This window comes from Thioclava litoralis (genome assembly GCF_045278885.1).
Lineage (GTDB): Bacteria > Pseudomonadota > Alphaproteobacteria > Rhodobacterales > Rhodobacteraceae > Thioclava > Thioclava litoralis.
Genome location: NZ_CP135443.1, coordinates 1134772 through 1192442, shown reverse-complemented (window position 1 = coordinate 1192442; position 57671 = coordinate 1134772). Strand labels below are relative to the sequence as shown.

Below are 57671 nucleotides of genomic sequence, written 5' to 3'. Positions count from 1 at the left end.
CAGTTGATCCATCACCAGATACTCTCATGCGTAAATGTTCGCGTATCGCTCGGAGATCCCGCATTCACATCGTCATAGGTGGCTGTAATACGAAGTTTGCTTTTCGCACCAATATATGCGCTACGGGGTAGCGTGACGACGGCGGTGCCTGCGGATTGGAATGCGACCCTATGGTCAACGCTTCTCGTTAATTCACTAAAATGCGGGCCGGTAAAGAGGTTCACGACCTCTACCTGCAGTTTTCCTATTTGTGCATTGCTTTCAAGTTTGGATACCTTGATTTCGATTTGCCCGTCATTAGGCAAAGTATCAACGATTTTGACGCTGGCATTCATATCGAGATACCGTTGGAGTTCTTGATCGTAGTAAAATTTCATATTTTCATAAGCTTGGGCTTCTGGTTTGGCGAGAACTCTAGCTTGAATGGTCTGATCATCCAAACTAGGTCGCGCAGTTCCCCAATATTCACTATGCGTGCCCCAAAAACCTTGCCGGACCCAAGTCTCGATATCGCTATCTGCCATCATGGAGATCACACCGCCAACGAAGATCACACCGATTGCAATCAGGGCAATGGGGCCAGTTGCCACGAACAAAAGGGCAACCCCGCCCACGACGGCCATGCCATTCCCAATGGCCATAGCGTAGTCTTCACGTTTAATACCTTCGTATGACAAGAAGCCCGAAAACACGATACCAACGACGCCGGTTGCCTTGGCCGCCAGCGGTCCGATGCGAACGGATTTTGCGATATTGCCAAATTGGCCCTCTCGTACCATCGCATAGGTCTTCATCCAAGGGTTTTCCTTGAACAGAAGACCAGCCAGTTTCTTCGATGCTGCCATGCCTGGCACAGCTTTTCGTGCGGAGTTAAGCGAATACACAGATCCGTAAGCTGACGAAAAACCGGAGATGAACTTGCCGGTACTACTGTTTACTAGCGCGCCGACGTCGCTCTTGTCGCCATAGCTGTTTGCGCCCCATGTCTTGATGGTTCCATGGAGAGAAAGAAGAGACGCAAGCAGCCCAAGCCCGTTTGCAGCGGTATCAAATTTGCCAACCTGACTGGCAAATCTCTTGTAGTTGCTGTCAACTTCTACAGTGACATTTACGCGGAACTCGACCGCTCCGAGTTCTCCATCGGCGGGCCAACGTTGGACAAAAAGATCGCCAAGAATTTGGTTTTCGGCGCTATCAAAGATATCCGTGGCACGCCCAAAAGAGTAGGTCTGGTCAACGAGCTTTGGAGCCGTGTAACCATCCGCCGTCAGCAATTCCTGAAACGTCGATCTCAGTTCGGTCGCCTTCTGGAAGGTTACTTCTTTTCTGAACATCTGGGTGGCCAGCACGCGCGTCGCATTTGTCTCGGACCCAGTGAAGCAAGCTTCAACCATTTCATTGCCATAGACCACAATAACGGCGTTTAGCGCGGGCCAGAAGTTGTTCTTAACTTTACCCGTCGTGGAGACCAGTGACTTAGTGAAGGAAAGTATCTTGCTGACGTTACTTTGTGCGGCCTTCAATAACCCTCCATCAGCCGTATCGCCCTTGGGTAACTTCGCGAGATCATTGAACACAGATGCGGCAACAAGAGACAGTTCGCTGCAATTGGCTTCGCCCGCTTTTGCACTGGCAAAGAACATATTACAGGCAGCCACCAGTTCACGGTGATCATTCGGATGCGCTGTCGCACTGTACCGACCGCAGAGTTTGACCATCGTCGAATACTGCGACATGAAACTGCCGGTATCATTTTGAATGAGCTTTCGAAGCCAATGAAAGGCAAGGCGGAAGATTATAGGGCCGAAAGCTTCTGACTTTTCGAACAGGTCTTGATATCTACTGTCGAATTCCTGCGAAAGTGGCGCCTTTTTTATCCATCCAGATTCACTCGAGACTTTTTCTTGCTCTTGATAACTTTTTACGGCTTTCCCGATGACCAAGGGATACTGGTGTTGCGCAACGAAATTCTGCTGGGTCATGACCTGTGTCGAGATAAGCCCACAGATGTCTTGCAGCTCACCTATCGGGTCATGAATGGCAGCGAGAACGCCTTTCTCAGCAGTATTGATACAACTCACCACAAAGGATGGCGTTTCGGATCTCGTTGTGGTCATGCGAACGACATTCGCGTCATCTAAACCCGCGTCTCCACCTGTCTCTGAGCCACGCCGGAAACCCGAAACGCGTTTTGCCAATTCTGTAATTGGTGTACAAAACGGGCCACTGCGCGAGGCAAGATCAAGGCGCGTCATCAACGTATCGCGCGTATCGGTATTGTGAGGGATGTCAAAAAAGACCTTCGAAGGCCAAGGGTTTTCGCTATAAGCCACCCAGACGACAGGAGTATCCTTGGGTACGAAAGCGTAGGGATAGGTTTCGTTCAATAGCTTCCAATTGGTACCCTCGGGGCTATCTTTTTTATCACCGTTTTCGTCCTGAAATTCATACTTGCTAAAAACATAGCTCCCTTTGGGCGCGACATCGGCCTTGGGCGAATAATCTGCACTATTGGCATCGCCCTGCACCGTCTGGAATCGGAATATCTGAAAATAGGTGCCGTCCCATGTGTAGAAAAAGCCTTGCCGGATGCGCAGCAGTTCATGTGCGGCCAGATCATCAATAGAGCTTGGCGTTGGTGGCGTTGCGCTACCTTTGTCCAGCATTTTGGACAAGGCATCCAAGGTCAGTGCGAAACGGACAGGAAAAATTGGAATAATTGTCGGATCACAATTTGCCGATAATTGCTCCGTTTCGGTCGTTTCAGAGAACGGCGGTTTAGGCATGTAAAAAATCCTTTTCCACGTTCGCCCAAATCGCTTTTGCGCGGATAAGAGGCGATTGGATACGCTCGGGATCAACAAGGTTTTCGTAGTGATCTATGGTCAGACCAAATTGTGCCAGTCGGTAGGATGCTCGCATAAACAGATAGTTGGCAGCTTCGATCCGATAGCCGCGCTCCAGTGCGACACAATATATTTTCTCTATGTTGTCATCGAGATATTCTTCAGACCAGATCTCGTCATCGTCACGAAAGGATTGTTTGATACGTTCAAGAAAATAAGATGCTCGCATGATGCGAAGCACCTGAAAGTCAGACTCAGTTATGCGAATTGGGGTTGAATCGCTTATGGCTTGCGCTGTGGCAACAACGACTTCGTCTTCGATATAGCTGATGAGGGCATCAAGCTTGTCTTTGCTAAAAAGCCTGTAGCTGAGACTTCCATAGCTTACTCCTGAACGCGCCAGTGCCTTGTTGAAACGCGGTTCCCAGAACCTGAAAAAATACCATTGGCCTTTCGCATCACGCACGCGCAAAAAATGTCGCAGATGCGCCCACAGGGCCTCAAATCCTGCGAAGCTTCGAATGAATATTGCTGCTTCCCGGTGTTGCGCATGTTTTGTTGTCCAGTCCGGCGATAAAGCAGGATCATAGGTTGTGAGAAGGCGCAGAAGTGGATCATCAGAGGCTACGCGTACAAGATAGGGAGAGAGATCTTCGAGATCCTCTGCGGTCTCCCCGGCAAACAGACAGCGGTATTCACCGTTGGTCTGCTCCAGTACTTCACGGCCCTGCACGAATTTCGAGGCATCAAGGACAATATAAACTGAGGCTTCGTCCTTGAAGAGGTTTTGCAAAAGGATGCTAGGCGCTGACTTGGGCTCGCTGCAAGCAAACTGTCTGTCAAGCGGGTGAACGCCCCGACGCGTCTGAAATTCTACATAGTCTTTTATCTGCATTATTAGATGTACTTAAATTCGGACGGGAACAAGCATAAGAATCCTGCGAGTTGCGATAATGGAAAAGGCCGCGAAATGGAACCCGGGTCGCTGAAGTTCCTTGATTTTATGCGGGGCGGAACCGTGGGAGTCATTTGCGGCTCGTATATGATAATTTTGCTTTTGTCTTTAATTCTGAGCCTCAGGCCGCGCGTTATAGGCGAGCTGACGTTATCCTCGTTCCTCGGGTATTTCATTGATGATGACCGATCAAATAGCATGAGGAAACTGTGTGGCGTCGATGCCCGAGCCGAGTAAATTTATAGATAGGAACGATCTATCCATAATTAGTCGACGTTCGGGTGATGCGGGATCATGACATCTCGCAGCGCCGGGCCTGCAGGCTTGTCGGTGTCGATCCAAAGACAGTCCGGCGTGAACGCCCGCCTGACTGTGCCGAGATCCGCAAAGAGATGCAGGAGATCGCAGGCAAGCGACGTCGGTTACCGCATGCTCAGCATTGTCGATGAAATCACACGGGAGGTGCTGGTGGCCATTTTGGAAATCGCTAGGCCCAGCAAATTGCACAGTAAAGTTGGAGATCAGCGAGTCTTCTGCCAGTAAGGGAAGTGTATGCAAACCGTTTCAATTTGGGTGTGGCTCGCAGCATTGACGAACCACTTCCTGAACGGATGCTCGGGTCTTTGAGAGTATCCTTATCAATTTTGCAGCTTTGACCGCCAGCGGAAAAAGAGGGGCTTCGGCCGGAGGAAAAAGCGATAGAAGCGGCGTTTGGAATTGCTCCAACGGTGGGGGCGGTCAAAAAACAACGGTGCCATCTGAGTAAAAAAACGGCGTTCTGGAATTTCTGTCAGGCCGGAGATTTTATGACCTGTCAATGCATTGAACTGTGACGCTTAGCGGATACACTTATAAAAAACATAAGGGTAGCGCATGAAGGTTTTGGTTTTCACGGATCTCGACGGCACGTTGCTGGATCATGAAACCTATAGCTATGCTGCCGCTCTTCCCGCGATTGCGGCTCTGAAAATGCGGGGCGCGGTTATTGTTATGGCCAGCTCAAAGACCGCGCAGGAAATGGCGGTGCTGCATCGGGCGCTGGAGCTGGGTGATATGCCGATGATCGTGGAAAATGGCGCCGCTTTGGTGAGGCCTGACCAGATGCGCAAGGATAGCACCGTTTATGCGCGATTGCGCGCGGCCCTTGAGGCGGTGCCCGAGGATCTGCGGAGGCTCTTCAAAGGGTTCGGGGATATGAGTGTGGCCGAAGTGGCCCGGTCGACAGGGTTGAGCGATGCCCAGGCGGCCCAAGCAAAGGCGCGCGCCTTTTCAGAGCCGGGCGTCTGGACGGGCAGCAAGGAACAGGAAGCGGCTTTTGTTTCCGCTTTGTCCCAAGGCGGTGTTCAGGCAAAGCGGGGCGGTCGGTATCTGACCTTGTCCTTTGGCGGCACCAAGGCGGGCCAGATGCAGGCGGTGATAGACCGCTATCGACCCGATCTGACGATTGCGCTGGGCGATGCGCCAAATGACCGCGAGATGCTGGAGGCGGCGGATATCGGGGTCATTATCCGCAATGATCATGGCACGGGGCTGCCCTGCCTTGCAGGAGAAGAGACCGGACGGATCAGGCGCAGCATGGCGCAGGGTCCGGAAGGGTGGAACAGCGCCATTCTGGCGATTCTTGCCGAATATGAGAAAGAGGAGGGCTAAATGGCCGATTTCCAACAAAACGGGAACATCACCCATTTTCATAATCTGCGGAGCCGCTCGAACGAGGAGCTGGTCTATGAGATCGAGTCCTATGCACAGAGCCGCAAGATTTCACTGATCCTGCCCAGCCTGTATTCCGAGCTGGAAGGTCCGGCACTGGCCAATATCGTGGCCGAGCTGTCCAAGGTGTCTTACCTGAACCGTGTGATCATCGGGCTCGACCGCGCCGATGAGGCACAATACCGACATGCGCGCAGTTTCTTTGCGGGGCTGCCGCAGAAGACTACCGTGATCTGGAATGACAGCCCGCGGATGAAGGCGCTGTATGAGCGGCTGGATCATCTGGGGCTGGCCCCGCAAGAGCCGGGCAAGGGCAAGAATGTCTGGGGCTGTATCGGCTATCTGATTGGCTGTGCCGATAGCGCGGTGATGGCGATCCATGATTGTGACATCGTGACCTATCAGCGCGAGATGCTCGACCGGCTTGTGTATCCGGTGGCAAACCCGTCTTTCCCCTATCAGCTGTCCAAAGGCTATTATGCCCGTATCGGGGGCGGCAAGCTGAACGGGCGGGTAACGCGGCTGCTGGTTAGCCCGATTCTGATCGCGCTGAAGCGGGTGGTGGGGGACCGCGATTATCTCGATTACCTGCGGGCCTTCCGGTATATCCTGTCGGGCGAATTCGCGATGCGCACGCAGATGCTGCCCGATCTGCGTATCCCTTCGGATTGGGGGCTGGAGATCGGCGTGCTGTCCGAGGCATGGCGCAATCTGGGGAGGGGCATGATCTGTCAGGTCGAGATTGCCGATGACTATGACCACAAGCATCAGGAAACCAGCCCCGAGGATGCGACGGCGGGCCTCAACCGCATGTCCACCGATATCTGCAAGGCGCTTTATCGCAAACTGGCCGCCGATGGCACGGTCTTCACCAACAACACGTTCCGCACGCTCAAGGCCACCTATTACCGCCGTGCGCTTGATCTGTTGGAAGCCTATTATAACGATGCCAAGATGAACGGGCTGAAGGTCGACCGGCATGCCGAAGAGCAGCAGATCGAACTTTTCGCGGAAAACATCGTGCGCGCTGGGCAGGTGTTTCTGGAAAATCCCGAAGAGCGCCCCTTCATCCCCACATGGAACCGCGTCCATGCCGCCGATCCCAACTTTATCGCCGATTTCCATCGGGCCGTGGCCGAGGACGAGGCGGAGTTTGCCCCCGCCTGAGGGCCTGCCGGAACGTCGCGACAGTGCCGGGCGCGTGGCCCGGCCTGCCTGTCAGCTGCGGTTGGTGATCCAGCGGCACTGATAGGGGGCCATGAGGACCTTGGTTTCGGGGCCGCCGTCGATGATCTCGCCCGAGAGAATGTCGAACCAGCGCTGCCCGTCGATCAGATTGAGGTCGCTGGCATTCACCGTGACCTCTTCGTCGCTGACATTATGGATGGCAAAGATCGATTGTGCCCGATCCAGCGACTGCCGCCAGATGCCGAACAAACGGGGATCGAGATGCAGGGTGAACTGCGTCGCATTCGGGTGCAGTGCGGGCTGACGGGCCCGCAGGCGCAGGCGTTCGGACAGCGCGGCCAGCACGCGGCTTTGATTGGTTTCATGATCGGCCAGCTTGGCGCGCAATTCGGGGTAGAACCACTTGTGGCGGTTGATGGCGCGGTTCATGCCGCGCCGCTCGACGGCCTCGATATCATTCGGCGTTGCCAGAAGAGAATGAATGTAGAACGCAGGGATCCCCTCCAGCGACATCACGATGGTCTGCGAACACAGGAAGCGGCGGATATGCAGGTCGTCCTCGCCCTTGAAGGTGCGGCTCATCGCATCGAAGAAGCCGCAATTCAGCTCGTAGGGGCTTTCGGTGCCATCGGGAAGCGAGCGCATGGAGACAAGGCCGCCAATCTCGCGGATCGTGTCGATGACCTTTGCCTTCTCGGTCTCGGGTAGCACCCCTTCGGCAGGGCGCATGCCGATGCCGTCATGGCTGGCGGTGAAATTGAGATAGGCGCAGCCCAAGGGCGCGGGCGGCATGGTGCGCTGCCATTCCAGCAGATAGCGCGCGGTGCCCGACATCATCGCATGCAGGATCAGCGGCGGCAGCGGGAAGTTATAGACGGCATGCGCCTCGTCACGATCCCCGAAATAGCTGAGGTTCTCGGCCTTAGGGACGTTGGTTTCGGTCAGCAGGATGACGTTCTCGGCGGCATAGTCGCACAAAAGCCGCATCAGCTGGATAATCGCATGGGTCTGCGGCAGGTGGATACAATTGGTGCCGACCTCCTTCCACAAGAAGGCCACGGCATCCAGCCGCAGGATCTGCACGCCCGCATCCACATGCAGACGGATGATACGCAGGATCTCCAGCAGGACCTCGGGGTTGCGGAAATCCAGATCGACCTGATCATGGCTGAAGGTGCACCAGACATAGCGCTTGCCCTCGGGCGTATCCACGGGTTGCAAAAGCGGCGTGGTGCGCGGGCGGGTCACTTGGCTGAGGTCATCCGAGGGGCGGGCTTCAAAGAAGAACCTGTCGAATGGCGGCTGCCCCTGCCGGTAGGCATTGAACCACACGCCCTGACTGGACACATGGTTGAGCACCAGATCCGACATCAGGTGGAATTCGGCCCCGATCCGGCTGATATCGGGCCAGTCGCCCAAGGCCGAATTCACCTTGCGATAATCGGTCACCGCAAAACCGTCATCCGAGGTATAGGGAAAAAAGGGCAGGATATGGACGCCGTTCACCACGCCCTTCATGTAGCTCATCAGGAAGTCGTTGAGCAGATCCAGCGGCTTGTGCGACCCGTCGGTGATGGAATCGCCATAGGTGATCAGAACCGCATCCGCCTGTGTCCACAGATTGTTTCCCGGCACACGGGGGCGTTTGCGCCGATGCGTGCCCTCGGGCCAGAACGCATCGATCACTTGACTTGCCATGATATCGGGATCGAAATCGGGATAGACTTGCGCAAGAAGCTCGGCGAGGCGGGCGCTTAGGGAACCGGTGGGCTTGGACATACGCGGGTGGTGCTCCGGAAGATGGCAGGAAAAACCGTTGTTCCTCATGATCCTAGGGCAGGCAAGCGGCAGAGGTCCAGCATCCACCCCCATTGCTCCGGTTCTTGCAGGGAAGATGTGATTAAAAAATGGGCAACGGGCCGGAAGCATCGGCCCAAAAGAAAAACCGCTCCGAAGGCCCGGAGCGGTAGTCAAAAAGGAATAGGTGCTTAAAACCAGCGGCCGAGGGCCGTTATTCTGATTGCACCCCCATCTGTAACCGATTGGTATGACAATGCGGTGACACTGCAATTCGTGGCGGCGGTGGGGCCGTTCCCCATCCATGTGCCCGCAATGCCCAAGGCCCCTGTGACCGTAGGAGGAGCGGCAAAGGCGGCAGGGAAGGTCCAGACAAGGGCTGCCGACTGGAACAGGCTGCCAGCCGCAGTCGAGATGGCGCCTACGGCAAGATCCGGCGACAGGCAGAGCAGGACGCCGTTGGCCAGTTTGAAATAGGCCCCGTCACCTGTTTCACCGCGTTCGAACAGCGCCCCCGCCGTCTGTGACACGCTGCCCAGAATGGCCGTGCCGCTGAGCGGGCCGTTGATTTCGGCTCCTTGCGGCATCATGGCAAGGCCGGTGGCCGCGCTGAGCGACAGCGCCGTGGTCCAGCTTGCGCCATCGGCACTGACCTTGACGGCGAAATCGTCATTGCCTGCGCATCCCATCTCGGCGCGGCCCGACCAGCCGGTCTGGAACACCAGACTGGCGGTGTTCTCGGGCAGGGCCTTGTTGATCTTCAACTGGTGGCTGGTGCCCGCATGGGTCAGCAGCGTTGCGTCCGAGGCAACGGCCAGACGATTGGTCTCGTCGGCCGCGCTATTCACCCCCAGACGCTCGACTTCGAGTGCGCCGGAAAGCAGCCCCGCCCAGTGAGTGCCGGTCCAGATAACCGATTGCGCCTCATCCGCGATATAGGCCTGCCAGCCGGTCTTGGGCGGGTAGATGCGCCATGCCTCGCCGCCCCATTGCACCACCGCCCCGTCATGGCCCGCCCATGCGCCTGCGGCCCCTTGCGGCAGGATGTAGCGGTGACCGGCGGACGGGGTCGCGGGTGGGGTCGCGGTTGTTCTGCTTTGGACAGACAGTTGCACCAGCGTATCCAGAATATCGATGGCTTCGTTATGGGTGACATGTTTTTGTGCTTGGGATGCCTGGATAAAAGGCAGGTCGAGATTGGCGGAACTATCGGTCATCGGGGTCCTCACATGCCGGAATGCGTTGCCGAAGCTTACGCGCCAAAAGGTGAGCCGTTCTTTATGGCGCCGTGCGCAGGGGTGTTGCGCTTTGGTATGTGGCTATCGGTCAAGCTGCGTGGTAGGAACGGCGCGAAACTGACTGCGGAGTGCCCGATGGCCCAACTCAAAAGCGCATCCGAAATCCTTGCGGCTGCACGGCAGGTTCTGACAATCGAAGCCGATGCACTGCGCCATCTCTGCGACGCGATGCCCGCCGATTTCGTGCCTGCGCTGGAACGGATCATGCAGGTTGAGGGGCGGGTGATCGTCTGCGGGATCGGGAAATCGGGGCATATCGGGCGCAAGATCGCCGCAACTCTGGCCTCGACCGGCACGCCCTCGTTTTTCGTGCATGCCGCCGAGGCAAGCCACGGGGATCTGGGCATGGTCACCGAGGCCGATATCTGCCTGCTGATCTCGAATTCCGGCGAGACGTCGGAACTGCGCGATATGATCTATCATACCCAACGGTTCTCGATCCCGCTGATCGCGATTTCGTCGAACCCCGACAGTACGTTGATGCGGGCGGCGGATTACAAGCTGACATTGCCGAAGCTGCCCGAGGCTTGCCCGATGGGTATGGCCCCCACCACCTCGACCACGCTGACGCTGGCCTTGGGGGATGCGCTGGCCGTGGCACTGATGGAAGTGCGCGGTTTCAAGGATACCGATTTCGGCATCTTCCATCCGGGCGGCAAGCTGGGCGCGCAGATGCGCCGCGTGTCGGAAATGATGCATAGCGGTGCCTCTTTGCCGTTCGTCGACTGGACCGCCCCGATGTCGGACGTGCTTGTCGAGATGAGCGCGAAGGGCTTCGGTATTGCGATCGTGATGAAAGATGGCAAATTGTTCGGCGTGATCTCGGATGGGGATTTGCGGCGCAATATGGACGGGCTGATGCAGTCCGATGCGGCGAAGGTGGCCAACCGGTCGCCGGTCACGATTGCGCCCGACACTCTTGCAGCCGAGGGGCTGGCGATCCTAAATCAGAAGAAGATCTCGGTGCTTCTGGTGGTCGAGGATGAAAAGCCGGTGGGGGTTCTGCATGTGCATGACTTCCTGCGCGGCGGCGTGATGTAAGCCATTGGTCGGAAGGGACGAATGATGAGCGTAGAAAAAATCGTCACCATCGGTGATATCCAGATTGGCGGGAATACTCCTTTTGCGCTGATCGCGGGGCCCTGTCAGCTGGAAAGCCTCGATCATAGCCGGATGATGGCGGAAAAGATTGCGGAAGCCTGTGCCAAAACCGGCACGAAATTCGTCTTCAAGGGCAGTTATGACAAGGCCAACCGGTCGTCGATCAGCACCCAGCGCGGTATCGGCATGGACGAGGGGCTGAGCATCCTGTCCAAGATCCGCGACGAATTCGGCTGTCCTGTGATCACCGATGTGCATGATGCACGCCAGTGCCAGCCGGTAGGCGAGGCCGTGGATGTGCTGCAAATCCCTGCCTTCCTGTGCCGTCAGACCGATCTGCTTCTGGCGGCGGGCGAAACCGGTCGCGCGGTGAATGTGAAAAAGGGGCAGTTCCTTGCCCCTTGGGAGATGGAGAATGTCGCCAAGAAAGTCGCGTCCACGGGGAACGAACGCATTCTGCTTTGCGACCGTGGAACGTCTTTTGGTTATAACACGCTGGTGACCGACTTCCGCGGTCTGCCGATCATGGCGCGCACCGGTTATCCGGTGGTCTTCGATGCCACCCATTCGGTGCAGCAGCCGGGCGGGCAAGGCACGACCTCGGGCGGGCAGCGGGAATTCGCGCCGGTTCTGGCCCGCGCGGCCTGTGCCGTCGGCGTTGCGGCCCTGTTCATCGAGACCCATCAGGACCCCGATAATGCGCCTTCGGACGGGCCGAATATGATTCCGATCAGCCAGATGGCCGGTCTGATCGAAGAGCTTTCCGGCTTTGACCGGCTGCGTAAGGGGCTGTAACGCCAGCCCCTTAACCTTCGTGTTCGAAAAAGATGAAGCTGTCCATGCTTTCGAAATCCAGGGCAGCTTCTTCGTAATGGGCCGGTGCATCAGCATAATCCGGCATGGTATAGGCCGCACTTTCCATATCCACATAGCTCGGCTCTGCGGTCGTATCGTCGGCCACGGCGCCTGCCGCCCAGTCGAACCCCAGCGCATCGGCATCCTGTAGGGCCTCTTCCGCGCCCGCAGCATAGCTGTGCCCGTCCACAAGACTATCCCCGCCATCTTCCAGCAGGGCCGCGTAATCGGCGGTATAGAATTCGTCGCCCGCTTCCATCATCAACATCATTTCCGCTGCACTGATCGGTGCTTCGGCAAGATCGTCGATCACGATCGGCTGTTCGATCTGGATGGCATCCGGATAGTCGATGCTGATGGCGGTCGGCACTGTGAAATAGGTGCCCATTGTAAACTGTGCCTCGCCCGTATGGCCGAGCTCGGCTTGAAAAAGCCCGACGAGGCCGCCCAGATTGGGGGAGCCTGTGCCGGAAGGGTCTATCGTTACTGAGGTCTCAACTTGGCTGTCCATAGTGTCTCTCCCAAGTGCTCATTCCGTAACGTCATCATTTGCATTATAGGTTGATGAAATACTTACAAGGCACGCTCAGGTTGAGCTAAGATAAGTAAATTTGATAAAGTATTGTCTGCAGGGGCTTCTTCCGGCCATAAAAATTTTCAAAAGAAAAATACGACGGGGCTGAAACTTCCGTGGTTCATGAAACGTATCTTCTCGCGAAGCTGCAACAGACCGGAGCCCCCATGTCTTTAGATGTATCTGCGAATCCCCAGATAAGGCCGCGTATCGCTATTATCGGGGGCGGGATCTCGGGCCTGTCGGCGGCGTGGATGCTCAACCCGCGCTATGATGTCACCCTGTATGAGGCCGAGGCGCGGTTGGGCGGGCATGCGCGCACCGTGTTTGCGGGGTGCTCGGGGCAACAGCCGGTTGATACCGGGTTTATCGTTTTCAACTACGCCAACTACCCGCACCTGACGCGCCTTTTTCACGATCTTGAGGTGCCGGTGATCCGGTCCGACATGAGTTTCGGTGCCACGATCGACGCCGGCAGGATCGAATATGCGCTGCGTGATCTGCGTGGCCTGACAGCGCAGCGGCGCAATCTCCTGCGGCCCGGTTTCCTGCGGATGGTGCGCGATATTCTGGCCTTCAACGCGCGGGCGGCAGAGGTCGCGATGCGCGATGACCTGACGGTGGACGAACTGATCGCGCAAATGGGGCTCGGACAATGGTTCCGCGACTATTATCTTCTGCCGATCTCGGGGGCGATCTGGTCGACGCCGTCACAGGAAATCGGCATGTTTCCGGCGCGCTCTCTGATCCGGTTCTTCGAAAACCACGCATTGCTTTCGGCCACCGGTCAGCACCAGTGGTGGACGGTGAAAGGAGGATCTGCACAATATGTCGCACGCCTTGAACAGGCCTTGCGGCAGCGCGGTGTCGCGCTGCGCCTTCAAAGCGGTGTTGCTTCGGTCAAGCGTCACGCAGGTGGGGTGACGGTCAACTGTGCAGGGGCGCTGCCGGAAACTTTCGATCATGTGGTGATGGCCTGCCATTCGGATCAGGCGCTGCGCCTTCTGGCGGATGCCGATCCGGAAGAGCAGGCGCTTCTGTCGGCCATCCGCTATCGTCCGAACGAGATGGTGCTGCACGCGGATCCTGTGGCCATGCCCAAGCGCCGTGCCTGCTGGTCGTCTTGGGTCTATCAGGCCGATCACCGGCAGGCAGAGACCAGATTGGGGGTCAGCTACTGGATGAACCGTTTGCAGCAGATCCCCGAGGAGGATCCGCTTTTTGTTAGCCTCAATCCGCAATTCGAACTCGACGAGCGCAGGGTCTATAACAGCGCCACATTCGCGCATCCGGTGTTTGACCGCGCCGCCCTACGGGCGCAGGCAGGCATTGCCGCACGGCAGGGCGCGCGCAATACGTGGTTTGCTGGCGCTTGGTTGCGGCACGGGTTCCACGAGGATGGCATCGCATCGGCCATGCGGGTTGCGCGGAGGCTTCTGCCCCTGGCCGATGCGTCGCAGATGGATGGTTTCGGGGCGGTGGCATGATCGACTATCTTCCCGGCGAAACGGTGCATGTGCGCCGCGGGGCCATTGATCATCGCTTCCGCTATCCGGTCGACTACCTGTGTCTCGACCCCGAACACCCGACCGGACCGTCCTTCTTCTCTCATAACCGGCTCAATCTTTTCGCGTTTTTCGACCGTGATCACGGCGGTATCCGCGGGGCGGGCGAGGGGGCCGCTTGGGCGCGGCGGATGCTGACCCGCGCGGGGCTGACAGGGGGGTATAGCCTGCGGTTGATGGCGCAGCCGCGCGTCCTCGGGCGGGCCTTCAATCCGGTCTGCTTCTGGATGGCCTTTCGCGAAGAAACGCTGCTGGCAGTGATTGCCGAGGTCAACAACACCTTTGGTGACAGGCATAACTATCTTTGTGCACATGATGATTTTTCGCCCATTCTGCCGGATCATGTGCTGGAAGCGCGCAAGATCTTCCATGTTTCCCCTTTTCAGGACATCGGCGGGGGCTATCATTTTCAATATGCGATCACGGCCAAGCATGCGGTGATCCGGATTGATTTCCGCAATGGCGGCGAGGGGCTGATTGCCACCTATCGCGCCCCGCGCATGGCCCTGACCAACCGCCGCATCCTCCAGGCGGTGCTGCGTCGCCCTTGGGCGCCCGTACGCATCATGGCGCTGATCTACTGGCAGGCGCTGCGACTGAAACTGAAAGGCGCGCGCTATCGCGATAGACCCGCCCCACCAAAGGAAGACCTGAGCCGATGATGCCCTTTCTCTCGAACCGTTTGCGCCGTGACTTTCTGGATAGCTGTCAGGCGATCACCCAAGGCAGTCTGACTCTGCGCACCCCCGAAGGCGACATCCACCGCTTCGGTCAGGGCGCGCCGGAGGCAGACCTTGTGCTGCATGACTGGTCCGTGGTGGCGGCGATTGCCTCGCGCGGGGATATCGGTCTGGGCGAGACCTATGTCGCGGGTCTGTGGGACACGAGCTCTATCGAAAACCTGCTGACGGTGGCTCTGCTGAACTTCAACGCGCTGGAACATTACGCCTTTGCCAGTCCGTGGCAGAACCTCAAGTTCCGGCTGATCGACCGGATCGTGCGGGCCAACTCGGTGAAGGGGGCCTCGCGCAATATCCGTGCCCATTACGATGTGGGCAATGAATTCTACCAGCTCTGGCTGGACGAGGGCATGAGCTATTCCTCGGCGCTGTTTACCGCCGACGACAGCGATCTGGCCCGCGCCCAGAACCGTAAGCTGGACCGCATCCTGCAAGGATTGGGCGGCGGCGAGAGCGTGCTCGAGATCGGCTGTGGCTGGGGGCATTTTGCCGAACGCGCCGCCGAGAGCGGGCGTCATGTGACGGGCATCACCATCTCGCCCTCGCAGAAAGGCTATGCCGATGCGCGTTTGGACGGGCGCGCAGACATCAAGCTGCAGGATTACCGCAAGACCGAGGGGCGCTTCGACAATATCGTCTCGATCGAGATGATCGAAGCCGTGGGCGAGAAATACTGGCCCACCTATTTCGGCACCATCCGTGACCGCCTGAACGAAGGGGGGCGCGCGATGATTCAGGCGATCACCGTCTCCGATGCCTATTTCCCGAAATATCAGGCCAGCTCGGATTACATCCGGCAATATGCCTTTCCGGGGGGCATGCTACTGTCGGATGGCAAGATCCGCGAACAGGCGGCCAAAGCAGGCATGAAGGTGCAGGAGGTCTTTGCCTTTGGCGAGGATTACGCCCAGACCTGTCGCCTCTGGTCCGAACGGCTGAAGGCGCGCGCGACCAAGGCCGCAGAGCTGGGCTACGGGCAGGAGTTCCTGCGTGGCTGGCACTATTACCTTGAGGCCTGCGCGGCGGCCTTCCGCACCCAGCAATGCAATGTGCTTCAGGTGCAGATGGCCCGTATCTGATCAGCGTTCAAAGCAGCTTGCGCGACCGTCGCGTTTGATCGTGGCGGCCCCGTCCATGATGGCATTGGCGCGACGCGACACAAAGGCCGAGGGTCGTGCGGCATTGCGTTCTTTGGGGTTGGGCAGCACGGCGGCCAGTAGGGCGGCCTGACGGGCGGTCAGCTTGTCTGGCGTGGTACGGAAATAGCGGAAGGCGGCGGCATTGATGCCGAAGACGCCTTCGTCGAACTCCGCCACATTCAGATAGACCTCGAGAATCCGGCGCTTGTTCCAGATGAATTCGATGGCGGGCGTCAGGGCGGCTTCCAGCGCCTTGCGCGGCCATGACCGGCCCTGCCAGAGGAAGACGTTCTTGGCGGTCTGCTGGCTGATGGTCGAGGCCCCGCGCGAGGAGCCTTCGTCGATCACCTTGCGGATCGCGCCCATGTCAAAGCCCCAATGGCGGCAGAAATTGGCATCTTCGGCAGCCACGACCGACCGCGCCACGACGGGGGCGATATCGTCCATCGAGGTCCATTCGTGATCGACCCCGCCCAAGCGACGGCCTTCGCTGATCATCGTGATCGTTGTTGGCGGGTTGATGAACTTATACAGCACCACAATCGCCAGCACAGCGGCCAACAACACCAGAACCGCCCTCAGGACGTGCTTGCGCAGCCATGCCAGAGCAGGGTCATAAAGCGCGGGCCGCTTCGGGGCCGGCTTGGAAGGTTTCGATCTGGAGCTTTTCGGTTTCGCCATGTCGCCATAAGTCCCTGAGCCTGCGAACAGGTCAAGCCTTCTGCCACGAAACAAACGTAAATGCAGCCCCGTGGCCGCAGTTGTCCACATGAAATTCGCATAAAAAAGCGGGGCCGATGGCCCCGCCTTGTCAATCTGATCCTGAGTTACTCTGCCGGAACCGCTTCGGGCTCGTCCGACAGCGGATAGGGCAGGTGACGCAGCATCTCTTTCGGGCAGACCTGCAGGAAGTTCAGGCGCTCCGTCTCCCAGTTCTGCAGGATCTCGGTGGCTTTGACCGAACGGGTCTCTTCGACATGGCGTTCGATCAGCCCCTTCACCTGCGCTTCCCAATGGCTATGGCCCAGACCACAGGTCACCAGAGATTCCGGATTGACGAGGTTCTCGGCCACGCCGTCCGGATCGTAAAGATAGGCCATCCCGCCCGTCATCCCCGCGCCGAAATTCGCGCCGATGGACCCAAGGATCACCGCCACACCGCCGGTCATATATTCACAACCATTGGTGCCACAGCCCTCGATCACCACCCGCGCACCCGAGTTCCGCACCGCGAAACGCTCGCCCGCGCGGCCTGCCGCAAACAGGTAGCCATCGGTTGCACCGTACAGCACGGTATTGCCGATGATGGTGTTCTCGGAGGCCTTCAGCGGCGAGATCATCGGCGGACGCACCACGATGATACCGCCCGACAGGCCCTTGCCGACATAGTCATTCGCATCGCCCGAGACCTCGATCTTCAGACCAGGCGCCGCAAAGGCCCCCAGCGACTGACCGGCAGACCCCGTCAGCTTCACCGTCAGATGGTCGGGCTGCAGCGCGTTGCGCATGCCGAAGTTCTGCACGATGTGGCTCGAGGCGCGCGTCCCGATGGTGCGGTGGGTGTTGCGCACGGCATAGGACAGCTGCATCTTCTCGCCTTCGTCGAAGAAGCGCGCGCCATCGCGGATGATTTCGGCATCCAGCGTATCGGGCACATAGTTGCGCGGCTTGGAGCGGTCGTAGACGATCTTGTCCCAGCCATCCACGGTCAGCAGCAGCGGGTTGAGATCAAGGTCATCCAGATGCGCCGACCCACGCGAGACCTGCGTCAGCAGATCGGCACGACCGATGATCTCATCCAGCGAACGCGCACCGATCGAGGCAAGGATCTCGCGGACTTCCTGCGCATAGAAGGTGATCAGGTTGACGACCTTATCTGCCGAGCCGGTGAACTTCTTGCGCAGTTCGGCATCCTGCGTGCAGACGCCGACGGGGCAGGTGTTCGACTGGCACTGACGCACCATGATACAGCCCATCGCGATCAGGGCCGCAGTACCGATACCATATTCCTCGGCACCCATCATCGCGGCCATGACGATGTCACGACCCGTGCGCAGACCACCATCGGTGCGCAGCGTGACGCGGCCCCGCAGGTTGTTCATCGCCAGAACCTGATGCGCCTCGGTCAGACCCATCTCCCACGGCAGACCCGCGAATTTGATCGAGGTCGCCGGAGACGCCCCCGTGCCGCCATTATGGCCGGACACAAGGATGATATCGGCTTTTGCCTTGGCCACACCGGCGGCAATCGTGCCAACGCCCGAAGACGCCACCAGCTTCACCGTCACCTTACAGCGCGGGTTGATCTGCTTGAGATCGTAGATCAGCTGCGCCAGATCCTCGATCGAGTAGATATCGTGATGCGGCGGCGGCGAGATCAGCGTGACGCCCTTGGTCGAGTGACGCAGACGCGCGATCAGGTCGGTGACCTTCATGCCCGGAAGCTGGCCACCCTCACCCGGTTTCGCACCCTGTGCGACCTTGATCTCAAGCTCTTCGCAGTGGTTGAGATATTCGGCGGTCACACCGAAACGACCCGAGGCCACCTGCTTGATCTTGGCGGACGGATTGTCGCCATTCGGCTCGGGCACGAAATGTGCCGGATCTTCCCCGCCCTCGCCGCTGTCGGATTTCGCACCGATACGGTTCATTGCGACGTTCAGCAGTTTATGCGCCTCGGGCGACAGCGCCCCCAGCGACATGCCCGGCGTCACGAACCGCTTACGGATCGAGGTGATCGATTCCACTTCCTCGATCGGGACGGGCTTGCCCAAAGGCTTCACGTCCAGAAGATCGCGGATATGGATCGGCGGATTGGCCCGCATCATGGCGCTATACTGTTTCCACAAGTCATAGCTGGCGCGGTCACAGGCGGCCTGCAGCATATGCATGCCCTGTGCGCCCCATGCGTGGGTCTCGCCCGAGCGGCGCGACTTGTAGAAGCCGCCAATCGGCAGGACATCCTGACCACCCAGCCAGCCCAGCTTGTGGACCTCCTCGAGCTTGTGCTGGATGCCGTGCAGACCGATGCCCGAAATGCGCGAATGCATGCCGGGGAAATATTCGGCCACCATGGCGCGCGACAGACCCACCGCCTCGAAGTTCAGACCACCGCGATAGGAGGAAATCACCGAAATCCCCATCTTCGCCATGATCTTCAGCAGGCCCGCATCCACCGCATCGCGATATTTGCGCACGGCCTCCAGCAGGGTGCCTTCGATCAGCCCGCGGTCGATCCGGTCGGCAATGGTGTCTTCGGCCAGATAGGCGTTGACGGTGGTTGCACCGGCGCCCACCAGCACGGCGAAGTAATGCGGGTCCATACATTCAGCCGAACGCACATTGATCGAGCAGAAGGTCCGCAGGCCCTTACGGGTCAGCCAGCTATGCACAGCCGAGGTCGCCAGAATCATCGGCATCGCGATCTTGTCTTCGGACTGGTTCTCGTCGGTCAGGACGATATGGCCTGCGCCCGAACGCACGGCGTCTTCGGCCTCGTTACGGATACGGGCCAGACCGTCGCGCAGCGCTTCCTGATCCGCGCCAGCGGGGAAGGTACAGTCGATGATCGAGATATGCTCGCCGAAGATCTCGGCCATCTTGTTGAACTCTTCATTCGCGATGAAGGGCGTATCAAGAATAAGGATCTCGGTCTGGGCGCTGTCTTCGTCCAGCACGTTCTTGAGGTTCCCGAAGCGCGTCTTCAGCGACATCACGCGGTTTTCACGCAGGCTGTCGATCGGCGGGTTGGTGACCTGAGAGAAGTTCTGGCGGAAGAAATGGCTCAGCGGGCGGTATTTCTTGGACAGAACGGCAGGCGGCGTGTCATCGCCCATCGAGGCAATGGCTTCCTTGCCATCCTCGGCCATCGGGCTGAGGATCTGTTCGATGTCCTCAACGGTATAGCCCGCCGACATCTGGCGCTTGCGCAGTTCCGCACCGGTATATTTGGCGGCCTCGGGCAGGTCGCGCATCAGTTCCGAAAGGTCGGTGACCTTGTCCACCCACTCGCCGAAGGGGCGCGAGGCGGCCAGTTTGTCCTTGATATCGGTGTCGTGATACAGCTTGCCCTCGGCCATATCGACGGCAATCATCTGCCCCGGACCAAGCGCGCCTTTCTCGATGACATTGGCCTCGTCGGTCGGCACCATGCCCACTTCGGAGCCTGCGATCAGCATGCCGTCGCCGGTCACCACATAGCGCAGCGGGCGCAGGCCGTTGCGGTCAAGCCCGCCACAGACCCAGCGGCCATCGGTCATCGCAAGGGCGGCAGGGCCGTCCCACGGCTCCATCACGGCGTTGCAATAGCCATACATATCCTGCCATGCCTGCGGCATTTCGTCGGTGGCCTTGGACCAGGCTTCGGGCACCAGCATGGTTTTCACCATCGGTGCGATCCGGCCCGAACGGACCATCAGTTCGAACACCGAATCCAGCGCGCCCGAGTCGGAGGCGGCAGCGGGGATCACCGGTTTGATGTCTTCGGCCATATCGCCGAAGGTCGCCGAGGCCATGCGGATCTCGTGCGATTTCATCCAGTTGATATTGCCCTTGATCGTGTTGATCTCGCCGTTATGCGCCAGCATCCGGAAGGGCTGCGCCAGCCACCATTCGGGGAAGGTGTTGGTGGAATAGCGCTGGTGGTAGATCGCGAAGGACGACTCGAAACGCTCGTCCTTCAGGTCGGGATAGAATTCCGCAACCTGCTCGGCTAGCATCATGCCTTTATAGATGATCGAACGGGTCGAGAGCGAGCAGATATACAGGCCCTTGAGCTGCGCCGCGATGGCCGCTTTCTCGATCCGGCGACGGATGATGTAAAGCTCGCGCTCGAACTGCTCCTCGTCGATATCCTTCTCGTTACGGATCAGGATCTGTTCGATCTCGGGGCGGGTGGCGTTGGCTTTGTCCCCCAGACAAGAGGTCGCGACCGGCACGTGGCGCCAGCCATAGATATAGTGGCCCATGCGCAGAACTTCGGATTCCACGATGGTCCGGCAGTTTTCCTGCGCGCCGAAATCGGTGCGCGGCAGGAAGACCTGACCCACGGCGATACGCTTGTCCATATCCGGTTCGTGGCCGGTGCGGCGGATCTGGTCGTGGAAGAAGGGGGCAGGGATCTGCACATGGATACCCGCGCCGTCGCCGGTCTTGCCGTCGGCATCCACCGCACCGCGGTGCCAGATCGCTTTCAGCGCATCAATGCCGTTTTCCACGACGCGACGCGAGGCTTTCCCGTCGATCGAGACAACAAGCCCCACACCGCAGGACGACTTCTCGTCATCCGCCTTGTAGAGCGAGTTTGCCGACATCCATTCACGCTTGGCTTCCTCGCGGGCAACCCAGGCTTCATCATATTTGGTCATGTCATGCCTCCTTGGGAGAACGTAGTGCACCGGCTGTGACGCGCGGCGAATTCAAAGGGTGGCTTGCGCCTGGTTCGTGTGGGGCTGCGCCGATTATCGCAAATCTTCGGGGCGCAGCGCCGTCATCGTCATGTCGCAGTCGTAGATCGGCTTTGCGGCACCAAACCCGTCTTCGCCCTCATGGGCAAAGGAGACTGGCGCATCATAGGTCTGCACACTGTCGCCTTGCGGGCTCTCATAGGTTTCGCGTCCTGAAAAGAACACGCGCAGATCGCGGTCGATATACTGGGTTCCAGACCGGCGGGCGAGGATGTTGCCAGCCTTGTCCTGTGTTTCCAGTTTGAAATCCGCGCGTTCCAGAACCTTGCCGTCAATCGTGACCTTGTCTCCGGTGAGCCAGTCGCGACCGATCTGGCGGCGGGTCTCTCCGAAATTGTTGTAGGTGACAAAGTCGTAATCATCCTCGCCTGTGTCGAGCAGCGTGCTGAACGAGGCATTATCCTTGGAGCCTGCCTCGTCCAGCTGGGCGATTTCCCCGTTATCAAGGCTGATCGACTGAAGCCAGCGGGTTTCGGAATCGATCAGTGACAGGAAGTATTCGCCATCGCCATCGGCATAAGAAATCCAGCGATCGCCTTCGGCATCCCCCGCGCAGTGATAGAGATTGGCGACCTGACAGCTATGCATCTGCACCGTCAGATCCAGCGTGCAGGCATCGGGCACGGCAAACTGGTCGTCTGCCGATTGCGCCTGTGCATGTGCGCCGATCAAGGTGATTGCTGCAAAAACTGCCACCCGTTTCATGGGGATAGGTCCTTCCGTCTCTTCGCGCAGGGCCGGATGCGGCCCTGCCTGCGTGGATAGGGGATTACTGGGCCGCGACGGCGGTCACACCGTCAAGATAGCGGATGATCTCGGCGCCAGCCTCGCGGCCGTCGCGGATCGCCCAGACCACCAGCGAGGCCCCGCGCACGATATCGCCCACCGCATAAACGCCGGGGATATTGGTCGCATGGGTGCCGAACTCGGCCTTGACGGTGCCCCAACGGGTGACTTCCAGCTCTTTGGTGTCCCATTGGTCCTGCAGATCTTCCGGCTCGAAACCGAGGGCCTTGATGACCAGATCGGCTTTCTCCTCGTAGATCCCGCCTTCGATGGGCTCGGGCGACTGACGGCCCGAGGCATCGGGCTGGCCCAGCTTCATCTTCTGGATGGTGATCGAGGTGACCGGATTGCCGGTAAAGCCCTTGGGCGCTGCCAGCCAGACGAATTCCGCGCCTTCTTCCTCGGCGTTCTGCACCTCACGCTGCGAGCCGGGCATGTTGGCACGGTCGCGGCGGTAGAGACATTTGACCGAGGTCGCACCCTGACGGATGGCGGTGCGTACGCAGTCCATCGCGGTGTCCCCACCACCGATAACCACGACATTCTTGCCCGCCGCATTTAGCGTGCCGTCTTCGAATTCGGCAACCTCATCCCCGAAGGACAGCTTGTTCGAGCAGGTCAGATAGTCGATCGCGCGCACGATACCTGCCGCATCCGCACCCGGATCACGCAGATCGCGGGTCTTGTAGACGCCAGTCGCAATCAGCACGGCGTCATGCTTGCCGCGGATCGCATCGAAGGTGATGTCGGTGCCGACATTGCAGTTCAGCACGAATTCCACGCCCGCTTCTTCCAACTGGGTCACGCGACGCATGACGATATCCTTCTCCAGCTTGAAGCCGGGGATACCATAGGTCAGCAGCCCTCCCGCGCGGTCGTGACGGTCATAGACGGTGACCTTGCAACCCGCGCGACGCAGCACATCCGCCGCCGCCAGACCCCCCGGACCCGCGCCGATGATGCCGATGCTTTCCTCGCGCTCGACCTTCGGCGTGATGGAAGGCACCCAGCCGTTCTCGAAGGCGGTGTCGGTGATATATTTCTCGACCGAGCCGATGGTCACGGTGCCATGCCCCGATTGCTCGATGACGCAGTTTCCTTCGCATAGGCGGTCCTGCGGGCAGATGCGACCGCAGATCTCGGGGAAGGTATTGGTGGCTTGGCTGATGTGATAGGCTTCTTCCAGACGGCCCTCTGCCGTCAGGCGCAGCCAGTCGGGAATGTTGTTATGCAGCGGGCAGTGCTGGTGGCAATAGGGCACACCACATTGCGAACAGCGCCCTGCCTGTTCGGCCGCTTTCTGTTCGGCGTATTCCGCGTAGATCTCGTTGAAGTCTTGGGCGCGTTGCTTCGCGTCGCGCTTCGCCGGCATTTCCTTTGCCGTCGACACGAACTTCAGCATGCGTTGCTTGGCCATGGCTAGCGCCTCCCTAGCGTTTCTTTGGCACTGTGCTACACGCTAACCGAAGGCATTAAAAGTAAGAGGGGCTGACCTAAATATCGCTTTTTTCGTGTTTTGAGAAGATTCACAATAAAAAATGCGGCGAATTAGGTCAGCTTTCGTTACTTAGTTAGCGCGCGATGGCAAAATATCCAAAGATCGCAAGGCCGACGAGGATCCGCCAATAGCCGAAAATCGCGTAGCCGTGGCGCGAAATGAAGTCGAGCAGGTGGCGGACGACGATGACTGCAGAGATGAACGCCATAACAAAGCCGATGACGATGAGCGTCATATCGTCAGCGTTCAACAGATCGTAGTTTTTGTAAAGGTCGTAGGCAAAGGCACCGGCCATCGTCGGCATCGACAGGAAAAAGCTGAACTCGGCGGCGGCACGTTTGGATACGCCCATCAACATGGCTCCCACAATGGTCGAGCCCGAACGCGAAGTCCCTGGAATCATGGCCAGACATTGGATGAAGCCGATGGCAAGCGCCTTGCCCAGCGGGATTTTCATGGCGTCGTCATGTTTGGGGTGAAGGTCCATACGGTCGATCACAATCAGCACGATGCCGCCCAGAATAAGGCTGGTGGCGATGATTAGCGGAGAATCGAAGAGCACGCGTTTGATGAAATCATGCGCGAGAATGCCAATGAAAACGGCAGGCAGGAAAGCGATAAGGACGCTGAGGATGAAGCGCCGCGCCTGAGGGTCATGGGGCGCGGCGGTGAAGACCTCGAACAGCTTCTTGGCATAGACGCCAAGAATGGCGATGATCGCGCCAAGCTGGATCACAACTTCGAAAGCATGCCCTGTCGAGTGGAAATCAAGCATTTCCCCGACAATCAGCACATGCCCCGTGGACGAAACGGGGAGGAACTCAGTGAGACCCTCTACAAATCCAAGTATTGCGGCGGAGAGGGTATCATTCATGAGATCAGGACCGTTTTAGATTTTTTGCAGAAGCTTGAATCTCTTCATACTGTCCATGCGGACGGAAGCGCCAGAGGTAACCCGCCATGATTGCGTTCATTGCCGTAGGTGTGATCTGGAGTTGAGCAAAGCTTCGCGCGTCTTCCGAAACGATATTGTCCTTCTTCAGATTTTTCACCTGATCACGAGTCAGAAGCGTGTTGCTGAACAAACCGCCGGTCAGCGTCTGTAGCAGATCGAACAGTCCCGCCACCAGAGAGGCCAGACCGAAAGGCATGTTGAAGATCGTACGTTTGCGATTGATCACGCCCAGCATGGTTTTCAGAAGATCGCTCAGGCTGGCCTGATCGGGGCCGCCCAGCTCGTAGGTGCCCTTGGCCTTGCCCTCGACCCCCATCACCGCTGCGGCGGCCACATCATCCACCCAGACCGGCTGGAATTTGGTCTTGCCGCCGGTGATCGGTAGAATGAAGGAGAAGCGGCTCATGGCTGCGAATTTGTTGAAGAACCCGTCTTCCGTCCCGAACAGAACCGAGGGGCGCAAGATCATCGCTTCCGGGAAATGCTCCAGAACGGCGGCTTCGCCTTCAGCCTTGCTGCGCGCATAGGCGCTTGCGGCTTTGGCATCTGCTCCGATGGCCGAGAGATGTACGAGATTCTGCACGCCAAGCTCTGCGGCAATCCGTGCCACACGTCCTGCACCCTCGGCTTGCACGGCATTGAAGCTGTTCTTGCCCGTGGTGCACAGGATGCCAACGCAGTTCACAACCGCATCTGCGCCGATCATCGCGGCGCGCACCGACGCGTCATCACGGATGTTGCAGAAAACCGGCTCTACCTGACCAACCGCGCCATAAGGCTTGGTGAAAAGCGCCTCGTTCGGGCGGCGCACGGCAATCCGGATACGCCATCCGTCTTTTGCAAGGCGGCGGGCAATATAGCGCCCTACAAAACCAGAACCGCCATAGATCGTCACAAGTTTCGCCATTGGCTGGGCCTCCCCCTTGCAATTTTTCCCTTCCTGATTACCGATTTACCTCTTGCGGGACAAGGGGCCAGCGGCATTCCTTCGTTCTCGGCGAAAAAAATGAAAATTTCCTATTGACGGTGCTTTGCTCTCACCGTAGAAGCCTCTTCACACCAGCGGCGCTGCAGCGAAAGACGCAGTCAAGCAGGAACGCCCAGATGGCGGAATTGGTAGACGCGCACGGTTCAGGTCCGTGTGCCGCAAGGCGTGGAGGTTCGAGTCCTCTTCTGGGCACCAATCCAAAAAAACCCGCTTAACCTCAACAGGTTAAGCGGGTTTTTTGTTTTACCCACCCAATTTCTTTCCCACTTGGTCGTGATCGGCGCTGGCCTGATACAGGTTGGCACGTTTGGCCCTTTCAGAAGAGGGCTCCAAACGGATTTGACTATGTGCAGGCAGGCCTCGCGCCGGTCCCCGCGAGAGGCCCGAAGTTCGGGGGTGCGCCCGTTGGGGGCGCGGTGCGCTGGCGCCGCAATGTCGCGGATTTGGCCGGAGAAACCGGTTTTTCCGCTTCACAGTCATGAAACCTTAGTCGTTAAAGGCCATTCGAGCCTTGCCCGAGAGGATTTGGCTGCCTAAACCGCAGAAAACAGGAGGCCTTATAGTGCGTAGATCAAAGACCACGACGGAAGATCGCCCGACAACGAAACGGGTTGGCGCATTGCGAGGCCTCTGGCCCTTCTTGCGGCCCTATCGCGGCCTAGCTGTTTCGGCTCTTCTGGCTTTGGTGCTGACAGCCTCGGTATCGCTGGTGCTGCCGATTGCGGTGCGCCGTGTGGTTGACGGGTTCAACAGCGGCGCGGCCCTGCTGGACGAATATTTCGGTGCGGCACTGGTGATTACCGCGCTTCTGGCGATCGGGACGGGCGCGCGTTACTATTTGGTGACCCGCTTTGGCGAGCGGGTTGTGGCCGATATCCGTATGGCGGTGTTCGACCGTGTCATCGCCATGTCGCCCGCCTTTTTCGAGAAAATCCTGACCGGCGAGATCATTTCGCGCATCACCACCGATACGACGCTGATTCTCTCTGTGATCGGTTCTTCGGTTTCGGTGGCGCTGCGGAATTTCCTGATTTTCGTTGGTGGGATGGTCATGCTTCTGGTGACCTCCGCCAAGCTGACGGGACTGGTGCTGCTGATCGTTCCGGCGGTGATCGTGCCGATTATTGTCTTGGGGCGGCGGTTGCGCGGGTTGTCGCGTGAAAATCAGGACTGGATCGCAAGCTCTTCGGGATCGGCCTCCGAGGCGCTGCTTTCGGCGCAGACCATTCAGGCCTTTACCCATGAAACCCGCACTCGCGACAGGTTCCGCGATGTGACCGAAAAAAGTTATAGCACCGCCAACCGCCGGATCCGCACACGCGCCATGATGACCGTAATTGTGATCTTCCTGATCTTTTCCGGTGTGGTCGGCGTTTTGTGGGTGGGCGCGCGCGATGTGCGCAACGATATCATGTCGGTCGGTGAGCTGGTGCAGTTCGTCATCTATGCGGTGATGGTCGCAGGCTCGGTCGGGGCGCTTTCGGAAATCTGGGGCGAGTTGCAGCGTGCGGCAGGGGCGACAGAGCGCCTGATCGAGCTTTTGCAGACCAAGGACAATCTGGAGGACCCCGAGACGCCGATGGCCTTGCCGCGTCCGGCCAAGGGGGCGATCAGCTTTGCCGATGTCAGTTTCCACTATCCCTCGCGTCCTGACACTTCGGCGCTGGATCATGTGACGCTGGAGATCGCGGCGGGGGAGACGGTGGCGCTTGTCGGGCCTTCAGGGGCAGGGAAGACGACGATCATCCAGTTGATCCAGAGGTTCTGGGACCCTGAAACGGGGGCTGTGTCGATTGACGGGGTGGATCTACGGCAGATGGCACGGGCCGATTTCCGTCAGTCCATCGCGCTTGTCCCGCAAGATCCGGTGATTTTTGCGGCTTCTGCGCGCGAGAATATCCGTTTTGGCCGTCCCGAGGCCAGCGATGCCGAGGTCGAGGCTGCGGCCCGTGCCGCCCATGCGCTGGACTTCCTGCAGGCGCTACCGGACGGGCTTGAGACCTATGTCGGCGAGCGTGGCGTGATGTTGTCGGGCGGGCAGAAGCAGCGCGTAGCGATTGCGCGCGCCATGCTGCGGGATGCACCGATCCTGCTTCTGGACGAGGCGACATCGGCACTGGATGCCGCTTCGGAGCGGGCGGTGCAGGCGGCGGTCGAGCAACTGGCACAGGATCGCACCACCATCATCATCGCGCACCGTCTGGCGACCGTGAAAAAAGCCGACCGTATCGTGGTTTTCGATCAGGGCCGGATCGTGGCACAGGGCACTCACGAAAGCCTTGTGGCCGAGGGCGGGCTTTATGCAGAGCTGGCACGGTTGCAGTTTACCGAAGGGGAGTAATCCCTTTCGTGCCGCAGGTTACCGCGCCCAGAGTCGGGACATCCCCCCGAGCGGGGGCATAAAAAAGAGGCCCCGAAGGGCCTCTTTCTTTTACCTGCTGATGGTATCAGGCATCAACCTTCCGGCACGCCCTCCCCTGCGCGCCGTGGGACGCCCGAGAGTTCAGCGGGTAACCGGACGACCGGTGTAAAGCTCTTCGCCAACGCGGACGGTGATTTTGCCGTCTGCCAGTTTGCCTTGGTAGATGCCTTGGATCGAAACCGAGCTGCCAACGGTGATAGTACGAAGCATAAGGACCTCCCTTAGAAGATGATCCGGATCCTGATTAATCCGATATCTTTATAAAACAGGATTGTCATAAAATTGCAAAGAAAAAAGGCGAGGTAGGGTGAATTATTTCTTAAATGCAGGCAGTTTTGAAATTTTGTCGACAGTCCGGCAGAAAAACTGCCTATATTGCCGTCATTGAATGTAAAAGGCGCCCAGATAGGGCGCCCTAAACACGAATCAAGAATATTTTTTCAACCTAAAGCCAGTCCCGCAACATGGGTATCAGCGGGATATCGGCGGGCGGCATCGGATAATCCGTAAGTTCCTTCGCCCGCGCCCATGTCAGCGTCTGGCCTTCGCGCGGGGCAGGGATGCCTTCCCATCTGCGGCAGGCAAAGAGCGGCATCAACAGATGGAAACCGTCATAGCTGTGGCTGGCAAAAGTCAGCGGCGCCAGACAGCTCGCCCAGGTGTCGATCCCGAGCTCTTCCTTCAGCTCGCGGATCAGGCAGGCCTCGGGGGTCTCGCCCGCTTCGACCTTGCCGCCCGGAAACTCCCATAGCCCCGCCATCGATTTGCCCTCGGGGCGCTGCGCCAGAAGCACGCGCCCGTCGGGGTCGATCAGGGCAACCGCCGAGACAAGAACGATCTTCTTGGTCACGAGCGGTAATCCGCGTTGATGTCGATATAGCGATGGGTCAGATCACAGGTCCAGACGGTTTTTGACGCCTCGCCCAAGCCCAGATCCACCCCGATCACCAGCTCGGCCTGTTTCATATAGGCCGAGGTCGCCTCTTCCGAATAATCGGGATTGCGCCAACCTTTTTCGGCCACCACGATATCGCCAAACCGGATCGTCAGCAGGTCGCGTTCGGCATAGGCGCCGGATTTGCCCACAGCGGCCACGACGCGGCCCCAATTTGCATCCTCGCCCGCAATCGCGGTTTTCACCAGCGGCGAATTGGCGATGGACATGGCGATGGTATGGGCATCGGCCGTTGTCTGTGCGCCCGTCACCTGCACTTCGACAAATTTCGTGGCACCTTCGCCATCCATCACGACCTGCTTGGCCAGATCGGTCATCACGGCACGCAGGGCCTTTTCAAAGGCAATCGCGGCGTCGCTGCCCTCGATCAGCGGAGCCGCGGGCGATTTGCCGGTGGCCGCAAGGATCAGCGCATCCGAGGTCGAGGTGTCGCTATCAACGGTGATTGCGTTGAACGTATCATCCACCTGCCACGACAGCAGCTTTTGCAGCAGGTCGGGTGCGATGGAGGCATCGGTGAAGATATAGACCAGCATCGTCGCCATATTCGGCGCGATCATCCCCGAGCCCTTGGCGATACCGGCGATCTTGATCTCGCCGCCTTCGCCCGCCACGGTCGCGCAGGCGCCTTTGGGGAAGGTGTCGGTGGTCATGATGGCGCGGGCGGCATCGGAAATCGAGGCGGGGCTGAGCTTGGTCTTCAGTTCGCCCAGCACATTGGTGATACGCTCATGCGGCAGCGGCTCGCCGATCACGCCGGTCGAAGAGGTGAACACGCGCGAGGCCGGAAGCCCCAGCGTTTCGGCCACTTTGCCCGAGATCGCATCGACCGAGGCCTGACCATTGGCGCCGGTAAACGCATTGGCGTTGCCCGAGTTCACCAGAATGGCCGCGCCCTGATCCGAAACCGGATTGCCCGCCAGCTTGGCCTGATTGTCCAGCACACAGGCCGCGCGGGTCGAGGATTTGGTGAAGACGCCCGCAAGCGCCGCACCGGGGCAGATCTCGGCCAGCATCACATCGGTGCGGCCCGCATATTTGACGCCCGCCGCTGCAGAGGCAAAGCGGACGCCGTCAATTTCAGGCAGGTCGGGGAAGCGTGCCGGAGCAAAAGGCGAAACCATCGCCGACTTTGCCGGAGCGATCTCGGCTCCGACCCCGCCGGTCTTCAGTCTCGCTTTGAGTTTCTTGACCTTGCTTTCAAGCTTGTCGACGCGGCGTGCGTACCGCTTGATGGTCTTCTTCTTCCCAGGCATGCGCCATCCCCTTCCATGTTTCGGCCTTATTGGCCGAACAACGTGTCGTTCTTCAGGATAGCAGGATCAATGTCGCCGTCCATCCGCTTCACATCTGCGGCGTCAACTGTTTCCTTCACGCGATCCTCAACCGCTTTCTGACGCAGATCGTCTTCCAGCTCGGCCCGGACATCGTCGATTTTCGGCGCATCGGCAATGCGGGTGCCTTCGCGTTTGATGATATGCCAGCCATATTCGGTCTGCACGGGGTCGGAAACCTCGTCATCCTTCATCTTGGCGACGGCATCGGCAAAGGGCTGCACCATCGCATCCAGCGAGAACCAGCCCAGATCGCCGCCATTCTCGGCTGCGCCATCCTGACTATTGGCTTTGGCCAGCTCGGCGAAATCCGCGCCGTCATCCAGCTTTTTCTTGATCTCTTTGGCCTTCTCTTCGGTCGGCACGATGATATGGGCGGCGTGATATTCGGTCACCGGATTGTCGGCGTTATATTTTGCCGCATAGGCTTTCTGGACTGCATCATCGGACGCGGCACGATTTGCCGTATATTCCAGCATCGACCCTGCCAGATAGGCACGGCGCTGCACTTCAAGGGCAACGTCATCGCGCTTGGTCTTGCGGCCTTCGCCGATTTCCGAAAGAGCGGTCTGCTGCACAAGCTGGTCAAGGATGCCCTTGAACAGCGTTGCATCATCAAGTTGCAGATATTGCGGCGGCAGGCTGTCGCGCACGATCTGCATCTGGCCTACGGTGATATCCTTGCCGTTTACGGTGGCCACCACCGTGTCGGCATTCACATCCTTGCGGTAGTCTTTGGCAGCCGCAGGGGCCGCTTTGTCGGCCGCCGGCGCTGCGGGGGTGCTGTCTTGCGCCTGTGCGCCCGCAGCCATCATCGCAACCACGGCTGCGGTCCCCAGAAGTTTCGTCAGTTTCGGCATCTTGGCCACTCCTTCACTGCCGCATTCCTTCGCGGCGTTGACACTCTGACAGTCGACCCTTACATCGCCAAGGGTCAAAAAGGCCCTTTGTGCCCTTTCTCGCATGCTTTTTAGGCAGGCCCGAATGGCGCGGCAAGGGTGGCCCCACACACGATTTGGTCAGTCCAATTGCGGAGAAGTCATGCTCGGCCTCGGAACACTCGCGAAAAAGGTTTTCGGCACGCCGAATGACCGCAAGGTAAAATCTGTTCGTCCTCTGGTGGCGAAGATCAACGCGCTCGAGGAAGAGTTTGCGGCCCTGACAGATCAGGGTCTGATCGAAAAAACACATGAATTCCAACGGCGTGTGCAAGAGCAGGGCGAAAGCCTTGATGATCTTCTGCCCGAAGCCTTTGCGAATTGCCGCGAGGCGGCACGCCGTGCACTGGGGCTGCGCGCCTTTGATGTGCAGCTGATGGCGGGCATCTTCCTGCATCAGGGGCAGATTGCCGAAATGAAGACCGGCGAGGGCAAAACCCTTATGGCCACTTTCCCCGTCTATCTGAATGCGCTGGCCGGTAAGGGCGTGCATGTGGTGACGGTGAACGACTATCTCGCCCGCCGTGATGCGGAGTGGATGTCGAAAGTCTATGGCGCGCTCGGGCTGAGCACCGGCGTTGTTGTGCCCTTCCAGCCCGATGCCGAGAAAAAGGCGGCCTATCAGGCAGATATCACCTATGCGACCAATAACGAGCTTGGGTTCGACTATCTGCGCGACAATATGAAGGGCTCGGTCGAGGAAATGGCGCAGCGCGGGCATTTCTTCGCGATTGTCGACGAGGTCGATTCGATCCTGATCGACGAGGCCCGCACGCCGCTGATCATCTCTGGCCCTGCCGAGGATCGTACCGAGCTGTATAATACGCTCAACAAATATATCCCCGAGCTGACCGAAGAGCATTACACCATCGACGAGAAGGCGCGGAATGCGACCTTCACCGAAGAGGGCAACGAATATCTGGAGCAGCGCCTTCAGGCCGAGGGCATCCTGCCCGAGGGCCAGTCGCTTTACGATCCGGAATCGACCACGCTGGTGCACCATGTCACGCAGGCTCTGCGTGCGCATAAGCTGTTCAACAAAGACGATAATTACGTCGTGGCCAATGGCGAGATCGTGCTGATCGACGAACATACCGGCCGCGCCATGAAGGGCCGCCGTCTGTCCGACGGCCTGCATCAGGCGATCGAGGCGAAAGAGGGGGTGCAGGTGCAGCCCGAAAACGTCACGCTGGCCTCGGTGACCTTCCAGAACTATTTCCGCCTCTACGAGAAGCTGGCCGGCATGACCGGCACCGCCTCGACCGAGGCCGAGGAATTTGCCGAAATCTACAAGCTGGGCGTGGTCGAAGTGCCGACCAACCGCCCCGTGCAGCGGATCGACGAGCACGACCGCGTCTATCGCACCGCGATGGAAAAATATCAGGCCGTGATCGAGGCCATCCGCGAGGCGCATGAGAAGGGGCAGCCCATTCTTGTCGGCACCACCTCGATCGAGAAATCCGAGATGCTGTCACATCTGCTGACGCAGGCCGGTATCACGCATAACGTCCTCAATGCCCGCCAGCACGAACAGGAAGCCCAGATCGTGGGGGATGCCGGTCGTCTGGGGGCTGTGACCATTGCCACCAACATGGCCGGTCGCGGGACCGACATCCAGCTGGGCGGCAATGTGGAAATGCGCGTGCAGGAAGAGCTGGCACGCGATCCGGAGGCGGATCCCGAAGAGGTGCGCGCCCGTATCGAAGCGGCCACTGCCGAAGAAAAGCAGAAGGTTCTGGAGGCGGGCGGGCTGTTCGTTCTGGCGACCGAGCGCCATGAATCGCGTCGTATCGACAACCAGCTGCGCGGTCGTTCGGGCCGTCAGGGGGATCCGGGGCGCTCGCTGTTCTTCCTGTCGCTGGAAGATGACCTGATGCGGATCTTCGGGTCCGACAAGCTTGAAAATGTTCTGTCCAAGCTTGGCATGAAAGAGGGCGAGGCGATCATCCACCCGTGGGTGAACAAGTCTCTGGAGCGCGCGCAGGCCAAGGTCGAGGGTCGTAACTTCGACATCCGCAAGCAGCTTTTGAAATTCGACGATGTGATGAACGATCAGCGTAAGGCGATCTTCAACCAGCGTCGCGAGATCATGGATAGCCGTGACGTAGACGAGATCGCCGCCGATATGCGCCATCAGGTGATCGATGATCTGGTGGATCAGTATCTGCCGCCGAAATCCTATGTTGACCAATGGGATATCGAAGGGCTTGCGGCCGCGATCCAAGAGGGTCTGAACCTCAGCCTGCCGCTGGCGGACTGGTCGCAGGAAGAGGGCGTCGATCAGGAGGTCATGCTGGAACGCATCGAGGAGGCCTCCGACGCCTATATGGCAGAGAAGGAAGCCGCCTTCGGCCCCGAGGTCATGCGCACGATCGAAAAGCAGATCCTGCTGCAAACGGTCGATACCAAATGGCGCGAGCATCTGGTGAAGCTGGAGCATCTGCGTTCGGTGATCGGCTTCCGTGGCTATGCGCAGCGCGATCCGCTCTCGGAGTATAAAACCGAAAGCTTCCAGCTGTTCGAGGCCCTTCTTGACGGGTTGCGTGTGGATGTGACCCAGCGCCTTGCGCAGATCCGCCCGCTCACCGAGGCCGAGCGCGAGGCCCTGCAGGCGCAGATGTATAGTGCCCGCAACGAGGAGCAGCCCGAGCCGGAGCAACACAGCATGCCGGAAGAGCCCCCCCGGATCGAGGTCGTAGGCGAGACCCGTCCGGGTTTCGACGAGAACGATCCTGCCACTTGGGGCGAACCGGGCCGGAATGACCCTTGCCCGTGCGGGTCGGGGCTGAAATTCAAGCATTGCCACGGTAAGCTGTAAGGCGCTGCTTGCAGGCCACAGGCGCACAATCGTCTGCGGTAGGTGGATGGGGCACCGGAAGGTGCCCCTTTTGCATTCGGGGTCGCGCCGAATTGCGGCCCATCTCGGCACATACGGCCTTGTCTGGAGCACGATTTGCGACGCCTCTGCCTTGCATCATGGCTGCTTGCCGTCTGTCTTCCGATGGCCTCCGCTGCCGCTGCGCAGGCTATACGGATGGAGGTCCGGATCGAGGGCGTTTCCCCGACCCGCCCGAACCGGCTGGCGGATGTGTCGCGGAAATCCATCGATGTCGTCTTTGAAAATATAGGGGACAGAGGCGTGCGCTTTCCGTGCCCGATGATCGCGCAATATGGCCTGGATATAGTATATTCTCCCTCGGAGGATCCGGCGGACGACTGGATGCTCAATGGGCCGCCGCCAGCGGATAGCTATCCGGCCCCGACGCTGCTGCCTTCGCAACAATGTCGCTTTAGCTACCCGCTTGATGCAGACGGGATCGCCCTGTTTCTGAAGGCGACAGGACAGCAGGCGGTGGACGTGCGGCTTGCGGTCTCTCTGCCTGATCTTCCCCAAACGGCGGGCTGGGCGGGGTTACGCCAGACAATGGCCTTTCGGGTGGTTCGCGGATCTCCCTGATGGTGGCTGTCCTGATGGGGTGGCATATTTGCCGCCTTCTGGTCTTTTGGGGCATGGTCTTGCCACATCTGTGCCTTTCAGGCCCCGCATTTCGGTTATATGTTGTTAAGCAACGACAAACGCGACGCCGTAGGGTGCAGAGCAGCATGAAACAGAAAATGCGGGAAATCTCTTTGATTTTGGCCACGGGTGTCACCGCCGTGGCCTGCAGCCAGTTCATGCAGCATGCCGATACGATTTTCGCCCAATTTGGCGTGTCGCCTGCCGATGCGGCCATTCCGCATATCGCGCGCCCTGTCAGCGAGACCCGTCTGGTCAGTGCGCTTGGTGCCGCACAGTCTTTGGGGGCGGCTCCCGCGCGGGCATTGGGGGCTGATCTGCCGGTGCCCACCCTACCGCAGGATCGCCTTTATACCGCGAGCTTCACGACAGAACCTGCCCCCGCTCGGCAGGTGGCCCCGCCGCAGGGCCCCGCGCTGGAACTGGCGGAGGCCAGCGCTTGCGGCGAGCCGGTTCTGCATCTGGAGAAAGCTGAAAACGGCATGATTTCGGTGGCCTATACCGATGCCTGTCATGCCGGTGCCATTGCGACCCTGACCCAGCCCGGTCTGCAATTCGACGTGCAGCTTGATGCGCAGGGCAAGTGGGGGGGGCTCGTGCCGGCGATGATTGCCAATACGCGCCTGACGGTGGCCAGCGCGGGGGGCGTGGTCTCGGAAGGGATCAACCAGCCAGACGCGGCCCAATGGAACCGTGTCGTTCTGTCATGGACGCGCCCTGTCGCATTGCATCTGAGCGCCCGCGACACGGCGACAGATGGCACACCGGAGGGTTACCTTACGCGGTTTTCCAGCGTGGAAGACGGTCAGCAGGCCGAGGTCTATTCGACCCGTCTGGATTTGGCCAAGGCCAGGCTGGCCATTGATGCGGCCCTGACCAAAGAGAGCTGTGATCAGGATCTGGAGGGCAATATCGCATGGTCCGATCAAAGCAAGCTGCACCCGATGATGCCGGTGACCTTGATGATGCCCGAATGTGACCAGCTTGGCGGGGCGGTGGTGATGGATCTGCCGAACCTTGCCGAGGTCGGGCCCTGATCACAGATATCCTTCCGCGCGGAAACTGAGTTCACGGCTTTTGCCGATGATCAGGTGGTCATGCAGCACAAGCCCCAGAACACCCGCCGCACGGTTGATCTGGTCCGTCATGGTCAGGTCTGCCTCTGACGGGGTTGGATCGCCGGAGGGATGGTTATGCACCAGAATCAGCGCCGAGGCATTCAGCTCCAATGCGCGTTTCACCACCTCGCGCGGATAGACCGGCACATGGTCCACCGTGCCGCGCGACTGTTCCTCATCCGCGATCAGGGTGTTTTTCCGGTCCAGATACAGCACGCGAAACTGTTCGGTCTCGCGATGGGCCATTGCGGTGTGGCAGTAATCCAGCAGGGCATCCCAAGAGGACAGCACCGGCTGATGCATGACACGGGCACGGGCCAGACGATGGGCGGCGGCCTCCACAACCTTCAACTCGATGATGACCGCTTCGCCCACCCCTTCGATTTCGGCCAGACGTGACGGCGGCGCGGCCAGCACCCGCCCGAAGTCACCAAAAGCCTGCATCAGGCGGTGGGCGAGCGGCTTGACATCCTGTCGCGGGATGGCGCGAAACAGCACCAGTTCCAGCATTTCATAATCGGGCAGGGCCTGTGCCCCGCCCTCCATGAAGCGGGTTCTCAGCCGCTTGCGATGGTCCTTGATATAAGATGGCAAGCGCACCGGATTCTGCCGCGCAGGCGCGCAACCGACGGGGCGCGCGGGCACCGCTTCATCGGGATGACCGAAAAGCGGCAGAGGGGCTTCGTGAAAGGCGTTCGGTGGCTGTGTCATGCCGCAAGATTGCCTTGGCTTGGTGAAGAAAGGCTTAACCTGTTAGCCATGTTCATCATCGACCTAAGGGCAGTTACACATTCTTCACGAGAATAAGGAAGGATAATAGTCGGGGTGCAAGGAAGGGTAAGATGATCGGGATCTATTCTGGGACGGGAACCCAGATTCGGGGCTATCAAAGCCAGTCCGGGCGGGTGCAGGACGTGGCGGTGGTGACGCTTTCCAAATCTTCGCCACAGGGGCCGCAGATCTCGGTTGTGGAGTCAAAGCTTCCGCGTCCGATGACCGCCTCCGAGATGGAGTTGGATCTTCTGTCCAATCTGCGCAGCCGCCTCCAGTCCGAAATCTCTTCGGCGCAGGCCCTGCTGCAAGGGGATACACAGGCTGACCTCACGCTGGACGCCCAGCATGTCTGGAACAAAGGGGGCGCCGAGGCATTGGTGGCCTATGTCGGTACGCTGGAACAGGCCGATACACTTCTAGGAAAGCAGCAGGATTTCCGGCAGGCCATGTTTGGTGCCGAGACCGAGGCCGAGACCCAGAGCCTGATTGATCAGGCGCTCGGGGATCGGGCGGAGCAGATGCTGGATGCGCAGCAAAGCAAGGCCGACTGGGGGCGCCAGCGGGCCCTGTTGCGGCTGTTTGCCATGACGGGGCAGGATAGCGAGGCGGCGATGGCCTTCCTTGAGAAGGGCAAGGCGCTTGCACGGGCCGGTCAGAAAGCGGCTCTTGTCGCTGATATGAAAGAGCAGATCGCCAGCGGCGAATTGAATGTCTCGGTCTCGACCGAAACGGCATGGGCACATGAGGCCGTCGGCATCGAACGTGTCACCGAGCGCAATCAGATTTCGATGGTCTATTCCAAGACATATTACCAGTCGGCTTCGGCCTTCGCCCTTTCCGCCGGATTTTCGGGAAGCTATTCCCGCAGCCTATGAAAAAAGCCGCCCCTGAGGGCGGCTTTTGGCTTATCCGGTCATCCCGTCCCAGAAGCTCTTGACCTTCCGGAAGAACGACGCCCCTTGCGGGTTGTTCTCGGCCTCGATCTTCTCGAACTCGCGCAGCAGCTCTTTCTGGCGGGGTGTCAGGTTGACGGGTGTTTCCACCGCCAGCTCGATCAGCATGTCGCCAACCGCCCCCCCGCGCAAAGCGGGCATGCCTTTGGCGCGCAGACGCATCTGGCGGCCCGACTGGCTGCCTGCGGGAATTTTGACCCGCGAGCGACCGCCGTCAATGGTTGGCACTTCAACCTCGCCTCCCAGCGCGGCACTGGCCATAGAAACCGGAACGCGGCAGAAAAGCGATGTCCCGTCGCGCTGGAACAGATCATGCTCCTTGACCTCGATAAAGATATAGAGGTCGCCTGACGGACCGCCGCGCAGACCTGCCTCGCCTTCGCCAGCCAGACGGATGCGCGTGCCGGTTTCCACCCCGGCCGGAATATTGACCGAAAGCGTGCGGTCTTTCTCGATCCGGCCTGCACCGTGGCATTTGCGGCAGGGGTTTTTTACCACCTGACCTTGGCCACCACAGGTGGGGCAGGTGCGTTCTACGGTGAAGAAACCGTTCTGCGCCCGAACCTTACCCATGCCACCACAGGTGGGACAGGTCTGCGGCTCCGCACCGCCCTCAGCGCCCGTGCCATGACAGCTGTCACAGGTCTCGGACCCCGGAACGTTGATCTGCTTCTGGGCGCCCTTGAAGGCCTCCTCCAGCGTCACGCGCAGGTTATAGCGCAGATCCGAGCCACGGGTTGCGCGCGAACGCCCGCCACCACCGGCGCGGCCACCGCCACCGCCCATGAAATCGCCGAACAGATCTTCGAACACATCCGAGAAGGCCGAAGCGAAATCGCCCTGCTGGCCATAGCCCGCACCGGGGCGACCGCCGCCACCCATGCCGCCTTCGAAGGCGGCATGACCATACCGGTCATAAGCCGCTTTCTTTTCGGGATCTTTCAGAACGTCATGTGCCTCGTTCACTTCCTTGAACAGGGCTTCGGCGTTCGGATTGTCTTTATTACGGTCGGGGTGAAGCTCTTTCGCTTTAGCGCGATAGGCCTTCTTGATCTCCTCGGCCGAGGCACCTTTCTGGATGCCCAGAACCTCGTAGAAATCCTTTTTTGCCATTCTCTAGCTCCCTTCGGGGAACGTGAAAACGGGCCCGCCCTAACAGCGGGCCCGTCCACATTGTTCCAAGCCGATCAGTTGCGCTTACGATCTTCGCCGAGATCTTCGAAGTCCGCGTCAACGATATCGTCATCGTTCGGGGAGCGGCTATCATCGGCCTCTTCAGCGTCTTCTTCGGCTGCGGCTTTCTCCTGCTCGGCCTTATAGATGGCCTCGCCGAGTTTCATTGCCGCATCCTGCAGGTTGGCGATTGCGCCCTTGATCTTGGCACCATCATCCGACTTGAGAGCCTCTTCCAGCGCATTGGCTGCCAGCTCGATGACTTCGACGGTCGAGCCATCAACCTTGTCGCCGTGGTCTTCAAGCGATTTGCGGGTCGAGTGCAGCAGGCTTTCGCCCTGGTTGGTTGCTTCGACCAGCTCCTTGCGCTTTTTATCCGACTCGGCGTTTTCTTCCGCGTCGCGCACCATGCGATCGATGTCCTCATCGGACAGGCCGCCCGAGGCTTGGATGGTGATCTTCTGCTCTTTGTTCGTGCCTTTGTCTTTGGCCGAAACAGAGACGATGCCGTTGGCGTCGATGTCGAAGGTCACTTCGATCTGCGGCATGCCGCGCGGTGCCGGCGGGATGTCTTCCAGATTGAACTGGCCGAGCATCTTGTTGTCGGCAGCCATCTCGCGTTCCCCTTGGAACACGCGGATGGTCACAGCATTCTGGTTGTCTTCCGCGGTCGAGAAGATCTGCGACTTCTTGGTCGGGATCGTGGTGTTGCGGTCGATCAGGCGGGTGAAGACACCACCCAGCGTTTCGATACCCAAGCTGAGCGGCGTCACGTCCAGCAGGACCACGTCTTTCACGTCGCCTTGCAGCACACCGGCCTGAATGGCCGCGCCAAGCGCCACAACCTCGTCGGGGTTCACGCCTTTATGGGGCTCTTTCCCGAAGAACTTGGTCACTTCTTCCACGACTTTCGGCATACGGGTCATACCGCCGACCAGAACGACCTCGTCGATCTCGTCTTTGGAGACGCCCGCATCCTTCAGGGCCGCCTGACAGGGCTTGAGCGAGTTCTTGATCAGATCGCCCACAAGGCTTTCCAGCTTCGAGCGGGTCAGCTTCATGACCATGTGCAGCGGCGTGCCGGTTTTCGCATCCATCGAGATGAACGGCTGGTTGATCTCGGTCGACTGGCTGGACGACAGTTCGATCTTCGCTTTTTCAGCCGCTTCTTTCAGACGCTGCAGCGCCATCTTGTCTTTGGTCAGGTCAACGCCGTGCTCTTTCTTGAACTCGTCGGCGAGGAAGTTGACGATGCGCATATCGAAGTCTTCACCCCCAAGGAACGTGTCCCCGTTGGTCGATTTCACTTCGAACAGACCGTCATCGATTTCCAGAATGGTGATATCGAAGGTCCCACCACCAAGGTCATAAACCGCGATGGTCTTGCTGTCTTTCTTGTCCAGACCATAGGCCAGAGCGGCTGCGGTCGGCTCGTTGATGATGCGCAGCACTTCCAGACCGGCGATTTTGCCGGCGTCTTTGGTTGCCTGACGTTGCGCGTCGTTGAAATAGGCCGGAACGGTGATGACGGCCTGCGTCACTTCCTCGCCCAGATACGATTCAGCGGTCTCTTTCATCTTCTGCAGGGTCACGGCCGAAACCTGTGCGGGGGAGTATTTCTCGCCCTTCACTTCGACCCATGCGTCGCCATTGCCACCGTCAACGATGGAATAGGGCACCAGATCCTTGTCTTTTTGCACTTCGGCGTCGGTGGTGCGACGGCCGATCAGACGCTTGACAGCAAAGATCGTGTTGGTGGGGTTGGTCACGGCTTGGCGCTTTGCCGGCTGGCCGACCAGACGTTCGTCGTCGGTATAGGCCACGATCGACGGCGTGGTGCGTGCGCCTTCCGAGTTTTCAATAACTTTCGGTTGCGAACCATCCATGATGGCAACGCAGGAGTTGGTGGTCCCGAGGTCAATCCCGATGACTTTACCCATATCAATACCTCTTCTTTTGGCGATGTCGGGAAACAGGTCCATAAGGCCCCCGCCTCCCATCCCAGGGTTTGCAGTTTTGCTGTCCGAGTGCCTTGCCCGAGCGGGTCGCCGGGGCTCTGCAATCGGCTTCGGAAGGTATATAAGGAGGGCAAAATGCTGCTGCAAGGTTTCCAGATGCCGGAAGATGACAAGAATCGAACAGATTTTTCGAACCCGCCCGCAAATGAGGCAGATGCTGTGGGCCATACCCGTCCGGCCCCCCGTATCTTGCGTGGCTTTCGGGTCTATGAAGGATGGTTGAGCGCGCAGGAACAGGTCGGTCTGGTCGCGGATCTGCGCGATATCCTGCGTGAGGCGCCACTTTTCTCGCCGCGGACGCCTTCGGGCGCGACAATGTCGGTGCGGATGACCTCGGCGGGGCAGTGGGGCTGGATGAGCGATTTGCAGGGTTATCGCTATGCTCCGCGCCACCCGCAGGGCAGCGACTGGCCGCCGATCCCCCCCGTTCTGACCGCGCTTTGGGCAGAACTGGTGCCGCAGGCCCGTCCGCCCGAGACCTGCCTTCTTAATTACTACGGGCCGGAGGCAAAGATGGGCATGCATCAGGACCGCGACGAGGGCGACCTGAGTCAGCCGGTGGTCTCGGTGTCACTGGGCGACGAGGCGCTGTTCCGCATCGGCAACCTCGAGCGCGGCGGCAGGACCGAAAGCCTGTGGCTCCGCTCGGGCGATGTGGTGGTGATGGAGGGCGCGGCCCGCCTGCGCTATCACGGCGTGGACCGGATTGCGGCGGGCACCAGCCTGCTTCTGAAACAGCCCGGGCGGATCAATCTAACGATGCGGGTCGTGACGCCGCACCGTGCGGTTCAGGAACGCGGTTTGGGAAACAGCGCCTGATTATAGGGCGACCAATCCTCGATATCGGGATAGAATTGCGCCCTCCATGCCCGCACGCGGGGGTTCATCCGTCGCCGCCACAAAGGCGGGATCATCGCCAGCGTCGTCATTGCCGGATAGCCCAAGGGCAGTTGCGGGGCCTCGGATTTCGCATAGGTCTGCAACAGCGGAAAGCGGCGGCTGGGTTTGTAATGGTGGTCGGAATGGCGCTGCAGGTTGATCAGCAGCCAGTTCGAGGCGAAATGCGCCGCGTTCCAGCTGTGATGGGGCTTCACATGCTCATAGCGACCTTCGCCCAGATAGCGCCGCGTCAGCCCGTAATGCTCGATGTAATTGGTCAGTTCCAGCTGCCAGATGGCGAAAACGGCCTGTAGGACAAACAGCACCACACCGAACAGCCCGCCCACCATGAAGGCCAGCAAAAGCGCCACCAGTTGCAACCCCGCATAGCGCCAGAACGGATTGCTCTGGTGCCAGTGCGGGCGGCCTGCGCGGTCAAGCTTATGGCATTCCGCTTCCAGCGCCGAACGGGGGCAGTCGCGCAGCACCCGCAGGAAGTAGCGGTGGAACCCCTCGTTATAGCGCGCGGTCACTGCATCGCGGGGCGTGCCCACCCAAAGGTGATGGACCAGCAGATGCTCGCTGCGGAAATGCGAATACAGCACCGAGGCCAGCAGCAGATCGGCCAGCCAGCGCTCTACACGATCTTTCTGGTGCATCAGCTCATGGGCATAAACCATACCGATGGTTCCCGAGATCACGCCCACCCCGAAAAACAGCGCCACGATCTCGAACAGGTTCAACCCGCTGCCATGAGTGACCCACCAGATCATGCCATAGATCACGCAGAGCTGGATCGGCAGCCATGCCATCGTGATGGCGCGATACCAGATCAGGTCTTCTTCGGGGGTGTCGACATCGGGCTGGTCCGGATTCTTGCCCAGAATCTTGTCTAGGAAGGTCACCAGCCACCATGCATAAAGCGGCAGAAGGATCAGGCTCCAGCCGCCGAACGCGGCCTCGATCAGGACCAGAGGGACCGTGCCTAAGGACAGCCAGAAGGGCAGGGCGCGCTGGGGTTGGCGCAACTCTTCGCGTGTGGACATATCGGGCCTCCGGTTTTGGCGCCAGCATAGCGGCCTTTGGCGAAGGCGCAATCCGCCCGCATTCAGGCGGGCTGCGCGGCCTCCCAGACCTTGCGCATCAGCGTGGGCAGGGCATCGGGCGAGAAGGCGTTATTGCCGGTCATCCCGTCCACATGCCCCAGCCCCCTATGAACGGTGAGGATCAGATGGAAATGGGTAAAGGTGTGGCGCACCTCTGTGGCGGCCTCCTGCCAGTCGGTCTTCAGAGGCGGGGCAAAGGCGGGGCGCTCTTCGGCCCAGTCGCTTGTCGGAAAGCCCAGCGTTCCCCCCAGAAGCCCGCGGTCGGGGCGGCGCTCCACCAGCACCTCGCCCGCCGGACCGATCAGCACATAGACATGACCGCGCCGCGTGGGTTTGACCTTTTTCGGAGCCTTGACGGGCAGGCTTGCCGCGATCCCCTGTGCATGGGCCTCGCAGTGCGCCTCCAGCGGACAAAGCGCACAGACAGGATTGCGCGGCGTGCAGAGGGTCGCGCCCAGATCCATCATGGCCTGAGCGTGATCCCCCGGACGGTCCTGCGGGGTAATCTGCCCCGCCAGCCGCGCAATTTCGGGGCGGGTGCCGGGCAGAGGGTCGGTCAGGGCAAAGAGGCGCGAGACCACACGTTCCACATTGCCATCCACCACCGTGGAAGGTGCGTCAAAGGCGATGGAGGCAATCGCTGCCGCCGTATAGGGGCCAATTCCGGGTAATGCCTGCAATTCCTGCGCGGTTCGGGGAAACTGCCCGCCCAGATCAAAGGCCACGACCCTTGCGCATTTCAACAGGTTGCGCGCGCGGGCATAATAGCCAAGCCCCGCCCAAGCGGCCATGACATCGGCATCCTCGGCCTGCGCGAGATCGGTGACTGTGGGCCAGCGCGTGGTGAAATCGCGGAAGTAGTTGCGCACGGCGGCCACGGTGGTCTGTTGCAGCATGACCTCGGAAAGCCAGACCCGATAGGGCGCGGTCCGCAGCCCCTTTGCATGATCTTCCGGCCCCGTGCGCCATGGCAGAACGCGGGCATTTCGGTCATACCATGCCAGCAGGGCGGGGCTGATGTCGGCTACGTCACGCAATATTTATGCTCTCTTATCGGCAAGTGGTTGGTATCGGGCCTCGGAGTGCCTAAAATAACCATTGAACACGAGTAATGACAGATGGCCGCAAAGAAAACGACGACCAGCGAGACAGGGAAGGACAAGCGGGGCAAAGGCACCGGCTACAGCCCTATGGCCTCTCGCAGGATGCGTGGTTTCGAGGCGGCTTCTGGCCTGCTGAAAGACCGTATCCGCTCGGTCGGAGAGACACGCGGCTTTGCGGTGACGCGACTGCTGACCCATTGGTCCGAGATCGTGGGCGAAGAGATTGCCGCGCAATGCCGCCCCGTGAAGATTGGCTATGCCCGCGACGGGATGGGGGCGACCCTGACGCTTCTGACGCTGGGGGCGGCAGGACCCATGATGCAGATGCAGATCCCGCGTATCCGCGAGAAGGTGAATGCCTGCTATGGGTATAACGCCATTTCCCGCGTGACCCTGACCCAGACGGCCCCTACGGGGTTTGCCGACGGGCAGGCGCAATTTACCGCCGCGCCGAAAAAGCGCCCCGAACCCACCCCCGAAATCCGCGCGCAGGCGCAGGCCACCGCCGCCGATTGCCGTGATCCGGATCTGAAATCCGCGCTGGAGATGCTGGCGCAGAATGTATTGATGAAGTCCGCAAAGCGGTCTGACCAGAAGAAAGGTTAACTAATGAACAGACGTTCCTTCCTGCTCGGGATTTCCGGTGCCGCCGTTGTGGCTGCACTGGGGGGATGGATCAGCAGCCGTGGCGAGAGCCTGATGACCGGCTTTGCAACGCCTGCTTCGGCAGAAGACGCCAAGCCCGATGCGACGGTTGAAACCCTGCCCGACATTCCGATCGGGTCGGCGGATGCGCCTGTGACGATCATCGAATATGCGTCGTTCACCTGTCCGCACTGCGCGCATTGGCACGAGACCTCTTGGGCGAACCTCAAGAAAGAGTATATCGATACCGGCAAGGTGCGCTTTATCATGCGCGAGGTCTATTTCGATAAATTCGGCCTTTGGGCGGGGCTTCTGGCCCAATGCGGCGGCGACATGAAATATTATTCGGTCGCGGACATGATCTTTGATGGCCAGCAGGACTGGATCGGTGACGGCCAGCAGGCAACGATCGCGGCCAATCTACGCAAGCTGGGTCTGAAAGCGGGCTTCTCGAAAGAACAGATCGAAACCTGCCTGAATGACCAGAACCGCGCCCGCCAGATGGTGGCGACGTTCCAGAAAAACGCGAATGCCGACGCAATTGACGGCACGCCGACCTTTATCATCAACGGCAAGAAATATTCCAATATGGCTTGGGATAAGTTCAAAGAGGCCGTGGACGAAGCTCTCAAGGGCTAAGCCTTTACGGCAGATACAAAAAGGGCCGCTCGGTGGAGCGGCCCTTTTCTTATCGGTGTCGGCCTGTCGTCAGGCTCGCGCAATCAGACCCACGGGCGCGACTGTGCGGCCTTGGCCTCGAAGCTGTCGATCGCCGCCGCCTTGTTCAGCGTCAGGCCGATATCGTCCAGACCTTCCAGCAGGCAGTGCTTCTTGAAGGGATCCACGTCGAATTTGACGATAGTACCTTCTGAGGTCGAGATTTCCTGCGCTTCCAGATCAACGGTCATCCGCGCGTTGGCGCCTTTTTCCGCGTCTTTCATCAGCAGGTCGACTTGCTCTTGCGGGAGGACAATCGGCAGCATCCCGTTTTTGAACGAGTTGTTGAAGAAGATATCGGCGAAGGAGGTCGAGATGACCACCTTGATGCCGAAATCCGCCAGCGCCCAAGGCGCGTGCTCGCGCGAGGAGCCGCAGCCGAAGTTATCGCCCGCGATCAGGATCTGGCTCTCGCGGTAGGCCGGCTTGTTGAGAACGAAATCGGGGTTCTCGCTGCCGTCGCGGTTATAGCGCATCTCGTCGAAGGCATGCACGCCAAGGCCGGTGCGCTTGATCGTCTTCAAAAAGCCCTTGGGGATGATCATATCGGTGTCGATATTGACCAGCGGCATGGGGGCGGCGATACCGGTGAATTTTTCGAACTTTTCCATTCTCGTCGCTCCTTATGCGTCCGCCAGGTCCATGAACTTGCGCACATCGGTCAGTTTGCCGGTGACGGCGGCACAGGCAGCCATCGCGGGGCTCAGCAGGTGGGTGCGGCCCTTATAGCCCTGACGGCCCTCGAAGTTGCGGTTCGAGGTCGAGGCACAGCGCTCGCCCTCGGCCAGCTGGTCGGGGTTCATGGCAAGGCACATCGAGCAGCCCGCCATACGCCATTCCATACCGGCGTCGAGGAAGATCTTGTCCAGACCTTCTTCCTCGGCCTGCGCACGGACCAGACCGGAACCGGGCACGACCATGGCGCGCACGCCCTCAGCGATCTTGCGGCCTTTCAGGACTTCGGCCGCGGCGCGGAGGTCTTCGATACGGCCATTGGTGCAGGAGCCGATAAAGACGACGTCAATCGCGATATCTTCGAGCTTGGTGCCGGGTTCAAGGCCCATATAGTCCAGCGAGCGACGCGCCGCTTCGACCTTGCCGCCCTTGAAATCTTCGGGGGCAGGAACAACGCCCGAGATCGGCAGAACGTCTTCGGGCGAGGTGCCCCAAGTCACGACCGGCTCGATGTCCTCGCCTTTCAGCGTGACGACCTTGTCGAAATGCGCACCCTCATCGGTGAAGAGGGTCTTCCACCAGTTCAGAGCAGCCTCGAACTGAGCGCCTTTGGGGGCATGCGGGCGACCTTTGACATAGTCGAAGGTAGTCTCATCGGGGGCGATCAGACCTGCGCGCGCACCGCCTTCGATGGCCATGTTACACACGGTCATACGGCCTTCCATCGAGAGCGAGCGGATCGCTTCGCCGCAATATTCGATGACATGGCCGGTGCCGCCGCCGGTGCCGGTGGCGCCGATGACCGCAAGGGTGATGTCCTTGGCGGTCACGCCCGGCTTCAGCTTGCCGGTGATTTCCACCTTCATATTCTTGGATTTCTTCTGGATCAGCGTCTGCGTCGCCAGAACATGTTCCACTTCCGAGGTGCCGATCCCATGCGCCAGCGCACCGAACGCACCATGGGTCGCGGTGTGGCTATCGCCGCAGACAACGGTCATGCCCGGCAGGGTCCAGCCGTTTTCGGGGCCGACGATATGCACGATGCCCTGACGGACATCCGACACCGGATAGTAGTTCACGCCAAAGTCCTTGGCGTTTTTATCCAGCGCTTCCAGCTGGATGCGCGATTCTTCGTTGCTGATCACACCCGAGGCGCGGTCCGTCGTGGTCGGCACGTTATGGTCCGGCACGGCAATGGTCTTTTCCGGCGCGCGCACTTGGCGGCCTGCCATACGCAGGCCTTCAAACGCTTGCGGGCTGGTCACTTCGTGGACGAGGTGGCGGTCGATATACAGCAGGCAGGTGCCGTCTTCGTCTTCGGACACAACATGGGCGTCCCAGATCTTGTCATAGAGGGTCTTCGGAGCAGACATGGCTCTCACTTTCATAGGGATAGCTGTGGAATTACTCGAGCTTGGGCATGCCGAACCGGTGCCCAAAAGGACAAATCCTCAAAGTCGTGCGAGGACCGAGCGGCTTTCGCCGTAGAAGCGTTCGCGCAGGCGAATACGTTCCGTAATGTCAAAAATCCGAGTCATGCCTTGCCTATACTCTCCTGTCCCGAGTGTCGCAAGGAAATCTCGGGGCAGGAGTGTTGACGTAATTCATCCTGACGGTGCGATCGGGCGGTTCAATCAAACTCGCGCGCAATCAGCGCACGGTTGATTTCCTGCCGGACGAGGCGGCGGACCTTGCGGGTGATCTGTTCCCCCAACGCGCCCTGCAGTTCGGCGCGGATCATGCGGCCCACCATCTGGCGCAGGGCCTCTTCGTCAAAGACCGCTGCGGCATCACCTCCCGCAGGCTGTGTCAGGACGGGACGGGCTTCTTCGGTCGGGGTGATCTCTCCCTCGGGGGTGTGCAGATGCAGGCGGCGGGTCGCCTCGTGCAGAACGGCCATTTCCGCCGTTTCGGAGATGGTGTCACTCAGGGCTTCTGAGGCGGCCTCAAGCTCTGGCGGAAGCTCTTCTGCCGGAGGCCAGTCTGCATCTTCCCGATCCGCGTCATGAGGGGCGGTCCAGGCGGTCTCTGCCAGATCCGGATCTTCCGGCAGGGGGGCTTCGACAGCAGCAGATGCGTGGAGACTCTCCTCTGCCGGATCGCAATCGGGAACACGTTCCGGATCGATGCCGCTGTCTGTGCTCGGGGCCATGACAGGTGCTGGCATGGCCGCTGGCACGTCCGCATGGTCTTCGATGCAGGCAGAATATGTCTCGGCCTCGGCACCCGTCTCGGTGGCGAAGGACGGGTGGCGCGTCTGCGCGGCAACGGGGGCATCCTCAACGGAGGCGTCCTCAGCAGGTTCTGGCGCGTCCTCTCCGGTGTCGAACGCGTCGAAATGCATCGAGGGCAGGGGGGCTGCGGCCTCTTCCTCGGGGTGACCGAAGGCCGTCAAGGCACCGGAAAGCGGGGCGGCATCGCCCTCGTCAGGCTCGAAATCGCCCTGATCCGATGCCGATGTCGGTGTCACGGGCATCGTCGGCATTGCCGGTTCGGGGGCGCGCATATGCGGCTCCAGTTGCAGCACGTCCAAAGCCGCATCCGTGGCTTCATCGATTGTGGTGTCAAACGGCATGTCCTGCGGCTCAACAGCGTCGCGTGTGCCGGGGGCGGCATGATGCACGGCTTCCCAATCCTGATCGAGGCTGGCCTCATCGGGAGAGGTCGCATGCGAAGACAGAGCGAAGCCAGCCTCTTCCGCGCTTTCGATCGCATCGAATTCGGCGCTATCCGGTGCAGGCGACGCGAAGGGAGACACATGGTCAAATGTCTCTTCGGCTATCGGCGCGTCCGGCAGCGGGGCTGGATCAATGGCACCAAGAGAAGGCGTTTCATCTTCGACGCGGTCGGACTGAGTCAGAAGCAGCGCCTCTTCCGGCGCTGTGAGGGGGGCGACGGGCGTGGGGGCACTGCGCGGCGGAATGGGGTCTTGCGCGACAAGGCGGCGAATGGAGGACAGAACATCCTCGATTTCGATCTTTTTCTCGGGCTCGGCCATTATGTCTCCAATCCGGCAGGCGACCCGGATAGAAACTGCGCCACCCGGATCCGTACATTCACACTAAGGCGGGCCCGGTGGCGGGCCCGCGGAACGGTGGTGGCGCCTTTACTGCTTGCCGATGGCCCGAAGGACCTTGTCAAGCTTTTCGCCCCGGATGCTGGTCAGCGGCGCATTATGCACAGCGTTGTAATATGCGGCCGGATCATAGGTCGGGATCCCCAGCTTCAGGTTTTCCACCGTTAGCAAACCCATATTAGATAATAGTTGATAATACGCTACCTGCAAATCGGCCTCGGCGGTAATCCGGTTGGCACGCGCGTCCAGAAGGTCCTGTTCCGCATCGAGAACGTCCAGCGTGGTGCGGGCCCCGAGCGTGGCTTCTTCCTTGACGCCGTCATAGGCCACCTGTGCGGCACGGATCTGTTCGTCATAGGCGCGGATCTGGGCGCGATAGACGTCGATCGAGGCATAGGATGTCAGCACGGCCTGCACCACATCAACGGCCTCCTGACGCAATTCGGCACGGGAGGAGTCGCGGCTGGCCACGGCCTGACGATAGGCCGAATCCAGCGTGCCGCCGGAATAGATCGTCTGGGTCATGCCGATGCTCGCCGCTTGCCCGACATAGCCGCCCTCGTCATTGGACAGCGAGACCGAACCGGTGATTTCCGGCAGCTTCTCGGCTTTGGCCGATTTGACCGCAATCTCCGACATGGCGACAGAATGCTGCAGGGATTTGATGGCGGGATGGTTGCGCTGTGCCGTGCTGGAGGCCTCGTCCCGCGACTTCGGCAGGTTGGGCGCAGGCGGCAAAGGCGCAAGCTTGCCCGGATAATGGCCGGTCGAGGCCTTATAGGATTCGCGGGCCGTCTCGAGCGAGCCTTGCGCACTGACCAGCGAGGCCCGTGCCGAGGCCAGCTGCGCCTCGGCCAGCGACACGTCGGTGCGGGTCACTTCGCCCACGTCGAACCGGTCATTGGTGGCATTCAGCTCTTCTTGCAGCACGCGCACCGAGTTCTGGTTGATGGCAACCTGCTCCTGCGCACTCTTCACGTCGGAATAGGCCTGAACTGTTGCAAGAAGCACCTGCTGTTCGATCGAACGCAGGGTTTCGCGCGTGGCCAGAACCGCTTCCTTCTGCGAGCTGATCGTCAACCGGTTGCGACCGAAATCGAACAGCGTGATCGAGGCGCTCAGGGCAGTCGTGGCCGAGGACCCCTCGCTGGTGACATCCCGCCCCGTCAGCGACGATACGCCTTCGGATTTGGTCCAGCCATAGCTGGCGGTCCATTGCACAACAGGGCGCAGCGCCGCGACGGCCTGCGCCACCCCTTCATCGGCGGCCCGTAGCGTGGCACGGTTTTGTTCGAGGAGGTTCGAGGTCTTGTAGGCAGAGATCATTGCATCCGCGAGCGTTTCCGCCTGTGCCGTGACCGATCCTGCAACCATGAAGCCCGTAATGCCTGTCGCCAGAAGAAGTGATTTCAACATCGTGCCCGCCATGCCTTTGTCATGTTATGAGCCCGGCCTGACGGCATGGGCTGTCTTTATATTTATAAACGGCCTGTTCAGCGCCCGTAGCGGGGTCGCATTAAAGGCTGAAGCGCGAAACCTGCCGGAAGCCGCTCAGAACAGGGGCTGCGGCATTGAACGCATCGCGCCAGTTGACGACCCCATCGGTTTTGATGCCGATACGTGCGATGCCCAGGTTGTTCTCCATGAAAACGGTCCCGATGCGCCCGCCTTCTTTCAGCGACTCGAGGATGGTGTCGGGCACTTCTTCGACAGCCCCTTCAATCATGATCACGTCGAAAGGCCCGTGCTGCGGTGCGCCCTGCGGCAGGGCATTATGCACGACTGCAATATTGTCGACTTCCGCTTGACCAAGAGTCAGTTCGGCCTGTTTTGCCAGCGGGTCTTCCTCTACCGCGACAACGGCTTCGGCCAGATGTGCGATGATCGCCGAAGAGTAGCCAAGGCCACATCCCAGATCGAGAACGAGGTCATTCGAGCGGATGTTCAGGGCGTCAAGCAGCTTGGCGAAGATGCGCGGTTCCAACAGGACCCGGTCCGGCGCGATCTCGAGATTTTCGCCCAGATAGGCAAGTTCCCGCAGGGAATCAGGAACATAGGTCTCCCGCGGGACATTCAGCATAGCCTCGATGATGGGAAATTTCGTCACATCATTCGGCCGGACCTGAGTGTCCACCATGACCACGCGGCGCGTTTCGAAGTCCTGCATTTTGCTAAACTCTTCAGTCTGGAATGTTACGGCATTACTTGCATAGAAAGCCATTCGGGGCAAGTTGAGCCTTGGCGTGACGCAAAGAAGTAAAAATCAATGCTGCTTGGGCGTCACACCCTCTTGCGCGAGGCCGCACAATCCGTTAGATCCCCACTACCACATGGCTGGCGAGTTGGCGGAGTGGTGACGCAGCGGATTGCAAATCCGTGTACACCGGTTCGATTCCGGTACTCGCCTCCATTTATCTTCAAGCACTTACATCACTCCTTTCAGTATAGCGGCCTAGCCGTTTACAGTTGCGTTTACACTTATAGCTGCTGAGTACGCGCTTTTGCAGCTTCCAGACGCGCCAAAACCAAGTCGCTCTCGTCCGGACTTACACGGGCGTAGATCTCGATAACTTGCGCGGCATAACGTACTGACCAGCCCATGAGCGTTGCAATCTGACGCAGCGACAGGTCCGCGTTGAGCAAACGCGTTGCTGCCGTACCTCGCGTGTCCGCCAGTGTTTTTTCTCGCCCATCCTCCCACGAGGACACCTTTGCTTCACGCCGCCATTTCGTGATTTGGTTTGATGCCCATCGGGATTGAAGGGGATCACCAAGCTGCCCTACCAAAAGCGTTTCCTGACTTTCAGGCGTCGCATCCAAGAGCGACTGAAGACCATTTGTTACAGGGATATATGCAACACGCCCACGTTTGCCGGTCTTGAAGCGCAGCCGCTTCCCGTGGGCTGTGTCTTCAAAGTGGTCCTTCCGAACCTCCACCAAATCCGACACGCGCAACCCCGTCTCACAGCCCAGCATCAAGATGCGCTGGACCCATTGAGGCGCAACTTTGTTGAACGCCTTGATATCAGCTGGTGTCCATACAATCTCGCTGCGATCGGCCACATAGAGCTTCTTAAGCTTATGGCAGTAATGCTCCTTAAGCCGCCCCTCGCCGACAGCCCAGTTCAGTAATTTGACAGCGTGAGTGCCCGCCATATCGTACTGTTTTGGTGAATGAATCCAGCGCTTGCGCCAAGTATTAAGTTCAGCCCGAGAAGCAGGTTCTTCAAACATCGCCGTTGGGTCTGCACCAAATTCGTCTTGAAACCTCTTGACCCAGAGCTCGACATCCTTCCGCGAGCGAGCCCGAGGCGGCATGGCATCACTGCTCAGAAAATCTTGTATCGACCCACTGAAATCCTGCTCATGCTACAATGGAGAACGTAGCCATGAGTAAGACGATGGAAGACAGCATCAAACGGTGGACGGCGAAGCGAAAGACGGCGCTCGTCATCGAGATCATTCAAGGCAAGACCACCGTGTCGGAAGCGAGCCGGTCGTTCGACCTCACACCCTCCGAGATCGAGGGCTGGGTCGATGATGCCAAGCGCGGCATGGAGAACTCGCTGCGGGCCAACCCCCTCGACATCCGCGAGCAATACGAGAAGCAGCTCCGGGACCTTCAGGAGGCCTACGGCGAGGCGATGCTGGAGCTGCGGGCGCGAAAAAAGCTCCAGGCCCTGTTGGATGCGCAGGACGGGAATTGATCCGTCGCATTCAGCAGGGCCTCCTGGCAGAGGGCGTCGTGGTGTCGATCACAAAGCTCTGCGCTTGGTTCGGCATTCCGAGGCGGACGGTCTATTACAAGCCGGTGAAAGCCGCGCCGAAGGTCGATCCCCGCTTCGCCGAGCCGATCAAGAAGATGATCGAGGAGGAACCGTCCTTCGGTTATCGCACGGTCGCCTGGCTCCTGGGCTTCAACAAGAACACGGTGCAGCGGATCTTTCAGATCAAGGGCTGGCAGGTTCGCAAGCGCGCCGTGGGCATGCGCCCCCGTATTCAGGCCGTGCCGTCGGTTGCCGCGGCGCCGAACGAACGTTGGTCAACCGATCTTGCCCGCATCTGGACCGGCAAGGACGGCTGGGCCTCTCTGGCGTTGGTGATCGATTGCCACACCCGCGAGCTGTTGGGCTGGCACCTGTCAAAATCCGGCAAGGCCACGACCGCCAGCGCTGCCTTGGAGCATGCCTTGATCGCCAGGTTCGGCACTCTGGGCAAGGTCGAGGAGGCGTTCCTTCTACGCTCGGACAATGGTTTGGTCTTCACCAGCCACCACTTCACGAAGATTGTCCGCAGCTACGGGCTGAAGCAGGAGTTCATCACGCCACACTGCCCGCAACAGAACGGCATGGTTGAACGCTTCATCCGGACATTGAAGGAGCAATGCGTGCATCGAAATCGTTTCGACAGCATCCAGCACGCGATGCGCGTCATCGGTGACTGGATTGCCTTCTACAACGACCGCCGCCCTCATCAGGCTCTTGCCATGCGCACGCCTGCCGAGGCATTCAGATTAGCGGCTTAACCTGAGCAGATTCAGCTGGGTCGATACAATCTGTTACCAGATCATCGACTAGATTGGCGCTGGATTTCTGTGGAGCTGTGCAAGCAGAGAACGCTTGGAAAAACTCAGGCTCCACGGGGTAAGGTATGACATCCTCCCAGAACTTAGGGCCGCCTCGCCACGCGTAGAAGTGGTATTTTGCTCCGCACTTAAGTTTCCGACGGACCCTGTGGACTCCTTTGGGAAGACTACGCTTTACCAAGGCGGGCTCTCCTTTCTGCAACCAAATTCCGAGAGCGAGTGCTCACATTGCTGGAGATCTGATCCATGCCTTGCGCCTGATCCAGCCTCGAACGCACCAACTTGGGATCGTACCACCCTCTCCGACCAGGCACTGGTGCTATGCGAAGATGACGGCAGAATTCATAGAAAGAAGTCGAGGCCGTATCGTAGCCAAGATGCTCTGCCAATTGCTGAGTGGAAATCAGCTGGATATCTCGCAGCATAACTTACCCTCCTACAGCGCCATCTTAGTTGCATCTTTAGCCGAGATAGACTGGCTGGGGCAGGCTTCGCTCGAGAGAGAGTTGCCCCGCATATGCAACGGGCTTCGCATTATCCGACAGTGAAGAGACTGATCAGCCACGCTCATGATTGGTCCTCACGCTCGTGCAGAGCCACTGGGACAATCATCTTCCGCTCGATAAATTCGTCGAGGGCTCCATCGGGCACGAAGAACCGATTATTCAAGCGAAGATGGCGTAGCTCATTCGATGCAATGAGGCTACGGATCGTCTTTTCGGGCCATCCAGAAGTAGTGGCGAGCTCACGTGGAGTCTGAAATCCTTGCAAAACGCTCTCCATTTTCTTGGCGAACTAGGAACGATCAGCTACGATTGGGAATGAAGCGGTACGATTGTGACTCGTTCGCGAATATTAGTAACATTTGATACCATAGGGTAACAATGAGCAGTCTGCAAGAGCGTTTATCGGCAATCAGAAAGGCGACTGGGCTATCTCAGGCAGCTTTTGGAGCCGAATTCGGCCTCTCTGATCGTGCTTACAAGAACTATGAGCTCGGGATTCGCGAGCTTCCGTTGGCCGTCGCTCTTGGCATCGCTGACAAATACGACGTGAACATCTCTTGGCTCCTGACTGGCGAAGGAGCCAGAACCGGCCCTGAGATGCGCGACGCGCTCAAAGCAGCAGTGATAGCTGTGCGCGAGCACTTCATCGAAGAGGGGCAGACCCCTAGCCCGGACTATGAATCAGACGTGGTACAGTACGTCTTTGACGAAATATTGCGCGAGGGAGGGCTCAACCCTGCCCGCATGGATGCGTACTTCAAGACATTGAGGAAGGATTAGTGATGCAGAACATCATCTTAGCGGAGGCGCGCAAGGTTCTCGCCCAAGCGCGCGCTCAATCCAGTGCGCGGCGCTTAGATCAGGCCCGCAATCGGTGCTTTCAGCTGGCTATCGCAGCCTGTGCAGTTGCCGGGCTTGGGTGGGCAGGGTTTAGCATCTTCTTCCTCAACGAAGGCCCCCAACTGGCAGCGGCTGCCTCCGCGGTCATTACCCTCGTGAGCATTGTCGTCGCATGGACGTCAGCCGCCTGCATGTCCTTCACGTCAAAGCCGAAGATCGAGACAATCCGATGAGCCTTCAAACCACCGACTTGGGCTTTGAAGCTGACCTTTTCAAAGCAGCTGATCGGCTTCGTGGGAACCTTGAACCGTCGGAGTACAAGCACGTCGTGCTTGGTCTGGTCTTCCTCAAGTACATCTCTGAAGCCTTTGAGACCTACTATGCCCAGCTAGCCGCCGATGAATACGCGGATGCGGACGACCCTGAAGAGTATCTTGCAGAGAATATCTTCTGGGTGCCACCCGAAGCTCGCTGGACTCACCTTCGCGACAAGGCGCGCGATCCGAATATCGGCAGGTTGATTGATGACGCCATGGAGGCCATCGAGAAAGTACCAGCCAACGAAAAGCTCAAGGGCGTTCTCCCCAAGAACTATGCTCGTCCCACGCTGAACAAGGAAATGCTTGGCGATCTGCTCGACCTGTTCTCCAAGATCGATATGCGCGGGGCTTCTTCTGAAGCCCGCGACCTCCTTGGCCGGGTCTACGAGTACTTCTTGTCTGGCTTCGCCTCCTCAGAAGGTAAGCGCGGTGGCGAGTTTTTCACGCCGCGTTCCGTCGTGCGCACGCTCGTGTCCATGTTGGAGCCGAAGCAAGGCCGCGTCTATGACCCCTGCTGCGGATCGGGCGGCATGTTCATCCAATCTGAGAACTTCATCGAAGATCACGGTGGCCGCCGCGATGACATCTCGGTCTATGGACAGGAAATCAACCATACGACCTGGCGTTTGGCGATGATGAACCTCGCTGTGCAGGGCATCGACGCCGAGATCAAGTGGAACAACGAAGGCTCGTTTATCCGCGATGAACTACCTGACCTGCGCGCCGACTACATATTGGCCAACCCGCCTTTCAACATCTCGGACTGGGGCGGTGAACGGTTGGCCGAAGATGGGCGCTGGAAGTTCGGAACGCCGCCGAAGGGGAACGCCAACTACGCGTGGCTACAGCATATCCTGCATCACTTGGCTCCGCGCGGTACGGCAGGCGTGGTGCTGGCCAATGGCTCTATGTCATCCCAGCAATCGGGCGAAGGCGACATCCGCAAGGCGATGATCGAAGCGGGCAAAGTCGACTGCATCGTCGCCCTGCCTGGGCAGCTGTTCTACTCGACCCAAATCCCTGCCTGCCTCTGGATTTTGGCAAACGATAAATCCGCCAATGGACACCGTGATCGGCAAGGTGAGGTGCTGTTCATCGACGCACGTCAGATGGGCCACATGGTCGACCGTGTTCGTCGCGACTTCGACGATAGAGAGATCGCCAAGATCGCCGATACCTACCACCGTTGGCGAGCAAAGACGCCGGAGCTGTCCTACAAGGACGAGCCCGGTTTCTGCGCCAGTGCTAAGCTGGAGTTGATCCGCAAGCATGACTACGTCCTGACGCCCGGCCGCTACGTTGGCGCGGCGGATGAAGAGGATGACGGCGTGCCATTCGCGGAGAAGTTTGAGTCTCTCAGAAACCAACTTCATGAGCAGCTCCTTGAGCAATCAAGGATCAGCGACAAAATCCGGCACAAGCTTTGGAGTGAGTTATGAAGGGTTTCTGTGAGGAAACGCTTGGGAGCATCGCCAACCCTTCACGTGGCGGCTTGGTTGATGGCCCTTTCGGATCGAATTTGCCTGCTTCAGAGTACGTTGAAGAGGGTGTGCCCGTTTTGCGCGGCTCCAACCTGTCGATTGGGCCCTCATACCTCAAAGAAAACGAATTTGTTTTCGTTAGTCGCGAACTCACAGAAAAGCTCGCAAGAAGCATCTGTCGTCAAGGGGATATAGTTTTTACCAAGAAGGGCACCTTGGGCCAAACTGGCTTTATCTCCGAGAGCTCAAAATTCAAAGAGTACCTTTTGTCGTCCAATCAGATGAAAATCTCTGTAGATTGTAGGAAGGCGATCCCAAAGTACGTGTATTACTATGTTTCATCTCCCTCCAGCATATCCAAGATCATCCGCGATGCTGAAGCGACAGGCGTTCCGAAAACAAATGTCGCCTATTTGAAGACTTTTCCAATTCTCTTGCCGAGTATCTCTGAACAACAGGCGATACTTGATATGATTGCCCCTCTCGACGACAAGATCGAACTGAACTGGCGGATGAATGAGACGTTGGAGGCGATGGCGCGGGCGGTCTTTCGGGATTGGTTCGTCGATTTCGGCCCCACCCGCCGCAAGGCCGCAGGCGAAACCGACCCCGGCGCTATCCTCGGAGGCCTCCTCCCCGACCCGACCCAAGCCACCCCTGTCGCCGCCCTCTTCCCCGACAGCTTCGGAGACAACGGCCTGCCGGAAGGGTGGCAGAAAAGAACGCTCGGAGATGTTGTGGAGCCACGCAAAGGTCGCAACATCACCAAGAAAACTGTTGTGCCCGGCGATGTGCCGGTGGTCGCTGGTGGCTTGAATCCTGCCTACTATCACAGCACACCCAACGTTACTGGCCCTGTGATCACGGCGAGCGCCTCGGGAGCAAATGCCGGGTTCGTGCGCTTGTACCATCAAGACATTTGGGCGTCTGACTGCTCATTCATCAGCCGTGAGCAGACAGATTACCTGTTCACGATCTACGCGTTGCTTTCGTCACGTCAGGACGAAATCTACTCGATGCAGCAGGGCGCGGCACAACCCCATATTTACCCAAGCGACCTAAAGCGTCTCCCCATC

Annotated in this window: 48 protein-coding genes, 2 tRNA genes and 1 pseudogene (2 of these 51 only partly in view); 24 read left to right on the top strand and 27 right to left on the bottom strand. The window is 59.3% G+C overall.

Going from position 1 to position 57671, the window contains the following annotated elements:
* The 3 genes in view from RPE78_RS05880 to RPE78_RS05870 are tightly spaced (each overlapping or abutting the next) and all read right to left on the bottom strand, a layout consistent with a single transcriptional unit that may run on beyond the window.
* On the bottom strand, positions 1-15 hold the beginning of the coding sequence (locus RPE78_RS05880; RefSeq protein ID WP_406721490.1) for a hypothetical protein. 936 nt of this gene lie to the left of the window's left edge; the window shows 15 of its 951 coding nt (coding positions 1-15); the start codon lies at positions 13-15; its stop codon lies beyond the left edge, outside the window.
* Positions 12-2786, bottom strand: coding sequence for a toxin VasX (locus RPE78_RS05875; RefSeq protein WP_406721489.1), 2775 nt, complete (start codon positions 2784-2786; stop codon positions 12-14). The genes RPE78_RS05880 and RPE78_RS05875 overlap by 4 nt, the downstream gene beginning before the upstream one ends.
* The gene (locus tag RPE78_RS05870; RefSeq protein ID WP_406721488.1) at positions 2779-3741 is read right to left on the bottom strand and encodes a DUF4123 domain-containing protein; all 963 of its coding nucleotides are present in this window, start codon (positions 3739-3741) and stop codon (positions 2779-2781) included. The genes RPE78_RS05875 and RPE78_RS05870 overlap by 8 nt, the downstream gene beginning before the upstream one ends.
* A 335-nt stretch (positions 3742-4076) precedes the next feature.
* On the opposite strand from RPE78_RS05870, the pseudogene RPE78_RS05865 reads away from it, so the two are divergent.
* The 3 genes and pseudogenes from RPE78_RS05865 to RPE78_RS05855 all read left to right on the top strand — a co-directional run.
* A pseudogene (locus RPE78_RS05865) lies at positions 4077-4223 on the top strand (IS3 family transposase); the annotation flags it as partial.
* A gap of 451 nt (positions 4224-4674) precedes the next feature.
* Positions 4675-5451 carry an HAD-IIB family hydrolase gene (locus RPE78_RS05860; RefSeq protein WP_406721487.1) on the top strand — a complete coding sequence of 259 codons (777 nt, stop codon included), beginning with the start codon at positions 4675-4677 and terminating at the stop codon, positions 5449-5451.
* Positions 5452-6678, top strand: a complete 1227-nt coding sequence (locus RPE78_RS05855) for a glycosyl transferase (protein ID WP_339108527.1) — start codon at positions 5452-5454, stop codon at positions 6676-6678.
* A 51-nt stretch (positions 6679-6729) separates the two neighbouring features.
* Here RPE78_RS05855 and RPE78_RS05850 read toward each other — a convergent pair whose 3' ends face one another.
* Together RPE78_RS05850 and RPE78_RS05845 are read right to left on the bottom strand one after the other, a co-directional pair.
* On the bottom strand, positions 6730-8478 hold the full coding sequence (locus RPE78_RS05850; protein ID WP_406721486.1) for a sugar phosphorylase: 1749 nt from the start codon (positions 8476-8478) through the stop codon (positions 6730-6732).
* A 209-nt stretch (positions 8479-8687) separates the two neighbouring features.
* The gene (locus RPE78_RS05845; RefSeq protein WP_406721485.1) at positions 8688-9713 is read right to left on the bottom strand and encodes a DUF2793 domain-containing protein; all 1026 of its coding nucleotides are present in this window, start codon (positions 9711-9713) and stop codon (positions 8688-8690) included.
* 156 nt (positions 9714-9869) lie between these two features.
* Here RPE78_RS05845 and RPE78_RS05840 point away from each other — a divergent pair, with 156 nt between their 5' ends.
* Positions 9870-10835: a KpsF/GutQ family sugar-phosphate isomerase gene (locus tag RPE78_RS05840; RefSeq protein WP_339108524.1), complete on the top strand. Its 966-nt coding sequence runs from the start codon at positions 9870-9872 to the stop codon at positions 10833-10835.
* A 24-nt stretch (positions 10836-10859) separates the two neighbouring features.
* Entirely contained in the window at positions 10860-11690 is an 831-nt protein-coding gene (kdsA, locus tag RPE78_RS05835) for a 3-deoxy-8-phosphooctulonate synthase (RefSeq protein WP_339109454.1), read from the top strand.
* A 10-nt stretch (positions 11691-11700) separates the two neighbouring features.
* Here the strand turns inward: kdsA and RPE78_RS05830 are convergent, their stop codons facing one another.
* Positions 11701-12261: a hypothetical protein gene (locus tag RPE78_RS05830; protein ID WP_406721484.1), complete on the bottom strand. Its 561-nt coding sequence runs from the start codon at positions 12259-12261 to the stop codon at positions 11701-11703.
* Positions 12262-12491: 230 nt separating this feature from the next.
* Between RPE78_RS05830 and RPE78_RS05825 the strand changes: the two genes are divergently transcribed.
* The 3 genes from RPE78_RS05825 to RPE78_RS05815 are packed head-to-tail and all read left to right on the top strand — an operon-like array spanning position 12492 to position 15708.
* Entirely contained in the window at positions 12492-13811 is a 1320-nt protein-coding gene (locus RPE78_RS05825) for an NAD(P)/FAD-dependent oxidoreductase (protein WP_406721483.1), read from the top strand.
* Positions 13808-14551 carry a DUF1365 domain-containing protein gene (locus RPE78_RS05820; RefSeq protein WP_339108521.1) on the top strand — a complete coding sequence of 248 codons (744 nt, stop codon included), beginning with the start codon at positions 13808-13810 and terminating at the stop codon, positions 14549-14551. The genes RPE78_RS05825 and RPE78_RS05820 overlap by 4 nt, the downstream gene beginning before the upstream one ends.
* Positions 14551-15708 (top strand): class I SAM-dependent methyltransferase, encoded by a 1158-nt coding sequence (locus RPE78_RS05815; RefSeq protein ID WP_406721620.1) that lies wholly within the window; start codon positions 14551-14553, stop codon positions 15706-15708. The genes RPE78_RS05820 and RPE78_RS05815 overlap by 1 nt, the downstream gene beginning before the upstream one ends.
* On the opposite strand, the gene mtgA is transcribed toward RPE78_RS05815, so the two are convergent.
* From mtgA to RPE78_RS05785, 6 genes are all read right to left on the bottom strand, one after another.
* Positions 15709-16449, bottom strand: coding sequence for a monofunctional biosynthetic peptidoglycan transglycosylase (gene mtgA, locus RPE78_RS05810; RefSeq protein WP_339108520.1), 741 nt, complete (start codon positions 16447-16449; stop codon positions 15709-15711).
* A gap of 146 nt (positions 16450-16595) precedes the next feature.
* Positions 16596-21134 carry a glutamate synthase large subunit gene (gene gltB / locus RPE78_RS05805; protein WP_339108519.1) on the bottom strand — a complete coding sequence of 1513 codons (4539 nt, stop codon included), beginning with the start codon at positions 21132-21134 and terminating at the stop codon, positions 16596-16598.
* A 93-nt stretch (positions 21135-21227) separates the two neighbouring features.
* Positions 21228-21938, bottom strand: coding sequence for a hypothetical protein (locus RPE78_RS05800; RefSeq protein ID WP_406721482.1), 711 nt, complete (start codon positions 21936-21938; stop codon positions 21228-21230).
* A 64-nt stretch (positions 21939-22002) separates the two neighbouring features.
* Complete coding sequence (locus RPE78_RS05795) at positions 22003-23436, bottom strand: NAD(P)-dependent oxidoreductase (protein ID WP_406721481.1); 1434 nt, start codon at positions 23434-23436, stop codon at positions 22003-22005.
* A gap of 154 nt (positions 23437-23590) precedes the next feature.
* Positions 23591-24391: an undecaprenyl-diphosphate phosphatase gene (locus RPE78_RS05790; protein ID WP_339108516.1), complete on the bottom strand. Its 801-nt coding sequence runs from the start codon at positions 24389-24391 to the stop codon at positions 23591-23593.
* Between the two features lie 4 nt (positions 24392-24395).
* Positions 24396-25379: a complex I NDUFA9 subunit family protein gene (locus RPE78_RS05785; protein ID WP_339108515.1), complete on the bottom strand. Its 984-nt coding sequence runs from the start codon at positions 25377-25379 to the stop codon at positions 24396-24398.
* A 191-nt stretch (positions 25380-25570) separates the two neighbouring features.
* Here RPE78_RS05785 and RPE78_RS05780 point away from each other — a divergent pair.
* Positions 25571-25655, top strand: a tRNA-Leu gene (locus tag RPE78_RS05780).
* 364 nt (positions 25656-26019) lie between these two features.
* Positions 26020-27801 carry an ABC transporter transmembrane domain-containing protein gene (locus RPE78_RS05775; protein WP_406721619.1) on the top strand — a complete coding sequence of 594 codons (1782 nt, stop codon included), beginning with the start codon at positions 26020-26022 and terminating at the stop codon, positions 27799-27801.
* A 162-nt stretch (positions 27802-27963) separates the two neighbouring features.
* On the opposite strand, the gene RPE78_RS05770 is transcribed toward RPE78_RS05775, so the two are convergent.
* From RPE78_RS05770 to RPE78_RS05755, 4 genes are all read right to left on the bottom strand, one after another.
* On the bottom strand, positions 27964-28092 hold the full coding sequence (locus tag RPE78_RS05770) for a hypothetical protein (protein ID WP_339108514.1): 129 nt from the start codon (positions 28090-28092) through the stop codon (positions 27964-27966).
* 235 nt (positions 28093-28327) lie between these two features.
* Positions 28328-28732, bottom strand: coding sequence for an 8-oxo-dGTP diphosphatase MutT (mutT, locus tag RPE78_RS05765; protein WP_406721480.1), 405 nt, complete (start codon positions 28730-28732; stop codon positions 28328-28330).
* Positions 28729-30093, bottom strand: a complete 1365-nt coding sequence (gene argJ / locus RPE78_RS05760) for a bifunctional glutamate N-acetyltransferase/amino-acid acetyltransferase ArgJ (protein WP_406721479.1) — start codon at positions 30091-30093, stop codon at positions 28729-28731. The genes mutT and argJ overlap by 4 nt, the downstream gene beginning before the upstream one ends.
* A 26-nt stretch (positions 30094-30119) precedes the next feature.
* Positions 30120-31031, bottom strand: a complete 912-nt coding sequence (locus RPE78_RS05755; protein WP_406721477.1) for a peptidylprolyl isomerase — start codon at positions 31029-31031, stop codon at positions 30120-30122.
* Between the two features lie 181 nt (positions 31032-31212).
* Between RPE78_RS05755 and secA the strand changes: the two genes are divergently transcribed.
* From secA to RPE78_RS05740, 3 genes are all read left to right on the top strand, one after another.
* On the top strand, positions 31213-33927 hold the full coding sequence (secA, locus tag RPE78_RS05750) for a preprotein translocase subunit SecA (RefSeq protein ID WP_339108510.1): 2715 nt from the start codon (positions 31213-31215) through the stop codon (positions 33925-33927).
* Between the two features lie 216 nt (positions 33928-34143).
* Positions 34144-34566, top strand: coding sequence for a hypothetical protein (locus tag RPE78_RS05745; RefSeq protein WP_406721476.1), 423 nt, complete (start codon positions 34144-34146; stop codon positions 34564-34566).
* A gap of 146 nt (positions 34567-34712) precedes the next feature.
* A complete protein-coding gene (locus RPE78_RS05740; protein WP_339108508.1) occupies positions 34713-35663 on the top strand; it encodes a hypothetical protein in 951 nt (316 codons plus the stop codon).
* Here the strand turns inward: RPE78_RS05740 and radC are convergent, their stop codons facing one another.
* Positions 35664-36455: a DNA repair protein RadC gene (gene radC, locus RPE78_RS05735; RefSeq protein ID WP_406721475.1), complete on the bottom strand. Its 792-nt coding sequence runs from the start codon at positions 36453-36455 to the stop codon at positions 35664-35666.
* A 131-nt stretch (positions 36456-36586) separates the two neighbouring features.
* Between radC and RPE78_RS05730 the strand changes: the two genes are divergently transcribed.
* Entirely contained in the window at positions 36587-37393 is an 807-nt protein-coding gene (locus RPE78_RS05730; protein WP_406721474.1) for a hypothetical protein, read from the top strand.
* 30 nt (positions 37394-37423) lie between these two features.
* Here RPE78_RS05730 and dnaJ read toward each other — a convergent pair whose 3' ends face one another.
* Both dnaJ and dnaK read right to left on the bottom strand, forming a co-directional pair.
* Positions 37424-38584, bottom strand: coding sequence for a molecular chaperone DnaJ (gene dnaJ, locus RPE78_RS05725; protein WP_406721473.1), 1161 nt, complete (start codon positions 38582-38584; stop codon positions 37424-37426).
* Positions 38585-38658: 74 nt separating this feature from the next.
* Entirely contained in the window at positions 38659-40584 is a 1926-nt protein-coding gene (gene dnaK / locus RPE78_RS05720) for a molecular chaperone DnaK (RefSeq protein ID WP_339108504.1), read from the bottom strand.
* A 153-nt stretch (positions 40585-40737) separates the two neighbouring features.
* Here dnaK and RPE78_RS05715 point away from each other — a divergent pair, with 153 nt between their 5' ends.
* Entirely contained in the window at positions 40738-41481 is a 744-nt protein-coding gene (locus RPE78_RS05715; RefSeq protein ID WP_406721472.1) for an alpha-ketoglutarate-dependent dioxygenase AlkB family protein, read from the top strand.
* On the opposite strand, the gene RPE78_RS05710 is transcribed toward RPE78_RS05715, so the two are convergent.
* Together RPE78_RS05710 and mutY are read right to left on the bottom strand one after the other, a co-directional pair.
* Positions 41451-42587 carry an alkane 1-monooxygenase gene (locus RPE78_RS05710; RefSeq protein WP_406721471.1) on the bottom strand — a complete coding sequence of 379 codons (1137 nt, stop codon included), beginning with the start codon at positions 42585-42587 and terminating at the stop codon, positions 41451-41453. The two genes, RPE78_RS05715 and RPE78_RS05710, sit on opposite strands and share 31 nt — an antisense overlap.
* A gap of 62 nt (positions 42588-42649) precedes the next feature.
* Positions 42650-43684, bottom strand: a complete 1035-nt coding sequence (mutY, locus tag RPE78_RS05705) for an A/G-specific adenine glycosylase (RefSeq protein ID WP_406721470.1) — start codon at positions 43682-43684, stop codon at positions 42650-42652.
* Positions 43685-43837: 153 nt separating this feature from the next.
* Between mutY and RPE78_RS05700 the strand changes: the two genes are divergently transcribed.
* Both RPE78_RS05700 and RPE78_RS05695 read left to right on the top strand, forming a co-directional pair.
* The gene (locus tag RPE78_RS05700) at positions 43838-44356 is read left to right on the top strand and encodes a DUF721 domain-containing protein (RefSeq protein WP_339109451.1); all 519 of its coding nucleotides are present in this window, start codon (positions 43838-43840) and stop codon (positions 44354-44356) included.
* A 3-nt stretch (positions 44357-44359) separates the two neighbouring features.
* Complete coding sequence (locus RPE78_RS05695; RefSeq protein ID WP_339108500.1) at positions 44360-45034, top strand: DsbA family protein; 675 nt, start codon at positions 44360-44362, stop codon at positions 45032-45034.
* 83 nt (positions 45035-45117) lie between these two features.
* On the opposite strand, the gene leuD is transcribed toward RPE78_RS05695, so the two are convergent.
* From leuD to RPE78_RS05670, 5 genes are all read right to left on the bottom strand, one after another.
* Positions 45118-45723: a 3-isopropylmalate dehydratase small subunit gene (gene leuD / locus RPE78_RS05690; RefSeq protein WP_339108499.1), complete on the bottom strand. Its 606-nt coding sequence runs from the start codon at positions 45721-45723 to the stop codon at positions 45118-45120.
* Between the two features lie 12 nt (positions 45724-45735).
* On the bottom strand, positions 45736-47160 hold the full coding sequence (leuC, locus tag RPE78_RS05685; protein ID WP_406721469.1) for a 3-isopropylmalate dehydratase large subunit: 1425 nt from the start codon (positions 47158-47160) through the stop codon (positions 45736-45738).
* A 257-nt stretch (positions 47161-47417) separates the two neighbouring features.
* A complete protein-coding gene (locus RPE78_RS05680; RefSeq protein WP_406721468.1) occupies positions 47418-48785 on the bottom strand; it encodes a hypothetical protein in 1368 nt (455 codons plus the stop codon).
* Between the two features lie 108 nt (positions 48786-48893).
* Complete coding sequence (locus RPE78_RS05675; protein ID WP_406721467.1) at positions 48894-50279, bottom strand: TolC family outer membrane protein; 1386 nt, start codon at positions 50277-50279, stop codon at positions 48894-48896.
* Between the two features lie 100 nt (positions 50280-50379).
* Positions 50380-51030, bottom strand: coding sequence for a protein-L-isoaspartate O-methyltransferase (locus RPE78_RS05670; protein WP_339108495.1), 651 nt, complete (start codon positions 51028-51030; stop codon positions 50380-50382).
* 169 nt (positions 51031-51199) lie between these two features.
* Between RPE78_RS05670 and RPE78_RS05665 the strand changes: the two genes are divergently transcribed.
* A tRNA-Cys gene (locus RPE78_RS05665) sits at positions 51200-51273 on the top strand.
* Between the two features lie 68 nt (positions 51274-51341).
* On the opposite strand, the gene RPE78_RS05660 is transcribed toward RPE78_RS05665, so the two are convergent.
* The gene (locus RPE78_RS05660) at positions 51342-52097 is read right to left on the bottom strand and encodes a tyrosine-type recombinase/integrase (protein ID WP_406721466.1); all 756 of its coding nucleotides are present in this window, start codon (positions 52095-52097) and stop codon (positions 51342-51344) included.
* Between the two features lie 155 nt (positions 52098-52252).
* Between RPE78_RS05660 and RPE78_RS05655 the strand changes: the two genes are divergently transcribed.
* The 6 genes from RPE78_RS05655 to RPE78_RS05630 all read left to right on the top strand — a co-directional run.
* Positions 52253-52570: a DUF1153 domain-containing protein gene (locus RPE78_RS05655; protein WP_330628101.1), complete on the top strand. Its 318-nt coding sequence runs from the start codon at positions 52253-52255 to the stop codon at positions 52568-52570.
* The gene (locus RPE78_RS05650; protein ID WP_330628037.1) at positions 52567-53388 is read left to right on the top strand and encodes an IS3 family transposase; all 822 of its coding nucleotides are present in this window, start codon (positions 52567-52569) and stop codon (positions 53386-53388) included. Before RPE78_RS05655 ends, RPE78_RS05650 begins: the two co-directional genes overlap by 4 nt.
* Positions 53389-54332: 944 nt before the next feature.
* Positions 54333-54734, top strand: coding sequence for a helix-turn-helix domain-containing protein (locus RPE78_RS05645; RefSeq protein WP_406721465.1), 402 nt, complete (start codon positions 54333-54335; stop codon positions 54732-54734).
* A 2-nt stretch (positions 54735-54736) separates the two neighbouring features.
* Positions 54737-55027, top strand: coding sequence for a hypothetical protein (locus RPE78_RS05640; protein WP_406721464.1), 291 nt, complete (start codon positions 54737-54739; stop codon positions 55025-55027).
* Positions 55024-56553 (top strand): N-6 DNA methylase, encoded by a 1530-nt coding sequence (locus RPE78_RS05635; RefSeq protein ID WP_406721463.1) that lies wholly within the window; start codon positions 55024-55026, stop codon positions 56551-56553. The genes RPE78_RS05640 and RPE78_RS05635 overlap by 4 nt, the downstream gene beginning before the upstream one ends.
* Positions 56550-57671, top strand: partial view of a restriction endonuclease subunit S gene (locus RPE78_RS05630; protein ID WP_406721462.1) — the 5' portion only. It continues 174 nt past the right edge of the window; 1122 of the gene's 1296 nt are visible here — the first part of the coding sequence; it begins with the start codon at positions 56550-56552; its stop codon lies beyond the right edge, outside the window. Before RPE78_RS05635 ends, RPE78_RS05630 begins: the two co-directional genes overlap by 4 nt.

Bases quoted from the DNA above. Each gene is read 5' to 3' on its own strand.
- RPE78_RS05875 (WP_406721489.1), bottom strand. From the start codon at position 2,786: ATGCCTAAACCGCCGTTCTCTGAAACGACCGAAACGGAGCAATTATCG.
- RPE78_RS05870 (WP_406721488.1), bottom strand. From the start codon at position 3,741: ATGCAGATAAAAGACTATGTAGAATTTCAGACGCGTCGGGGCGTTCAC.
- RPE78_RS05860 (WP_406721487.1), top strand. From the start codon at position 4,675: ATGAAGGTTTTGGTTTTCACGGATCTCGACGGCACGTTGCTGGATCAT.
- RPE78_RS05855 (WP_339108527.1), top strand. From the start codon at position 5,452: ATGGCCGATTTCCAACAAAACGGGAACATCACCCATTTTCATAATCTG.
- RPE78_RS05850 (WP_406721486.1), bottom strand. From the start codon at position 8,478: ATGTCCAAGCCCACCGGTTCCCTAAGCGCCCGCCTCGCCGAGCTTCTT.
- RPE78_RS05845 (WP_406721485.1), bottom strand. From the start codon at position 9,713: ATGACCGATAGTTCCGCCAATCTCGACCTGCCTTTTATCCAGGCATCC.
- RPE78_RS05840 (WP_339108524.1), top strand. From the start codon at position 9,870: ATGGCCCAACTCAAAAGCGCATCCGAAATCCTTGCGGCTGCACGGCAG.
- kdsA (WP_339109454.1), top strand. From the start codon at position 10,860: ATGAGCGTAGAAAAAATCGTCACCATCGGTGATATCCAGATTGGCGGG.
- RPE78_RS05830 (WP_406721484.1), bottom strand. From the start codon at position 12,261: ATGGACAGCCAAGTTGAGACCTCAGTAACGATAGACCCTTCCGGCACA.
- RPE78_RS05825 (WP_406721483.1), top strand. From the start codon at position 12,492: ATGTCTTTAGATGTATCTGCGAATCCCCAGATAAGGCCGCGTATCGCT.
- RPE78_RS05820 (WP_339108521.1), top strand. From the start codon at position 13,808: ATGATCGACTATCTTCCCGGCGAAACGGTGCATGTGCGCCGCGGGGCC.
- RPE78_RS05815 (WP_406721620.1), top strand. From the start codon at position 14,551: ATGCCCTTTCTCTCGAACCGTTTGCGCCGTGACTTTCTGGATAGCTGT.
- mtgA (WP_339108520.1), bottom strand. From the start codon at position 16,449: ATGGCGAAACCGAAAAGCTCCAGATCGAAACCTTCCAAGCCGGCCCCG.
- gltB (WP_339108519.1), bottom strand. From the start codon at position 21,134: ATGACCAAATATGATGAAGCCTGGGTTGCCCGCGAGGAAGCCAAGCGT.
- RPE78_RS05800 (WP_406721482.1), bottom strand. From the start codon at position 21,938: ATGAAACGGGTGGCAGTTTTTGCAGCAATCACCTTGATCGGCGCACAT.
- RPE78_RS05795 (WP_406721481.1), bottom strand. From the start codon at position 23,436: ATGGCCAAGCAACGCATGCTGAAGTTCGTGTCGACGGCAAAGGAAATG.
- RPE78_RS05790 (WP_339108516.1), bottom strand. From the start codon at position 24,391: ATGAATGATACCCTCTCCGCCGCAATACTTGGATTTGTAGAGGGTCTC.
- RPE78_RS05785 (WP_339108515.1), bottom strand. From the start codon at position 25,379: ATGGCGAAACTTGTGACGATCTATGGCGGTTCTGGTTTTGTAGGGCGC.
- RPE78_RS05770 (WP_339108514.1), bottom strand. From the start codon at position 28,092: ATGCTTCGTACTATCACCGTTGGCAGCTCGGTTTCGATCCAAGGCATC.
- argJ (WP_406721479.1), bottom strand. From the start codon at position 30,093: ATGCCTGGGAAGAAGAAGACCATCAAGCGGTACGCACGCCGCGTCGAC.
- RPE78_RS05755 (WP_406721477.1), bottom strand. From the start codon at position 31,031: ATGCCGAAACTGACGAAACTTCTGGGGACCGCAGCCGTGGTTGCGATG.
- secA (WP_339108510.1), top strand. From the start codon at position 31,213: ATGCTCGGCCTCGGAACACTCGCGAAAAAGGTTTTCGGCACGCCGAAT.
- RPE78_RS05745 (WP_406721476.1), top strand. From the start codon at position 34,144: ATGGAGGTCCGGATCGAGGGCGTTTCCCCGACCCGCCCGAACCGGCTG.
- RPE78_RS05740 (WP_339108508.1), top strand. From the start codon at position 34,713: ATGAAACAGAAAATGCGGGAAATCTCTTTGATTTTGGCCACGGGTGTC.
- radC (WP_406721475.1), bottom strand. From the start codon at position 36,455: ATGACACAGCCACCGAACGCCTTTCACGAAGCCCCTCTGCCGCTTTTC.
- RPE78_RS05730 (WP_406721474.1), top strand. From the start codon at position 36,587: ATGATCGGGATCTATTCTGGGACGGGAACCCAGATTCGGGGCTATCAA.
- dnaJ (WP_406721473.1), bottom strand. From the start codon at position 38,584: ATGGCAAAAAAGGATTTCTACGAGGTTCTGGGCATCCAGAAAGGTGCC.
- dnaK (WP_339108504.1), bottom strand. From the start codon at position 40,584: ATGGGTAAAGTCATCGGGATTGACCTCGGGACCACCAACTCCTGCGTT.
- RPE78_RS05715 (WP_406721472.1), top strand. From the start codon at position 40,738: ATGCTGCTGCAAGGTTTCCAGATGCCGGAAGATGACAAGAATCGAACA.
- RPE78_RS05710 (WP_406721471.1), bottom strand. From the start codon at position 42,587: ATGTCCACACGCGAAGAGTTGCGCCAACCCCAGCGCGCCCTGCCCTTC.
- RPE78_RS05700 (WP_339109451.1), top strand. From the start codon at position 43,838: ATGGCCTCTCGCAGGATGCGTGGTTTCGAGGCGGCTTCTGGCCTGCTG.
- RPE78_RS05695 (WP_339108500.1), top strand. From the start codon at position 44,360: ATGAACAGACGTTCCTTCCTGCTCGGGATTTCCGGTGCCGCCGTTGTG.
- leuD (WP_339108499.1), bottom strand. From the start codon at position 45,723: ATGGAAAAGTTCGAAAAATTCACCGGTATCGCCGCCCCCATGCCGCTG.
- leuC (WP_406721469.1), bottom strand. From the start codon at position 47,160: ATGTCTGCTCCGAAGACCCTCTATGACAAGATCTGGGACGCCCATGTT.
- RPE78_RS05680 (WP_406721468.1), bottom strand. From the start codon at position 48,785: ATGGCCGAGCCCGAGAAAAAGATCGAAATCGAGGATGTTCTGTCCTCC.
- RPE78_RS05675 (WP_406721467.1), bottom strand. From the start codon at position 50,279: ATGTTGAAATCACTTCTTCTGGCGACAGGCATTACGGGCTTCATGGTT.
- RPE78_RS05670 (WP_339108495.1), bottom strand. From the start codon at position 51,030: ATGCAGGACTTCGAAACGCGCCGCGTGGTCATGGTGGACACTCAGGTC.
- RPE78_RS05660 (WP_406721466.1), bottom strand. From the start codon at position 52,097: ATGTTTGAAGAACCTGCTTCTCGGGCTGAACTTAATACTTGGCGCAAG.
- RPE78_RS05655 (WP_330628101.1), top strand. From the start codon at position 52,253: ATGAGTAAGACGATGGAAGACAGCATCAAACGGTGGACGGCGAAGCGA.
- RPE78_RS05645 (WP_406721465.1), top strand. From the start codon at position 54,333: ATGAGCAGTCTGCAAGAGCGTTTATCGGCAATCAGAAAGGCGACTGGG.
- RPE78_RS05640 (WP_406721464.1), top strand. From the start codon at position 54,737: ATGCAGAACATCATCTTAGCGGAGGCGCGCAAGGTTCTCGCCCAAGCG.
- RPE78_RS05635 (WP_406721463.1), top strand. From the start codon at position 55,024: ATGAGCCTTCAAACCACCGACTTGGGCTTTGAAGCTGACCTTTTCAAA.